Genomic DNA, 49,033 nt, shown 5'->3' with positions numbered 1-49,033 from the left:
GGAGGAAGCCTCCGCTCGGCCGGCAGCGACCTTTGGAAGGCCCCCAGGATTTCCACCCGCTTGATCGAATCGATTCCCAGGTCCGCCTCGATATTGGAATCCAGATCGAGCATCTCCCGCGGATACCCCGTCCGGTCGCTCACGATCTGAACCAGCCGGTCCGTCAAATCCTCACGACCCAGCCCGGCGGGATGCACGGAGCCCGCCGTTTTCTCCGACGCCGACGAAGGGGGAACGGAAACCGACCGCGCGTCGACGAAGGCGTTCAGCGCCCAGTCGATGATCCCGCGCATCGTCTTGATCGCGGTAAGTTTTTCCATCGTGCCCGGAGGAAGCCTCCGCTCGGCCGGCAGCGACCTTTGGAAGGCCCCCAGGATTTCCACCCGCTTGATCGAATCGATTCCCAGGTCCGCCTCGATATTGGAATCCAGATCGAGCATCTCCCGCGGATACCCCGTCCGGTCGCTGACGATCTGAACCAGCCGCTCCGTCAAATCCTCACGACCCAACTCCGCGGGCTTGGCCGGAGCCGTAACAATATCGGACGGAGAGGGCGGCGGTGAGGCAAGCGCCGGCGCGGAGCCTGGGGAGGCCTGCGTGTCCTGGACCACGGGCTGAGCGATCGGGGGCGCGACCATCGGCTGGACCCGGCGCGGGGCGGGATTGACCGTTACGGCCTGAGACGGGGCGGCGGCCGCTCCTTTCGTCTGACCCGGAGACGGCGGGGGAGCCGAACGGAGGTAGGCCAGCATCACATTTTTCTGAGTATCCAGAAACCTCGCCATCAGGCGCTGGTAGTGAATCATGACCTGGGAGGCATCCCCGTCGGGTCCTACCCGTGGGTCCATCGCCCATTCCTTATCTTCGGCAGGTTTTATATTCTGATGCGCCGAGGTTTCGATCGGCGCCCGGGATGGACTTTGTATCTCGGGAGGGTTCATGTCAGCGGCCCGGACGGTTTGGGGTTTGTCTTCTTTTTTCCCGTCGTCCTTTGTAATTTCGACCTGTCTTGTGTTCAATTTATCAGCCATGGAATCCCGCGCAACTCCTTTCGCTCGGTGGGTCGCATTCTGCATCGGCCGGGCCCGCCCGCCGTTGACAAGCCAAGTGGTCGGGGAAAGGACCTCCGGGACGGCTTTCATCTCCGGCGCGTCCAGATCGAGGCGGGCCACCGCCCGCCCACGGAAGAGCGGATCCAGATTCACCGCAAGCCCCGCGATGAACAGCTGGGCCAGGACATGTTCCAGCTGAGTCAGGCCTGATCGGCCGGGGCTGTCCGTTGCGAGCGCCCGGTGAGGCCTGTCTCCCAGGATCTGCTGGCAGAGGGCGGTCAGAACATTGCGCGGGCCGATTTCCACAAAGGTGCGGGCGCCGGCGGCGTACATGGCCTCGATCTCCCGGACAAACTCCACGGGGCGCGTGAGGTGCTCAGCCAAATTAGCCACGATTGCGGAGGGGTCCTTCGTATGGGGCGCCGCAAGCGAATTGGAGAAGACCTCGATTCGGGGGGGCTTGAAGTCCAACGTTTCAAGAAAGGCCCGGAAGGGCTCTTTGGCCGGGGCGACCAGCGGGGAGTGAAAAGCGCAGGCTACCGGAATCGGCCGTGCGCCGACACCCTTGGCTTTAAAATCCTCGATTGCCCTTTCGACCGCGGGACGCGTTCCGGAGACGATGGTCTGTTTGGGGGAATTCAGATTGGCCATGAAAATCCCCTCCATCGTCTTCAGGGCTTCCGAGACGGCTTCGCGGTCGGCTTCGACCGCGGCCATCGTCCCGAGGTCCCGGCCGGCCGCGGCCTCCAGAATAATCCGTCCCCGCGCCTCCGAAATCCTGTAGAGCGTTTCCTCATCGAAGGCGCCGGCCGCGCAGAGGGCCGCGTACTCGCCGTAGCTGTGCCCGGCCGTCATATCCGGCGCGATCCCGAATTCTTTCATCAGTGCGAAAAGGGCCATGTCCGCGGCGCCGATCGCGGGCTGGGCTACGTTGGTCTGGGTGAGCGCCTGCTGGCTGGCCTTCTCCTCCTCCGGGAAGAAGCGGGGAGGAGGGAACACGTACGAGCTCAAACGACGGGGATAACGATCGGACAGGACCCGGTCGGCCTGTTCAAACCGTTTCCGGGCCTCCGGAAAATGGATCGCCAGGTCCTTGAGCATGTCTGGATATTGCGACCCCTGTCCCGAGAAGAGGAAGGCGATCTTCCCTTCCCGTCGCGCCTCGGAAAAATAAATCCCGCGCGGGTCCGAAACGGGTTCGGGGGTCGACCGGCTCAATATCGTCCGGGCGGCCTTTAGCTTCTGCTCGAGGTCCTCCCTCGAGGTCGCAACCACCGCCAGGCGGTAGCGATCGGATCCCGCTTTCATTTTTCGCGCTCCCCGATAGACGGCGTCGGCCAGGTCGGGGAGGGCCGGTTTTTCACGACGCGCCAGGGCACGCTCGACGGGCTCCAGGGCGGCCAGCAAGGCCCGCGTAGACTCTCCGCCCCATACAAAGAGCTCCGCCGGCCAGTTCCGCAACGCGGCGGGCGCGGCGGAATTCGCCGAGGCCCCGTCGTATTCTTCCAAGACGGCGTGGAAGTTCGTCCCGCCGAATCCGAAGGAGCTGACTCCCGCCCGACGGGGATGTTCCGGATGGCCGATCCAAGGTCTGGACTCGGCGTTGATGTAGATCGGACTCTGCCGGAATCCCACCTTGGAATTTGGTTTTTCCACGCCGATCGTTGGAGGCAAAACGCCGAAGTGAAGCGAAAGGGCCGCCTTGAGGATGCCCACGATCCCCGCGGTGGATTTGGTGTGGCCGATCATGGATTTGACCGAGCCGATCGCGCAGTTTTGTTGGGGGGTCCCTGCGGAGGAGAGCAAGCGGATCAGCGACTCCGCCTCGGCCTGATCCCCCGCCACGGTTCCGGTTCCATGGGCCTCGATCAACTCCACCGTCGCCGGGGAAAACCCCGCCTTGGCGTAGGCCCGTTCCAGCGCCCGGATCTGTCCCTCCGGCCGGGGAGCCGTCAAGCCCTTGTCCCGACCGTCGCTTGAACCGGCCACCGACTTGATCACGGCGTAGATCCGGTCCCCGTCCCGCTCGGCATCCTCCAGCCGTTTGACGACCAGCACGGCCAGTCCTTCGCTGATGGCGATTCCGTCCGCCGTTTCATCAAAGGTGCGGCATCTTCCCCTCGGCGAGAGCGCATGGGTCTTGGAGAAACAGAGAAAGGCGAAGGGATTCTGGATGGTGTCCGCCCCGCCCACGATCACCATGTCGCTGCTCCCGCTCTCCAGCTCGCGGACCGCCATGTAGAGCGCCGCCAGCGATGAGGCGCAGGCCGCGTCCACGGTGTAGTTCACCCCTCCCAGATCAAAACGGTTGGCGACCCTCCCCGCGGCCACGTTGGGCAGGATCCCGGCAAACGAATCCTCCGTCCATTCCGGCAGACGATTCCAGATATCCGGCGACGGATTTTCGAAGAGCATCGGGAGCGCGGATCGGATGGCATACTGCTGGCCCAGATCCGCGATGCCGCCGCCCACGCCCAGGATCACCGACGCGCGCTCCCGGTGGAAGGGGCGGCCGGCCAGACCCACGGACGGGACCCCGTAACCGGCGTCCGTCAGCGCCTGGCGGACGACCTCGAGCGTGAGTAGCTGCAGCGGTTCGATCGAATCCAGGCTGCTGGGGGGCATCCCGTAGCGCATCGGATCGAAGGGAATATCCCCGAGAAAACCGCCCCACCGGGAAGAAACTTTGTCCCGAGCCTTTTGATCGGAATGATAGTACAGCCTCCAGTCCCATCGGTCTTTTGGAACCTCGGTGATGCCGTTCACTTTATTGACGATGTTTTCCCAAAAAGTCCTCAGCTCTTGAGCGCCGGGCAGAAGACAGCCCATTCCGACAATGGCGATGTCGCTCGGACGGTCGAAGGATCGCCGGACGATCGAAGATTCCCCGGACTCGGCCAAATCCCGCAGTCGCTCGGAGCCCCGGACCGCGACATCATAATGCAGCTCGCCGATCGAGCCGATCCCGTCCCGGAAAGCCGCCACCTGACCGATCATGTACATTCCCTGTGCCCGCTGCTCCTCCTCCCCAAGGAGACTGAGCTTCGGGGCATCCGGGTCTTTCCCGTACCGGTCATTGCGTACGAAGCCTTTGGATGCGATTCGCAAGCGGCCGAGATTCAACTCCTCGAGGGCTTCGCGGACTTGCTCGGGGGAGCGGCCTTCTTTGAACAGCCGTTTTTTTTCGCGATTGAAGAAATCCGCATAGGGATTGTCCACGCATCGGATCGCGTGGCCGGGTCCGCTTTCCAACAGGACGGTATGGTCGCACCGGGCCGCCTCTTTCTGAAAGCCGGGGACGATAGCCTTGGCGGCCACGGCCTCCTCCGTGAAAAGATAGGCCGTTCCAAGGAGCGCACCGATCCGGACTCCTCGTTCCGCAAGAGGGGCGGCCATCGTCGCGACCATCGAGGCCGACAGGGCATCGTGGATCCCGCCGGCGAAGAGGATGTGGCAGTCCGCCAGATCCTTCGGGGACGAAGACTCGAGCAGCACGTCGATCATCAGGTTCCACAGAACGAAACTGGTGCGCGGTCCGACGTGCCCTCCGCACTCCCGCCCCTCAAAGACAAAGCGGCGGGCGCCGTTTTCCAGAAACATCTTCAGGAGGCCCGGCGACGGGACATGCAGATAGGTCGGGATGCCCTGCTCTTCCAGGACAAGGGCCTGATCCGGACGGCCGCCGGCGATCAACGCGAAGGGGGGACGAACCTTCCGGATCGCCTCGAGTTGTTCCTGACGCAGATCAAGCGGAACAAAACCCAGGATGCCGACGCCCCAGGACCGATCCCCCAAGGATCGTCGGGTCTCCTCCAGAAGCGCCTCCACTTCCTTGGCGCGAAGCAATGCCAAAGCCAAAAACGGGAGCGCCCCTCCCTCCGCGACCCGTGCGGCGAATTCCGCCGTGTCGCTGACCCGGGTCATCGGTCCCTGAACAATCGGATACCGGGTTTTGTGAGCCTGCGCCAAGGGTGCCCCTTCATCCAGGGGGCGAAGTTTACGGGCGGTCCGGACATGGGCATTCACCGAATCCCGAATGGCCTGGAGGATGCCGCCGACGGTTCCATAGGTTTTGGCGAGGGTCGCGGCAAAGGCCGCGTCCTGTCCCAGGGGCATGATCTGCCGTTCCGCAGACTCCCAGCCGATCCGGCTTTCGATGGCCGCATGCCAGAGACCCTCGATTTTCTTTTTGGTGTCCGCGAATTCGATCAGCGACTGCGCTGTCTTGCGAAGTTCATCCACCACCGGGAGTCCGGCGCGATTATAAATCCTGAAGGTCAGGCCGATCTCCGCACCCAGACAGATGGATTCACTCCCGTCCATCCGCTCGATCAAGGCTTTCGTCGAATCGGGCAGTCCGGATTCGCGCGTCAAGGCCATCTGCGCGTCCAGGACCACGCCGGCCGCCCCGGCCGCGTAACAGGCCGCGGCCGTATGCAGACCGATACCCCCCTGTACCCAGACGGGTAGTGCAGTATGCTTCAAAATCCGCTGAAGCAGAATGAAAGCGGTTTCCTCACCGACCCGCCCTCCGGCCTCGTGACCCTTGGCGATCAGACCGTCCACACCGATCCGTACTCCAAGATCCGCCTGCTCCGCTGTTGTGACCTCCAGGACCACTGTTTTTCGGGCCCGGTGAAAGGTCTCCAGTACATCCGGCAGCCGTTCGAGGGATGCCTTAGAACAGGTCAGGACCACGATGCGGATGAGCTCTGGAAGGTTGTTGGTTACCTCCTGGACAAAAGACTCGTCCGCCGTCGAGCTGATCTTGATTCCGCATTCGTTCCGGGCCTGGCGCCCGAGCTGAGAGACGGCGGCAAGGGCCGAAGGGAGATTCCGGCCGTATTCCAGATTGAGAACACCCCATTCTCCGGCGCGGCTGGCGGCAATGGCCATCGTCGGATCGTTAAGACCGGGAGGAGTCAGAACGATGATTTTGAATCCGGGCTTCATTGTGAACTTCTGCGTGAGATTCTGCATACCCACTCGTTTTTCGCGCGTATTTTAATCTCGTTGGAGTTGGCCATTCGCCTCTTTAAGTTAAGTTTTCAAAACTCGATGTTAAGACCCCGTATAATAAGATATTCCTTGAGCTTAATTCAATCCCCACAAAGGGGGGATGAAAGATTCTGAATCATTACCCCCGGTTTGTGGGGATTGATTGGATCCCGGACAATCCTGTAGGTTATACAATCTGAAAAAAACGGCATGAAATTCCCGCCGGCGTCGTTGGAACCAGGGCCACCCAGAATTGTGCGGAGATTTTTCTTGACTGTGGGTTGAGGAACGTTAACAATAGACAAATTGTTCCTTTAAATTTAGAGTCGAAATTGAGAGTCCAACGATGGCGGAGACGATGAAACTCCCCATGAAAGAATGGGTGCCAAGACTAAAAGCGATCACCTCCCAGGACATGGGCGAAATGAAGCTTGGGAATGCCCTCTTCCATCAAGGTAATTTCCTGGAAGCGATCGACGCCTTTCAGGCGGCTTTGAAGGTCAATCCGGATTTGGCCGGGGCTCATTTTATGCTTGGCGAAGTTTATCACAAACAGAAACTTTTTTCCGAGGCCATCGACCACTATCAACAAACGCTGCGCCTGAAACCGGAGCAGCCCTGGGTGTCCTTCAAGCTGGGCGCGACCTATCGGGCCCTTGGGGCCAATGCGGAGGCTGCGGAGGCTTTTCGAGCTGCTTCGAATCTGAGAAGCCAGCGGGAAGGGGAATCTCCGGGACGCCGGGATAGCCCTCAAGGACTTGGTGCCGTCCCCGACTGGACGACCGACGGCGGGGACCCCACACTGATCGAATTAGAATGAAGAGCGAACCGTGACATCGATTCCTGCTTTACCGACCCTCCGTTCGAACCTAAAATTTGTTCCCAGGATTTCAGACGGGGAACCGGCGGGCTATATCGTCAAGAATCCGGATTCCGGGAAGATATTCGAATTCGGAGAGGAAGAAAATTTTCTCTTCCGCCAGTTGGACGGACGGACCCCCCTTCATGAGATTCAGAGGCGTTTTGAAGCCTCCTTTGAAAAAGCCCTGTCATTCAAGAAGTTGGAGGCCTTTATCCGCCAGTTGTCCACAGAAGGATTCCTGGTGGGTCCGGATGGTTCCCATGTCCAGAACGATTTCCCTTCGCTTATTCAACACCCGGGGTGGACGAAATGGAAGCTCGGAAACCCCGATAGGTTCCTCGGCTGGCTGGTTTCCCATCTTGATTGGTGTTTCACCAAAACATTTGTCATCGGATGTCTCGGAATCACGGTTTTCGCCATCGTCACTCTTGTCGCAAATCGGAGGACCTTCCTGTCCGAACTGATCCAAATAACGCATCCCATGCTTTTCGTCTCGGTCTTCGCGATGTGGATCTTTTTTCTAAATCTCCCGAGTGAACTAGTGAAGGGCTTAACCTGCAAGCATTATGGCGGACAGGTCAGGACATTCGGGATCCGTCTCGCCTACTATCACATTCCCCAATTCTATTTTGATGTGGGCGATTCCCGCACGTTTCGGGACAAAAGGAAGCGGGTTTGGACCCTGTCCGCGGGAGTTTTTTATATCCTTATCGCTTGGACCTTCGCGGTCATCGGATGGAAGGTGATGGTGAATTGGGCCTCGGTTCACACATTCCTACTTCATCTGACCGTGACGACTTCATTGGGAATCCTGATCAATATAAATCCCCTGGCCCAACGGCCCGGGTATTTCCTGCTTAATTCATGGCTTTCCGTCGCGAATCTGCGCGAACGGGCCATTGCTACCGCCACGGCTTGGGTTTCATTCCGGCCCGCACCCGAGCCCCTCACGCGTCGAGAGAAGCGGGTCTTTCGGTCTTACGGTCTTCTCCTGATCGTTTACCTAATCACGGTGGCTGGTATGATTGTCTATTTTGCCGGTGGATACCTGACAGGACAGTACAATGGAACCGGAGCGCTTGTTTTTATGGGATGGATCTTAGTGATGTATCAGAGGCCGGTCAAGCAACGACTGGGGTCCTCCCGCGCGATGCAGTGGATAAAGGAAAAAACCGGTCGGCTAGGACCCCGCCGGTTTTTGAAATATCTGATCTGGGGTGGGCTGATTGGTCTTCTCTTTGTCCCTTATCCTTACGATACGGGAGGATCGTTCCGGTTTCTTCCGCCGACCCAGACCGAGGTTCGCGCGCTTGTTTCCGGAGAAATTCAACAGGTCTACGTGACAGAAGGCCAATGGGTAAACAAAGACCAGCCGATGGCCCTTCAATCGACGCGCGCGCATCAGAAAGACCTTGATACCGCGCAGGCCAGCCTGGACGAAAAGAAGGCCAAGTTGGCCCTCGTGAAGAGCGGTGCGAAACCCGAACAGGTCGACAAGGCAAAGCAGCAGGTGGAAAGGGCCCGGGTCAAGCTTGAATACGATACAAAGGAAGCCAATCGCCTCAAAGGCCTCTACGAACAGGGGGTCGTTTCAGAGGAGGATTATGATAATGCCGCCAAGATCCAGGACGTGGATCGGGAGCAACTTGATGTGGCCAAGGCGGAGCTTAAATTGGTGATCGCGAGTTTCCGACCGGAAGAGATCGATGCCTTGGAGGCGGACGTGCGACGTCTCCAAACGGAAGTCGAATTCTACAAACAGAACGTGCAGCTGACAAAGATTTTGAGTCCGGTGGGCGGTCAGGTCGTGACTCCTTATCTCTCGAACAAGATCGGGCAGGACCTCAAAGAAGGGAACCTCTTTGCCGTGATTCAGGACGCAAAAACGATTCAGGCCGAGGTACAGGTCCCCGAGGGAGATGTGGGCGAGGTTTCTGTGGGGGCCAAGGTTAAAGTGAAAACTTGGGCTTATCCCAGCAATGTATTCATGGGTTCGGTGTCACTGATTGCCCCGGTGGCTGAGACTCAATCAAGTGGCAATGTGGTACGGGTAATGACCGATATTTCCAATCCGGACCTGCTGCTCAAGCCGGAAATGACGGGTTATGCCAAGATTGAAACCGGATGGAAGCCGGTGGGGGTGGTCCTATCCCGGCTTCTCTACCGCTTCTTCATGGTGGAAGTTTGGTACTGGATCCCCTGAGTAGAAACTCTTACCTGAAATGATATTGGACCTGTGTCTGTTCGTCGTTCACACCCCAAACAGTGACTTGGATCACTGCCGGATCTGGTCCGGAAGATGTTCCATTTGAAACGACAGGGTAGCCCCCGCAAGTCGCAGGGAGGGTGATCGTCCCACTGGTGGCGGATGCTCCGAGGACCTGGCTGTATACTTTACAGGAAGACCCATCCGCCGTTACCAATCCGGTTAGCTCCACATGTCCAATCGGAAAGGAGATCGGAAGGGTCCATTCGACCGTCAATAGGTTGTCAAGGTGCGCGTCGTCCAGGGTATGCCCTCCCAGGTTCGTAATCTGGATCGGCTCCGTCGTTGTCGCATCGAGGGTATCGTTGTAGAACAGTAGTGGGCCTGCAGCGGTAGTAGTGAGAGTAAATGCCGTAGAAGTCCCGAGGGGAGGAATTTGGGTAAGAACAGGAACGTTCGTAAATACATCTTTTGGGACAGAAGTTATCGAATCCACGAGTACGGTCGACCATTGTGTCAGCTGATAATCGGTGGCGCCCACAGTTGCCTTGACATCGGCTAGAGTTCCCGTCGGCGCAGTGACCTGCACCTGAAAATTCTGGGTGACTCCATCGGTCAAATCCCCCGACATGGTATTAACCGTTATCCCTTGTGCGCCGACGCTTGCGCTCTGTTGATTTCCGTAAATGAGCCAGGAGCCGTTGTGCAACTTGAAGTAAAGGCCGCCACCGCCTTTATTTACCATCCGCAGCAGGGTGTCCCCGTTTTGGGTCCATGAGAAAATGGGTACAACCTGAATGACATTGCTATTACCATCGAATGAAACGATCCGGTAGACCGAAAAGGATTTGAGATTGGCCGCCACACCTTGCAGAAGTGTCGCAAGCGAAGCCGCTCCGACGTCATTTCCGAACCCATCCTGCATATAGCCGTCATCAAAATATTCAGCAAGATTAGCCGCGAGATCGATGAGATTATTTGAAGAATTAGCGGTGGCCACAACATTCGAAAGAGCGACGTTCACTCCGTTTAATGCCGTTTGAAGCGAGGCCGTAGTGGGAATCACAAAAGAGGTTCTTGTGCTATTATGCACCTGACCGGCCGTGGTGGCCGTGACGGAATCGGTGGTGACGGAAACAGCGCTGGTTGACGGATCCCAAGATAGAGTGGATATTTGGTTTGTATTCGAATCCTGATAAATCGTCACCGTATCGGTGTTCGGATCGATCTGAGTGAGCTTGAGGACGCCATCAAAGCCGGGATCGTTCGTGTCAAAGGGAGTGGTGATGAAATCAAACGATTTGGGAGCCAGACCTTGTTTCGTAATCCAAATCTGAAGAATGTGATTTGTAATCCTGGAAAGGGTCGAAACCTCGATCGCGGATGGAACCGGGGTGGTGCTTCCCATCGTCGCAAAGGCGTCCTCAACATCAAGTCCTTTGAGCTTGTACCATATGCCGATCATCAAATTCGTATAGGGATGAATATTCACATTCCCCGTTTGTTGCAATCCAAAACTGAAGAGGGATGCTCCGGAGGCCGGATCGACCTTCAACAGAAACGGGGGAGTCATTCCGGTGACATCGATGCTGTATTTGCCGTTGTCGTCGGTTGTTCCTGTCTTCGATTGCCCGCTTGGATCCTTGATCGTCACCACTGCATCGGGTATGGGTGCCCCCGTTGCGGCCGTTCCGGAGATTGTGGGCCCGGGAGGCGGAGGGGTGACGGGTGGGGTGCCGACGGTGCCGCTGACGAGTGAGGATGGAGAAGAACCGCCATTTTTCCCGCAACCCTGAGTCATGAAAGCGAGCGAAACCACGCCTATCACGATAAAAGTAACTTTGAGAGCATTGATATTCATCGCCGTTCTTCCCAAGCCGACTATATTTTTCCCTCGATAAAGGGGACCTCGAAAACCTTCGGGTGCATGATCGGCCCGTGTCCGAAATAGCCGTCCTCGCCGAACAGCTCCCCGTGGTCGGAGGTAATGATGATATGAGTTCCCGGAGGACATTTCTTGAAGAGTCGCTCCATCAGACGGTCCACTTCTTCGATGGCCGCGATCTGCCGGGCGCGGAAGAGGTCCAGATGTTTCTTCTCGAAATAGTAACCCGTCAGGTCGGGCGTGTCCGGCCGGTGTCCAAAAACATCTTCACCGGATCGTTTGAAGATACCCGCCTCCCCGTGAAGGGGCGGCATCTCCCCGGGGGGAATGCCGTAGGGATAATGCGCTTCGCCCAGGTTCAACAGGTAAAATCCGGGACCCGCATCAAACGACACGTCGTCGATCATCGACTCGAATTCGTTGTACCGGTCCATCAGCCGGTAGGAGTCGAACGAGGCATTCAGGACGGTCATCGGGTTGATGATCGGCATCGAAACCCGGGCATGGGTTTTATACCCTTTGGATTTTAAAAACTGGGGAAGCCAGAAGCCCGGAACGAAATCCCGCATGGCAAGGTTTGAAATTCCCAGCCGGTCTCCCCACTTCAGATAATCCTTTTTGTAGACCTCCGAGGCAAACACCCCCACCGGACTGACGTGCGGCGTCATCCCCATCAGATAGACGAAATGGGACGGGGAGGTCCACCCCGCATAGCTGTATCGCCGCTCCAGCCGGCCCAGATTCCGCATGGTCGGGGTTGCGGCCGACTCAAAGGAATCGTAACGGGCGCTGTCGATGATCAGGTAGACCAGATTATTCATAAACAACCTTGTTTACATGTACCCCAACTCGCGGAGGCGTTCCATGATTCCTTCCTTGTCCTGCCGTCGGCCTCCCCGCTCGGTGGTATTCTCCAAGTCCTGCTCCCAGGCCGGAAGATCGCTCGATCGGGTGGTCGTGTCCTTCGTCCCGAGCGAGCGGAAGCCCAACGCATAGAGGGGATTCACCGGAATTTTGTGGCCGTGGATCAGGTCCCAGATATCCCGCTCCCGGAAGTGGAGGATCGGGTGGATCCGACTGTGATCCGGGCCGATCCTTGGGCTGAAATAGGTTTCGTTGGCCCGTGCAGACTGCTCGTCCCATCGAACGCCCGTGTAGACGGCCGCGATCCGGTTGGACTCGATGAAAAGATTCATGGCCACCGTTTTCATGAGATGGTTGCCGACGTAGGACTCCGGCTCCCAGACAAAGCTCTCTTCGACAAAGTTCAGTTTCTTGATCTCCTCCCGGTTTCGCGGACTTAAGTCCGCGACGCGGACCACGTCGCCCGGCTTCCGGACCAGCCGCATCACGTCGTCGTTCTTTACTTCATGAATCTTCAGCGACCACTCCCGCTCCATCCGGTCCTTGAAGGACATGACCTCGTCAAAAACGCAGCCTTCGTTGATGAACATGAGGTCCGGAACACGGCAGTTGCGCTCGCGGCAGACCTCCCGGATCAGCCAGAGCATCACGGTGCTATCCTTGCCGCCGGTCCAGGCGACGACGACCCGATCCAGGCCGAACCGGTCGATCGCCTCCCGGACAACCTTTTTTCCCAATTCGACCTTCTCGTTCAAATTAAGACTTAGATAAGTTGACTTTTCGGGTGTGTTTTGCATTGGACTCTCTCCTGATTGCTGGCGTGATGACCGAAATCTCCCAACTTCAGATACGATGAGTGATCAATTTACCGAATGAACCGTCGGAATTCAATCCCCCTAAATGAGGGGAAAAAACAGGAAGTATGCCTCCTAAGAGTTGGATAGACAGCCCTTATTCAGATTCCGGGGACGGGCCGGGACCGGTTGTTTTAGATTGGTAGTTCCGGGCGGATTTCAAGCGCGGGGGAAGAGTTCAGGCGGGTTCACTAAAAAATGGCCCGGGCCAGTTTCTCGCGGAATTCCTCGGCCAGGGGACTGCGGGGATCGATCAGTTCGAAAATCTGGAGCATCCTTTTGCGCGCGCCGTCGTCCTTGAAGCGCCGATCCCGTTTCACGATCGCCAGCCATTCCTCGAGGGCTTCACGATACTGTTCCTTCGCGGCATAAAGGGAAGCCAGTCGATCCCGGGCTTCGAGATCGTCCGGGTCGGCCTGAAGTTTTCTCTGAAGCTCCGGAATCGTCAGACCTCCGGCCTGCGCGCGGCCGAGGTCCAGACGGGTTTTCAGCATCCGGATCTCATCGTTCATCTGGAGGTGTCCCGGCATTTTTTGATAGGCCTCCTCCGCCTCCGGCCATCGCTCAAGACGGACGAGTACACCCATTTGGCCGATGAGGGAGACCGGGTGATTCGGGTCCAACCGAAGGGCCTCCCGAAAACGCTCCAGGGCTTCGTCCCATCGCTGTTTGAGTTCAAGTTCCCCCGCCTCCCGGGCCAGTTTATCCGTCTCTTTGGGGAGCATTTCCTCGACAAACTCCCGGATCGCCTGCTGGGGCAAGGCCCCCATGAATCCGTTGGCGAGCTTGCCGTCGATGAAGGCCAGCACGGTTGGGATGCTTTGAATGCCGTATCGAAGGGCGAGATTTGGATTTTCATCGCTGTTGACCTTGGCCAGGAGAATCTCCCCATGGCGCTCTTCGACCGCTTTTTCCAACAACGGTCCGAGCACCCGACAAGGTCCGCACCAGGAGGCCCAGAAATCGACCAGAACCGGCGTGGTCCTTGATCGTTCAAGCACCTGCTTCTCAAAATCCTGTTCGCTTGCTTCGAAAACCCAACGATCCGTCATGAGGATCATCTCCCTTGCAGAACGCCGCTTTACGATTCGTCTTTGCATCTCAAACACAATCAATGATAACATAAACCCGGTGCAATGAGTAGATTGGCATAGGCGGGCCCATATTGATATAAAAGGAAGTCAGGGATGGCCAAGGACATGTCAGAGCATCCTGTGCGGATTCGAGTGGACTCCGTGACCCTGCAGGGCGTGCTTGCAATCCCTTCCGGGGCGCCGGGGCTTGTGTTGTTCGCCCACGGGAGCGGCAGCAGCCGGCACAGCCCGCGGAACAATTATGTCGCGGCGGTGCTTCGTCAAGCCGGAATCGGAACGCTGTTGTTTGATCTTCTCACGGAGGAGGAGGATTCCGTTTACAAAACCCGTTTCGATATTCATCTGCTTACGGATCGTTTGACGGCCGCCACAAAATGGCTGACCGCCCGGCCGGAAACGATGAAGCTCAAGATCGGCTATTTCGGGGCCAGCACGGGGGCTGCGGCCGCGCTCGAGGCGGCGGCCGTCCTGGGCCCGACGATCCGGGCGGTCGTGTCGAGGGGAGGGCGTCCCGATCTGGCCGGACCGGTCCTTTATCGCGTGAAGGCGCCGACCCTGCTGATCGTCGGGGGCCATGACGATGCGGTCGTCAAACTGAATCAACACGCCTATGATCGCCTCAAGACGGAGAAAGATTTGGTCATCGTTCCGGGCGCGACCCATCTCTTTGAAGAGCCGGGCGCCCTGGAGGAAGTGGCCCGCCTGGCGGCGGATTGGTTCATGCGGCATCTCGGTACAAAGTCGGCCTAAGCCTCCAATGGCTCGCCATCGGTGGCCCGCTCCTTCCAAAATATCCCGGCCGGTAACTCCTCCTTCAGCGACAATGGACAGACCCCCGTTTGGAATGAAAAAAACATACCCAAAAGCCACTTTCGTGTAGTTGACATTTTGTATACCATAATACTATAATCTTGCAGACCGTTTACCTCCCTCATTCGTCATAGAGGATTTTTTCGAGGCTGGACACCGATCCCGGGGGTGATGTCATTTCATGAAATCTCCGAAGATAGAACTGTTCCATGCGCCTCCGTGAGAGGACAGACGTGCCATCCGCGGCCATTGGGGGAATGGACCCATTCTGATAGCCCTCTTCCGAGCGAATCCCCGGATGAGGGCTGTTGTGTTCCTAATCAATGCATTGGATCGCTTTCATGAACAAATACATGGAAAAACAGGCAGTCCGGGGGATTCTTTTTTTCTCCCTGATGGCTTTCTCCGCCTGTGGCGGAAACAGCGGGGGTGGGGGAGGATCGACGGCCGTGAACCCACCCTCATCATCCCCGAGTGCGGACTTGGTCCTTTCGGCCCTATCGAGCACCGTCACGGCCATCGCACCCGGTGAAAATTTCACCGTGTCAAACACTGTTAAAAACCAAGGAAGCGCCTCGGCGGGCTCCTTCGCCATCGGGTTCCACCTTTCCACGAACGCTGTGTTCGGCGATGGAGATGACATCGCCTTTTCCGCCACCCGATCGGTGACCTCGTTAAATACGGGAGAAAGCAGCGCCGACTCGACCAAACTCACCGTTCCTTCCAAAACTCCCGCCGGGAGCTACCTTTTGTGTGCGATGGCCGATTATAAATTCAAAGTGGCCGAGTCAGATAAGGCCAACAACACAGGATGCCTCTTCACCCGAACCATTCAGGTTAAATCTTCCTTCGTGTCTTCACAGGGGCCAAATCAGGAAAACGGTTTTGGATATTTCGTCAAAAAAATCAGCGACCATCTGGGGAATATCAATAACCCGAGACAGGACGGGATATCGGACTTTATTGTTAGTCAGGTAGATGGAAACGGAGATGGAGCCGCTTATGTTTATTCGGGCAAGGATGGGTCTCCGATTTTCCATATTAATGGAACCGGATGGGGCTACGCGGTGGACGCGGGAGACCTCGATGGGGATGGGATCCCCGACCTGCTCATCGGAGATAATACGGTGGGCGCGGCCCAGGCCTATTCCGGATCGAACGGCTCGGCCATGTCCGGGTTGACGTTCCCCGCTGATGAAAAAAACGACGGCTTTGGAGTGTCCGTCGAGTCCGTCGGGGATATCAACGAAGACGGAATTCCCGACCTGATGGTCGGCGCGAACATCGGAAACTACGTTGTCCTTTATTCGGGAAAGGACGGAACACGAATCAAGCGCATTGACAGTCCGGACGGTAGCGGGGATTTCGGGATGTCGGTTTCAGGGGCCGGGGATCTTAACGGGGATGGTGTGCCCGATTTTATCGTGGGGGCTCCAAGCGCCAGTCCCGATAGCAAGGATGGGGCGGGCAGCGCCTTTGTCTTCTCGGGACAAAAGGATATAAATGGCAATTTCCCGCTCCTCTATCGTCTGGACGGCGGGAACGCGGGAGATCATTTCGGGGGGTGCTGTGGCGCGATCGAGGCGGTGGGAGACATCAACGGGGACGGGAAGCCCGACCTTGCGATTGCGGCCTATACCGCATCTCCAAACGGAATTCCCTCTGCGGGATCCATCTATCTCTATGACGGGGCCACCGGATCACCCCTTCAACGTCCTGATGGTTTCGGCCCGTTGCGATTTGACGGGGATGTCCCCGGGGGTCGCCTCGGCGGTTCTTTGACGGGATCCGGCTGGATGGCCAAGATGGGGGACCTAAACGGTGACGGCCATCCGGATTTTATGGCCGGGGAATCGGGAGCCATCGTCAACCATCAGGCCTGCGCCGGACGAGTCCTGATCTTCTCCGGGTACGACGCCACCGTCCTTTCCGGAATCGACAATCCGTTCGTCGACAACGTTCATTACTTTGGAACCGCCGGGGCCAACCTTGGGGATCTCAACGGCGATGGATTGATCGATGTTCTCATCTCGGCGGGAGAGCTTGGAAACGGAGAGCCGGGGATTATTTATCGGATGAGTTTAAGTAGTTTTGCGAATATTCAGGTGACGGGTCCGCCGGATCTGATCATCACGAACGTGGCCTTTACTTCGCAAAAGGTCAATCCGGGGGACACGGTGTCGGTGACCGATACGGAGTGGAACCAGGGTGAATCCTTGGCGGAAAGCTTCAGGATTTCCTATCGCCTTTCAACCAACGGGACCTATGGGGATTCCGACGACATTTCATTTGGAGCGACGCGATCTGTGAGCTCCCTGGGAGCCGGAGCGGGCGGCACATCCTCCATCGAGCTGAGCGTGCCTTCCAATACGCCTCTTGGGGATTATTATATCTGTGCGAAGGTCGACAGCGGAAATACGGTGAACGAATCGGATGACACCAACAACACGCGCTGTTCCGCCTCCACGATCCGGGTGACCCGTCCGGATCTGCTCATGACCGACGTGGCGCCGGATGTCACGACGGTCAATGCGGGGGGGACGCTTTCGGTCACGAACACGGTGGAAAACCAGGGAACGGTTTCAACCGGAATTTTTACCATTGCGTTCCATCTGTCGGCCAACACGAATTTTGGAGACGGAGATGATGTTGCATTTACCCTGACCCGATCCGTGGGTCCTTTGGGGGCCGGCAGTGGCAACACGGCTTCAAACACTTTGACTGTTCCCTCCACGACCCCGCCGGGAGATTACTATGTCTGTGGGATGGCCGATAACGGCAAAGCCGTGGTCGAGTTGGATGAAACGAACAATACATTGTGCGGCGACACGACGATCGCGATTGCGCCTTGACAGGCTCAGCTGATGTAAGCAAGGGCGGGTCTTCTCGTTTCCGGGATTCCAGTGTGTTAGCTCGTTGAGATATTCTCGGTGAGGTCGGTCTTCTGGATGGAAAGCATCGGCCCCGCGGCCATCCGGTTGGCGATCATGCACTGGAGCATCTCGAGCTCGTCCGGATCGAACCACGTCACGCCGCACGAGCTGCACCGGTCGATCTGGACCGGGTAGGCGAGTGTGAAAAACGTCCTCATCATCGGATGGCTGCATTTCGGACAATTGCGCAGCGGGATCGCTTTTCCGGTGCTCTTTTCCAAATGCGGTCCGATTCCTCGAAACTCGCTTTCCTGAATCAACGCTTTGGACAGCGACTTGATCCTGTCGGTCGACGGGCCGTCGGTCCGCGCGAGGATCCTCGGGATCCGGTCGTTTTCGACCAGCGCGCCGCCGCAGAAGTGGCATTGGTCGATTTGCGTTCTTTCATAGGGGATTTCGATCAACGGCTGACGGCAGGAGGGGCAGGAGAACCGGCTGACCGGGCACGCCTGCTCGGCCAGGCGTTTCGCGAAGATCGCCGGGTCGATCTGCGGCATTTTCCAGGCCCGATCGATCGCCGGCCCTCCGTCGTTGATCCAGGTGAGCGGGGAAATCCAGGGAAGCGCGCAAAGCTCCGCCAGGGTATAGGGCCCCTGCCACTGGTGCTGAGGATCCAAGGCATGGAAGAGCGCTTCGGAGGGTTTCGTTGCGTCCGTCGGGCCGGCGGGCGCGGCTTTCGCCATCCGATCGGATAGAGTCGCATGGGCCATCTTCAGGAGGACAGCGATTCGTTTTTGAATCGGAGGATGGGTGGACATCAGGTCGGCCCATCGGCCCTCCGCTTCGTCCAGGTCCTTTGGGACGGGATTCACGATGCAAAGCATCTCAAGGCCGTTGCCGATGAATCCGGTTCCTCTCCAGTTCCGCGACAATAATTGAAGGACCTCGGCCAGGGCCAGGGGGTTGCGGGTCATGTGAACCGCTCCGGCGTCGGCCCGATACTCGCGTTCCCGGGAGATGAGCATGTTGAAGATCTGGCTGAGTTTCAGCAGCCCCCAGGCCAGGAACAACAAGGGCGACAGGCGGGTCGACGTGGTCATGGTTCTCGAGGCCTTTTCAAACGCGGAGGACGGCAGTCCGAACAGGCTCGCGGCCACCGTCGTCTCCAGGCAATCGCCCGAAAGGATGTGATAGGCCTCATGGGCCATGACCGCCTCCAGCTGCGGCCGCGTGAGTCTCGAGAGCAGGCCTTCGGTGATCGCGATCGTGGCATTTCCCCGCAGGTCCACCGCGGCGAGGGCGTTCATCGCGAGCGTGGGAAGCACACGGCACTGGATCGTTCTCCGGTTTCCGGTGACGACCTGGATCTCCTGCAGGATATTCAACAGTTGTTTATGTATTCCGTCCTTTGGATCGGGTTCGAGCGCGCCGAGATTGTTCCGGATAAATTCCGACACCCCGATGGTTGAAAAACAAAAGTGAATCGAGGCCGCCGCTAGCGAGGCCGCAAAAATGAGAAGGAGCATGCGCGGGTTGAGCAGGGCGTGATACGGTATAAAGACCTTCGGGGCCGCCGCGAGGGCGAGCGTCGCCAGTACGGCGAAGTAAAGAAGAAGGAGGACGACAAAAAAGATCCAGATCCTCCGGGTCTTCTGCTCCTCGATCTCGATGAATGTGAACGGCAAGGTCTAGCGCGTCCGAAGGCTCAGATCGGCCGTGGGCACGACGCGGTCGGCCTGCTCCGCCCCGAAATATTCCTCCGGGTTGAACCCTCCGAACATGTTGACGAAGAAGTTGTTCGGAAAGACCTGTTGTTTGGTCCGGTAGGATGCGACCAGGTCGTTGTAAAACTGCCGTGCGAAGCCGATTCGGTTCTCGGTGGAGGTCAACTCCTCCTGCAACTGCATGATGTTTTCGTTCGATTTGAGCTGGGGATAGTTTTCCATTACGGCAAATAGTTTTCCGAGGGCCTGGGTCAGCATGTTTTCGGACGCGGCCTTATCTTGTAAGCCGGTGGCCGAGACGGCCTTCGCCCGGGCGGAGATCACCTTTTCAAGGGTGTCCTGTTCAAATTCCATCGCCCCCTTTACGGTGGAGACCAGATTCGGGATGAGGTCATGCCTTCTCTTGAGCTGGACATCGATCTGCTTCCAGGCGTTCTGGACCTGGTTTCGAAGCGACACCAATCCGTTGAATAGGATAACCATCCATAAAAACATGAAAACGACGATACCCAGTAGGATCCAGCCGGCCATAATCGCCCTCCTTTATTTATTATCATAGGGGCTTGCGTCGCCCCCTCCGTCCAATCTTTCAGGTTCCCTGGTTTTTACATTTACAATTTACTATTCTCGATTTACCAAAATTCCCCGCAAAGGATGTAAATTGAAAATGGAAAATAGGGAAAATCCCCCCGGCGGGGAATTTTCAGCCTCCCCCTCTCGCTCACGTTGTTGGCTGGGGGACTCATCCATTGGGGCCCACGTCGAGCCTTTGTCGGATTCTTTTTTATTGTAGCAGACGGGTTGGAAATTTAAGGGGAGGGAGGCAAAGTAAGGTATTTAAAGGCCCGTTCGGCCGCTTCGTTTCCCTGGCGGATGCAGTCCGGGACGCCCACCCCCCGGTAGGCCGCGCCGGCGAGAAACAGGCCCGGGTATCGGGTCAGGCGGTCGTCGATCTCGGCCAGGCGATCAAGGTGGCCGACCGGATATTGGGGGTTGGCCTTATCCCATCGGTAGATACGGCTTAGTATCGGTTCCTCCGTGACGCCCATGATTTCGCGAAGATCCTCCCGCACACGGTCCGCCAACTCCATCTCGGGAAGGCTCACGATGTTTTCCCTCCCGGCCCCTCCCACGAAGCTTCGGAGCAAAACCCGATCGGCCGGCGCGCGGTGCGGAAATTTGGAGGAGGTCCAGGTGCAGGCCATGATGCTTCGCCCCTCGCGCCGGGGCGCGACGAAGCCGAAGCCGTTCAGGGGGTGCCGAAATGAGTCTTTGCGATAGGCGAATGAGACGGTGGCCGTCGAGACGTATGGGATTTCGCGGAGCGTCCGGACCAATGTGGCATCCGTTTCGGAAAGGAGGTCGGCCGTTACGTAGGCCGGGGAGGTCGAAATCACGGCATCCGCCGTCAGCGCCGTACCGTCTTTCAATCGCACCTGATAGGTCGAAAGGCCGGACTTCCAATGGATCCGCTCCGCTTCCTTCCCGATCGTCAAGGTCTCCCGATCCAATTTTGAAACGATGGCCTCGACCAGTTCCGCGAGACCCCCTTTGAGCGTCATGAACATCGTGGGCGGCGGTTCCTTGCCGGACGGTGCGGGCTTGGCCCGCTCGCGGCGTCGGGCAAGCATGCCGCGGATCAGGCTTCCGTATTTTTCCTCCAGCTCAAGGAATTGCGGGAACGTGGCGGCCAGACTCATTTGCTCGGCGTCTCCGGCGTAAATTCCGGCCAGAAGCGGCTCGGCCAGCCGTTCCACCGCTTCCCGTCCCAGCCGTCGCCGGACGAAGCCGGCCAGACTTTCGTCTTCACGGTTTTTTTTCCGGGGAATGATCCAGTCCAGCCCCATCCGTAATTTTCCGAGCGGGGAGAAGAGCGGGGTCGATAAAAATGGCCCGATGCGGGTCGGGACCAGGAGCATGACCCCTTCCGGCATGTTCACGAGCCGGCCGTTATGAAGGATATACGTGGCGGTCTGGTCGCGATTGGTCCCCTCCAGACGGTCGGCCAGTCCGAGTTGACGGCAGAGTTCCAGCGCCCAGGGTTTCTGGGAAATAAAGGAATCCGGTCCGCCCTCGATCACAAAACCGTCTTCGGTGTCGGTCAGGATCTTTCCGCCCAGTCGGGGCTGGCCTTCGATGAGGGTGAAGGAAATCGGCGCCCGATTTTTGCGCGACAGTTCCTGGAGGGAATAGGCCGCGGCCAGGCCGGTGATCCCGCCGCCGATGATGATGACTTTTTTTTGCGTGGATGACATTGTTACATTACCATAAGCGGGTCTGTTCGGCGGCAGCTCGGGTCGGCGGTTGGTGTTTGGCACCAAGCCCGGACGGCGACTCGGCTTTTGTTTGGGCTCCCGGCTTGGTGAAGGACGCGGCCCGTTCGGGTCAATTTTCCGCAAAGCCTCTTCGGAAAATTGAGCGGCCGAACCGTAGCCGGGTCAAACAAAAGCCGCCGGAGCCGAAGGGCTGGGTGACAAACATCAACCGCAACCTTGTCGCTAAAGATTCTCCAGGACGACGGCCGCGAGGGTTTCGATGAAGGCCGGCGAGGCGTTGAGCGATTCGGCCCGCTCCAATTGGATTCCCTTCGATCGACATTGTTCGCGGTACATCACATCCACGTCGTAGAGCGTTTCCATGTGATCCGAGATGAACCCGATCGGGGCCATCAAGAGATGACGATGGCCCTGCGCGTGAAGCTCGTTGATGACATCCGCCGCGTCCGGGCCGAGCCAAGGCTCCGGCGTTCGGCCCTTGCTCTGATAAGCGAATCGCCACGCGTACGGGCCGATCTTTTTCATCACCAGCCCGATCGTTTCATGGAGCTCCTGCGGATAGGGATCCTTCTCGGCCAATATTCGCTCCGGCAGGCTGTGGGCCGAAAAAAGGACCGGGACTTTTTCCCGAATATCCGCCGGAAATCGCTCCAGGGCTCGCCCGATCTTTTCGGCGATCGCCTCGATCAGCCTGGGATGATCGTTCCAACTTTCGATCCGTCGGATGTTAAACCGCCCGCCGGTCGCTCCGCTCAAGGCGGACACGGCCTCATCTAATTTCTGATAGTACGCCCCCACGCTCAAATTCGAATAGTAGGGCGTCAGGCAGAGCGCGACCATCTCCCGAATTCCGTCGGCTGCCATCACCGCCACGGAATCCTTAATATAAGGATGCCAGTGGCGCATCCCGATATAGGTTTTGAATCGGGTCTGACCCTGGTTGAGCCTCTTCTCCAACGCGGCCGCCTGCTGCATCGTGATCTCCAGGAGAGGGGATCTTCCCCCCATGAGTTGATAGCGGTGTTTCACCACCTCCACCAATTGCGGGCTGGTGGGCCGTCCGCCGCGAATGTCATACAAGTAGGGCTCGATCTCATCCAGTGATCCGGCCGCCCCATAGGCCATTAATAAAACGCCGATTTTCTCGTCCATTTCCGGTTTTTCTCCGGGAAAAAGTTAGTATCCGGTAGGATACACGGATGGTCCATTTTAATCAACGGTTCTTCGATGGTCCGCCGAAGGAGGCCGGGGTTAAAATTGATGTCCCATTAACGAATTCTTGAGGGAGAATTAACAATCGTTCGTTAAAGTGGTCGAATCAACGTCTCAACCGAGGAGGTCAAGGCCATGAAACGACATTCACTCATGAAATGGGCCAAGCTGGGCTTGGCGCTTTTGGCGGCGGTCGGTCTCTGCGAAGCCGTCCAGGCTGACACCGGCCGCCACGAATCCGGAACCACCACCCCCATCAAACACGTGGTGGTCATCTTCCAGGAAAATGTTTCCTTCGATCATTACTTCGCCACCTACCCCAACGCGGCGAACACGGATGGGTCGACTTTTACGCCCAAGGCCGGAACGCCGACCGTGAACGGGCTGAATGAATCGCTGCTCGCGCCGAACAACCCGAACTCGGTGCAGCCCTTTCGCCTTTCGCACGACCAGGCCGAGACCTGCGATCAGGATCACGGCTACACGGACGAGCAGAAGGCGTTCGACAACGGCCTGATGGACAAATTCGTCGAGACGGTCGGGCGCGGCGCCGGCACCTGCGTCGACTATGGCTACGGGAAAGGGCTGGTCATGGGCTATTATGACGGCAATTCCGTGACCGCGCTTTGGAACTACGCCCAAAATTTCGCGATGAGCGACAACTCCTACGACACCGGGTTCGGGCCCTCCACGCCGGGGGCGCTCAACCTGGTCTCGGGTCAGACGCACGGCTACGCCACCACGAGCAGCGCGGTCACCGCGAACAACACCGTGATCGGCGATCCGCAACCGACCGGCGACATCTGCGACAACCGCGACAACACGACCTCGACCGATCCGAACAACAGGAACGTCGGCGATCTGTTGAATGCGAAGGGGATCACGTGGGGCTGGTTCGAGGGAGGTTTCGCCGACTGCAACGCGTCGCACACCAATGTCGGCAACCAGACCAGCAAGGACTACATCCCGCACCACGAGCCTTTCCAATACTACGCATCGACGGCGAATCTGCAGCATCTGCCGCCGACCTCGGTTTACAAGATCGGAAGGACCGATCAGGCGAACCATCAGTACGACCTGACGGACTTCTGGGACGCGGTCGACGCGCATAACATGCCCGCGGTCAGTTTTCTGAAAGCGGCCGCCTACCAGGACGGTCATGCCGGCTACTCGGATCCACTCGACGAGCAGCAGTTCATCGTGGGCACGATCAACCGGCTTGAGAAGACCGAGTACTGGGACGACACCGCGGTCATCATCCTCTATGACGACTCGGACGGCTGGTACGACCATCAGATGAGCCCGATCGTAAATCAATCCGACGACAGCGCGCACGACGCGTTGCGAGGGACGGACTGCGGAACGAACGAGAATGTCGTGTCGGGCGGCTATCCGGATCGTTGCGGCTACGGCCCGCGCCAGCCGCTGCTTGTGGTCTCGCCGTTCGCAAAGCCGAACTTCGTCGACCACACGATCACCGATCAAACCTCGGTCCTCCGCTTTATCGAGGACAACTGGCAGACCGGCCGGATCGGAAACGGCTCGCTCGACGAGAAAGCCGGCTCCTTGTTCAACATGTTCGATTTCGAAAGCGGTCAAACGGCGAAACCGCTGTTTCTGGATCCGACCACCGGTCAGCCCGTCCACGGCCATCGGAATTTCTAAACGCGCGCCTCATCCATACCTTCCTCCCGCGGGCTCTGACGGATCGTCAGGGCCCGCGTGCGTTTCTATTATAGGGGCTTGCGTCGCCCCCTCCATCCGCCTAAGGCGGATGGAGCCTCCCCCTCTCGCTCGTCTTGCTCGCTGAAAATTACTTTTAATTGGGGCCTGCGTCGCGACGATTATCTGTGGGGGCCCGTGCGGCCAAACATGAAACCGGTCTTCCGATGCCCCCCATTGATCCTTTTCCGATCTTAGTAGGCCCAGTAGGGGCCGGTGCCGAGGCCGGAAATCCGGTTTTCAACTCCGATATAAACCTTACGCCCGAAGAAGAACGGAAGCCCCCAGTCGAATAAATCCGGGGTCGGTCCGACCGGTCCTCCAATATCAGCGGACACATTATTGGAGGAATTTAGCAGGCTGTCGAAGTTGGCAATATTAAATGAAACCGACCCGCTCGGCGAGCCGGAGGCCCCGATGTTGGTGGCGGTAAAGGTTTTGGTGGACGAAGGACAGTACCAGTCCGAATGACAGATTGGAAGAAGGCTGGGGGGGGAGGGGGTGAAAAACAGGCCATTTGAACCGCTGTCGATGAAACCACCGTAATGGAAGCCGTTGAACAGCGTCGTAAAATCCCCGAATTGGTCGACGTCGTACGTATTCACTCCAGAGGGTGTATTGTTGGGCTGGGTTCCGATCCCGAGCACGAGGGCGCCATTGGCGGAAAAGGCCCCGCTCGATGGAAGACTCGGAAGCTCTACGACGACGCCGTTGTTATCGTGCGGCAGAAGGGCCACGGGGTTCTGGACCTGGTTGTTAACGGCCACCGTGGTTTCAACGCAACCCGATCCGCAGGAGTAATATTGCCCAAGACCTGTACTGCTCGCGCATGCCGAACCGCAGTCTTGTAGATAGAAGCCGACCCCCAGGCTGCCGTTGAATCCGCTGGAGCCCGGATCTCGGTTTGGGTTCTGACAGACAGTCTGTCCGGCCGCGAAATTCGAGTCGATCACCTGAATCGGGATCGGCTGAACCGTGGCCTCGTTTCCAAGAATGACGTTGGCCGTTTCAACAGGTCCCCAGTTCAACGAGCCGTCGGCATACTGGACGCATTCCGCGATCGTATCGGTGCCGTTTGTGACCGGGGTCAGGGGAACCTTCAGGACCTGTTTGAACAATCGAAGCCCGATGTCTCCGGTATCCAAAAGGATGCCCTTAATCGTCTGGCAGGCCGAATTGTCGGGGCTGCAAACCGTGACGCTGACGCAGGGCTCGTTAATGTACGGGTTGCTCGAGCAGTTCGAGCCGTTCACGGTGAGGGACAGCGCGTTGTCACCCGTAACGGTAAGGCTCGGGCTGCTTCCCGAAGAGGACCTGGATCCGCCCCCGCAGTCTGCCACAAGGAAAAGAATCAGAAATGGGAAGAGAACTTTATTTGATCTCATCGATGCTCACGCCGGGAGGAATTAAGGCCGGTGCATAGGCGCGTCCCTGAAAGTTTCGCATGTGGCCCCATTTTTCCACAACGACCCGGTCCGTTTTAATCGCGTAATAAGGTCGGCGGCCCGGCTCGCGCGGGGAGCGTCTCAGGGCTTCATGATATTCTCCGGCATAGGAGCCCAGAAGCGGCGTAAGATCGGGATGAACCCGTCCGTTCCAGGCGATACCGAATACGATGCCGGTTGGCGAAACATATTCACGAACCGCGGTCGAATCGGAGCGAATCTCATGAACCGTATAGCCATTGCGGACCGCCGGAGCGCCCCGCACGGCCGAGAGGGCCTTTTCATCCGATGTAATTGAATCGTCCGATTCGCCCAGTGCGGCCTGGACGGGGGATCCGCTCACCCGCATGGTCATCCAAAGGCTTAGGCCGACAAACAGTGCTAAATATCTCAATTTCATCGAAGCGGGACTCCAATGAACTGCTCTATCGGCCTTATATATTAGCATATTAGGTCCCTTGCTTCAAAAAAACGATGGCCATTTTGGAAGTTATTTGGGTCGTTCAAGATCGAAAGGTTCAAAACTCAGAGTTGCTGCAGGAAAGATTGACAAACCGCTGGTAAATGATAGAGTTAAATGGAACATGATTGAGGATAAACGCACCCCTATGCCCTTGGAATCCAAACGCCTTCTACTGGTGGAGGACAGCCCCTACCAGTCCGAGGTGATCCTTCGGGTTTTTCAAAGGAAAGATCCCGGATTGAAAATCACGACCGTGGGAAACGGTGAGGCCTGCCTGGGGGTCTTGGACCGGGAATCGTTTGATGCCGTCGTATTGGATTTCAGCCTTCCCAAAATGACGGGGCTCGAAGTTCTTCGTCAATTACGGGAGAAAGGCATCTCCCTCCCCGTAATCATGATCGCAGGACAGGGCGACGAGTCCTTTGCGGTGGAGGCCATGAAAGTCGGCGCCGCCGATTATATTATCAAAACCAAAAATTACTTTGAGGCCTTGCCGGCGGCGGTCGAGGACGCGGTTCGAAAGCATCGGCTGGAGGCGAATATGCAGGCGGCCTCCCTGAAGACCCGCCGTCTCTATGAGATTTCGCTCTCCATCATGAAGGAACGAAGAATCGAGGTGTTGGCCCAGCGGCTGACTTCGGGGGCCAAGCGCCTGTTTCAGACCCAAGGGGCGGTCCTTTTGCTGATCCATCCGGGGACGAGCGAAATCCACCACGCCTTTTCGGACGGGATCGACCTTCAAATCGTTCTCTCCCCGGGGGCGGTTTCCACGGCGGGCGTTTTCGGTCTGGCCTATATCGAGAAAAAGCCGATGGTGATCGAGGCGGTGGACAAACATCCCATTTGGGCCTCCACGCCGACTCACCAACCGCCGCTGCGGCAGATCCTATCGGTTCCGCTCATCCAATCCGGGGATCGCATCGGAGGCGTTTTGACCGTGGGGAACAAACGGAGCGGCGAACCGTTTTCTTCGGAGGACGTGGATATCCTGTTGACCCTTTCGGTGCACGCGGCCGTGGCGATCGATAACGCGCGTTTCGTGATCGAAATGGAAAGGCAGGCCTCCACCGACGGGTTGACGGGGTGCCTCAACCACCGCGAGCTTCAGGGGCATCTGGATCAGGAGGTGGAACGGGCCACCCGCTACAATAAGGAATTTTCATTCCTGATGATCGACGTGGATCACTTCAAATACGTCAACGACGTCCACGGCCACCCCGTCGGGGACATCATGCTGAGAAACCTGGTCGGCGTCATCCAGGGCCTCATCCGGCCGGCCGATCTCCTCGCGCGTTATGGCGGGGAGGAATTCTCGGTCATCCTCCCGGAGACGAATCGGGACGGCGCCAAAATGGTGGCCGAGCGGATCCGCCGGACCATTACCGAGACCCCGTTCTCGACCCCGGAGGGTCAGACGGTTCATCTATCGGTCAGCATCGGGATCGCATCCTTTCCGCTGGACGCGAACACGCGGTCGAGTTTGATCAACGCGGCGGATCAGGCTCTTTTTACGGCGAAAGGGAGCGGACGGAATCAATGTTGCTATTTTAACGAGCCCCCCGTATCGGTGATTCATGCCGAGCGGACCCGCTTGTCCACGTTCCTTCAGGACCCGATGTTGAAGCCTTTGGCGGACCTGGCCGCGGGAATCGAGGCGCGGAACCCCTATTACCGCGACCACAGTCAGAGGGTCCTGCACCTGGGAACTCGAATGGCGGAGGCCTTGAATCTGGGTGAGCAGGAACTCCGAAGCCTGCAATGGGCCAGTCTCTTCCACGATATCGGCATGGCGAGCGTTCCGGAGTCCGTCCTGAACAAATGGGGTCCATTGACGTCGGAGGAACGCAACGCGATCCGCGCCCATCCCCACCTGGCCGAGTTGTTATTCAAGGGATCGGTCCGATTTGAATCCGCGCTGCCCGTGGTGTTGCATCATCACGAACGGTATGATGGACAGGGATATCCCAACGGGTTGCGCGGGGAAGAAATCCCCTTTTTATCGCGCGTCCTCAGCGTCGTCGACACCTACCTGGCCCTGGTCTCGGTCCGTCCCTATCAGCCCCGATTTACCCAAGAGGAAGCCGTCGCGGAGTTGAGGAAGAACGCCGGGACCCAGCTGGATCCGAACATCGTGGAAGTCCTGATCGGTCTCTTGAAAGGGTCGGGCGATCCGGAACCCGGCCCTTAATAGAAGAGGTTGACCGTGGACGCGGGTTCAAACCAAATCCGCCGGCGGTCCGTGGGAAATGGACCGACCGGCGGATCTTTCGGAGAGCCGGGGATCAGCCGGGCTGGGGGGAGAGGGTCAGCGTTCCTCCCGGGAAGGTCCCGCCGGTGTTCGGGATTGTAACGGTCACCCCGCTCGGGCTCAGGGTTAGGCCGGCCGGCACCGCGGGTACGCCGAGGGTATAGGTCCCGGGCGCCAAGTCATCCAGGGTAAAGGGAGCGGTACCGCTTGCGGTGAACATCACCCCCACCGAATTCACGTTTTCGCCGTCGATGGTCGCGCTGACTACTACGGTGGCCGGAAGCGTGAGACCGTCCGGTACGCTCGTGAGCGTTAGATTCCCCGTGGCCGTACCGGCAGTTCCGGTCATCGGAGTCAGGCTCCCGGGTCCCTGGCTTGTGAAGTTGATGGTCCGGGAATCCCCCGCCCCCAACGTGAAATCTTCGCTTGAAACCAGATACATCCTATCGTCATTGGGGGTGTCAATCGTGTATTTTCCCGCGGCCCCGCTATCGGCGCTGTAAGCGATCGGTTGCGGACCGAACGCCCCGAAAAATGGCGCCTCGGTGTTAAGATTGATACGGAAGCTTCCGTCCGCCAGCGCCACGCGTTTGCGTTTGATTTCATACGGCAGACCGTTGATCGTCTGGCGGACGCGGGCGTCGGCGTCCGTGGGGTCGATGGCGCCCGTCACGGTTCCGGTGCTTGCGGATGATGGAAATGGCGTGGGTAGAGCCGCCGTACTCAGGACGGTCGCTTGCTCCGCCGTCACCGGAACCCCCGTCGTGACGACGGTCGAGTGGTTTGGGTCCTCGATCACCACGTCGTACGCGCCGGCGGGATCCTTTGGAACGACCCCCGGAACGAGGAGGCTACTGAGCAGTGGATAGAGTGTGAAGGTTCCGTCCGGCCTGACCCGGGCCTGCTTTCGCACGGATCCGTTGATCTCGGCCTTCACCACCGCCCCTGCGGCGCCGGAATCGACCGCTCCGGTGATCGAGCCGGCATCGATTTTGCGGACCAGCAGCACTTTGGGACGGAGGACATAGGTGTTGTCATTGTTTCGGCTCCTGGCAATCGATTGGCAGGCATCGAAATCGAGGATGAGATCTTCGGTGACTCCCGGATCGATCTCGATCGCCGTGTCGGGACGAAGGGCGATCCCGTTCCGGAAGCCCTCGGGGATATTCAGCGGGGATGATATATTACCGACCACGACATAATTGTTCTCCGAGTTTGAGAGGGTATTGGGCACCAGGTGCAGCCGCACCTGGTTGTAGCGGCCGGCCGGAAGCGGTGCCACGCCCAGCGACTCGGTAAGCCCGTCCTGAAGGGAAAGCAGATTGATATGCAACGGAGCTCCCGGCGGCGTGATGTCGATCCAGCCGGGGTCGTCGGACTTGGCTGTTGCGCTCTGATGGACCCGGACCTTGTCGATGGTCACCCAAACCCCGTCGAAATCGCAGTCGGCCGAGTCCGTGAGAGATACGTTAAGCGCGGTCATTTTGCTTGTTCCGTCCAGGCCAAGCGATCCGCCCCCTCCGCCACAAGCCGAGAGCCCCAACATCATCGACATGAGGGTCCAGCGCCCCAGTGATCTATAAATTGGATAAGACCGGGTTTCCATGTGCTCCTCCTTGAATGATTATGGACAATGCATGGGCCGTGATTTATCGAAAGATAACAATCTGCAAACGCCATGCCATGCTTGGAGACAATCTGGTGAACCTTCGTCGCCAGATATGGGACACCATGCCCTAATATTGGGCGGGGATTCCCTATGATGATTTTTAGGATCACCGAATAGAAAGATCTTTGTTCCAACACCGGTCATCAAGACCACCCGGAGCCGATCACCCCTTTAAAAGACCGAAGTCTCAAAATGGATGTGTTCCATCCGACTCCGGATAAAATAAATGGTCCGCGAGAAAGCCGACGAAGGACCGGTTATGGAATGATGGTATTATTGATCGGAAAGATCGGGAGACAGGGCCAATTGACGGAACCACGGTGTCTTGGAATCATAAAAATGCATCAGGCCATGGCCGACTCAGATCATGGCGAGCCGGGTGACCACATAGAGGGTTCCCATCCCCACGACGGTCATAAAGGTGGTCCACATCACCGGATGGGCATGATGGCTTTCGGGCAAAAGATCGCTTGCGCCGATATAGAGAAAGAACCCGGAAAAAAGCGCGAGAAGCAGTCCGAGCGTTGATTCCTGGATGACAAAGAACAGCGTGGAGAGAATGCCGACAACGGGGGCCGCCGCGTCGACAAACAACCAGCGTAGCGCCCGATCCCGTTCCCCTTTATTTTTTATAATGAAACTGACCGTGTTGATTCCGTCCGAGAAATCATGCGTCAGGACGGCCGCCGCGACGATGACACCCAATCCGGGCGAGACTTTGAACGCAAGACCGATGCCCGCGCCATCCAGAAAGCTGTGGATGGAGAGACTGCCCGCGCCGAGGCTTCCCCGGCGAAGATGGTCCTTCTCTTCATGATGGCCGTGCAACAGCACGGACCGGTCCAGAACCAGGTAGGTCAGAAACCCGACGGCGATTAACGAAGTGATGAAAAACGGGGAATGATTTTTGGTCCCGATCTCAAGCGCCTCGGGCATCAGATCGAAAAAAGCCACGCCGATGATCGCCCCGGCGCTGAAGCCCAGAATGAGATGGAGCCGGTCTTTTAGGCGCAGCGCGAAGAGACCGCCCAAAAGGGTCGAGAAGAAGGTCGCGATTCCGATTAAAATAACCATGGACGTTAAATTTCCGCACCGCTTTTGTCTCGTCCGAAAAAATTAGGGGCTTAGAAGTCCGGAAGTCCTCTCTCTCGATTGAACCGGGTAACAAAATCCAGGAGCTCGGCCCGATCATCCACCGAAATCTCGACGAATTTGATTCCCATTCCGGGATACAGGAATTTCTCGACAAATTTCTTGCGGGTCCACACCACCTTCCCCTGGACGGTGATTGTTTTTTTGGAGGCGGGCAAGGAAAACTCGATTCGGGTGTCCGTCCCGTTTGGGAGGGGGTTGAATTTTTCAATGAAAAGGCCTCCGCCGCCGATGGCGCTGGCCACTCCTTCACAAACCTGGCCGTCGGGGTCCACGTATTTGACGTGCACCCCCATCTCCAGGCGGGGGAATTGCCGCTTGAACCCGTGCGCGGTCGTCCCCACGCGATCCAGGAAGTCCTCCAGCACGACCCGGATGAGAGGTTTTCCCTCCGGATCCTCGACCGTCAGGGACTCCTCTTTTTCATCGATGCTAACGCTGAACCCCCGATAACGCTCGGAGTTCTTGATGGAAATCTTCATCGATTAATACCCTCCTGATGGACGCTCACTTCTTCATCCGCGCGGATGAATCGGAATCCGATCCGTTGGCCCCGATTCAAGGCGCGGCCCCGTGACGGCGCAAGGATGAAGGGATCATCCAATACGACGATAGAATTCGGCGGGATGATGGGAGAAAGTATACTCGAAATCCCTCCAAAGCACAAGGTCCTTGCAGAAACCGGGATACGGAACACCGACGCCTGAAACGACCCGGAAGAATTTTATCCCGATTAAAATATGTTAAAAAGATGGCCATCTATGGTAGAGTATCCCTTTCGATCACGGCCGATGGGGGGAGCGACCGCGCATGGGTCGATTACGAATCCGTGGCATTATTTTCCTGGGGCTGATTCTTCATATTACGGCGGGAACATCCCCGGCGTGGTATGATGAAACCCATCTGGCCATCGCCCGGGCCGCGGGTTATCGGCATTGGTATAACGCCGCCGCCGCCGATCTGACAAAAATAAAGGCCGGCCGCGTTGAGGATAAAAACCATTTTTTCAATAACGACCGCAACGCGGACGTGACGGCGAAAATGGTGCTGGCCCAGGCCGATCGGTATGATCATCCCGAGGATGAAGAAGGTCATTTATACGGCGCGATAATTTCATCATTGAGGGAATTCAGAAGCGCCCGAGCGGCCGGCCAATATGCCGAATACCACATGGCCTTTGCAGTCCACTATATCGGGGATTTGTCCCAGCCCTTCCACAACATTCCGCATGACGAGTTCAACAAAGCCCATCACGCCGCCAATGACGGCGTCGTGGACGGAGAAGTCCTGGACCAAATCGGCCAGATCCAAAAAAGGATGTACGAAATCAGCCTGAGGCCGGGCCATTTTGAGGAAGATCTGGCCCAAGAAATCGCGCGAATCGCCAACCTCTCCCGCCGTCTGGGCCTGAGGCTCAAGGCGGAAAATCGGGACATGAAAAAAGAGGAGGCGTATGTCCAATTGGGCCATAGCGCCTCGCTGCTGAAAGCGGTCGTAAAAGGACTGGTGGAAAGTGAGAAATAAGGAAGAAGGGTGTGACGCCTGATAAGTCAGGGGATGACCGGGTGTATCCCAGCGCAACCGGGGGAAAATGAAATGCCAAATCCATTGCGGGCCGAAGACAACCGCGCATCGGAACTCCCGTTCTCTAAAAAATTTATTTTTTCGCTCATTGTCATCCTCCTCTACGGTTTAATCTTTTTTGCCCTCTATTTCTCTTCCGTTTATTACCGGTCGAATTCGATTTATGCACATCTTAAATCCAACAGCCGCGACTGGAAGGGGAGCCCCCATAGGGCGGACTCCGAATTGGGATATGCGCCCATTCCGAATGCTACGGGGGCTCACGTCTTTCCAATCGGGCCGGATATCCCGATGCGATATGATGAATTCGGGTTCCGGGTTCCGGTTGACTCCGGCAGCGACCGCGAAAATTCGCGCCCCCTCCTGCTGGCCTTGGGCTGCTCGTTCACGTACGGCGACGCCACCTATGCGGAGGATACCTATCCGTATTTGGTGGGGAAATTGCTCCATGGAACCATGCAAAACGCCGGCGTCTGCAGTTACGGCCTCACGCAAATGCTCATCCTGGCCCGCAAACTCATTCCCCTCCACCGGCCCGATTATATTCTTGTACAATATTCGCCCTGGCTGGTCGAAAGGGCAACGCAAAAATTCGCGTCGTCCTATTACGGCAAACTTCCGGTCCCCTATTTTTACGACAGCGGGAATGAGCTTAAAATTCGCCCCCCGGTTTTTCTGACGATTCTGGGATCCTTGCCATTTGATCGGTATCGGAATACGCCGAGAACCATCGCCGATCATGTTTCATTTTTCTGGAATGTGGCCTTGCCTCTTTTTATCCATGACGATGTCCATATGATCTCCTATTTTTTGGAGAGGCTGGGCGGGATTGCGCCGAGAGGGAGCTCCCGAGGCGACGAATTGACCCGATATGTTTATTCTGAAATTTCAAAGGTGGCTGTCGAAAACCATTGCCGAATGCTGATAGTCATTCTTGGTCGCGATGTGAATCCCGTGCGGTTCACGCCGGATTTATTTCCCTCCAACGCGATCGTCGTCAATGCCCACCAAAAAATGCTTGATGAACTGCCCCATTTGGATGAGGAGGCTTATGAAAGAACCTATATGCATTGGCGCGGGGATCCCCCCGTTATTGTTGATCGGCATCCCAATGAGGTCGCCTATAAGATCATTGCCAATGAGATTGTCCGGAGAATCCGGGAGGATCTGGCGGCTAAAGAGGGGCCGGAACCGTGATCGGGACAACCCCGAGAGGTCCTTCCGGGGCGATTTTAGCCAGGATCAACTCTAGTCGAGTTCAAACTGTTTCTGCCAGTCCGAGTCCCCTTCCAATGGCTTCTGAGATTCCTTGCTGAGGATATAATTTCCCATGATCAGATAATCCATATGGGTTCTCATGAAACATGTATACGCCTCTTCAGGCTTACAGACAATGGGTTCGCCTCTCACATTGAATGAGGTATTGATAATGACCGGGCACCCCGTGAGCCGCTTAAACGCTTTAATGAGTTTGTAAAATCGGGGGCTCGTGTCTTTGTCAACCGTCTGAACCCTGGCGGAATAATCAATATGGGTTACGGCCGGGATCGTGGACCGGACAATATTGAGCTTATCAATTCCGAAAAAGCCCTCCTCTTCACGGGACATCGATCTCCGAATCTCCTCTTTGACCGGGGCGACCAAAAGCATGTAAGGGCTCTCTCGATTCAGATCGAAATACGTCGAAGCATCTTCTTTCAAAACCGTTGGTGCGAAGGGACGAAATGATTCTCGAAATTTTATTTTTAGGTTCATCACCGATTGCATTTTGGGGGAGCGGGCATCCCCCAAGATGCTCCTGGCTCCGAGGGCCCTTGGGCCGAACTCCATTTTTCCCTGAAACCATCCCACGACGTTTTCATCCGCCAGGAGCTTCGCGACGGTATCGAATAAGTGGTTATCATCGACATAATCGTATGGAATATTGTGGGCCTTCAGGTATCGCTCGATTTCCGTGTCGCTATATTCGGGCCCCAAGTAAGACCCCTTCAGAATATCGTTTTTATTGTCCGATATTCTTTTCTTTCCAAGATACCGGTGCCAAGTAAACAGGGCACATCCGAGCGCGCTGCCGGCGTCTCCCGCGGCTGGTTGTATCCAGATATTTTCAAAAGGACCTTCTCGCAGAATCTTTCCATTGGCCACGCAATTTAAGGCGACGCCCCCGGCAAGACACAGGTTCTTCATGCCGGTTTCCTTGTGAAGGTGGCGCGCCATTCGCGTCATGATTTCCTCCGTGACCTCCTGCACCGAACGGGCCAAATCCATCTCCCGTTGTGTAAGCTTGCTTTCCGCCTTCCTTGGCGGTCCTCCGAAAAGTTGATCAAAGGCCTTGTTGGTCATGGTGAGCCCGACACAATAATTAAAATATTTCATGTTCAGTTTAAAGGATCCATCCGCTTTAAGGTCGATCAGTTCGTTGAAGATCAAATCCCTGTATTTGGGTTCTCCATAAGGAGCCAGCCCCATGACCTTATATTCGCCGGAATTCACCTTAAAACCGGTGTAGTATGTGAACGCGGAGTAGAGGAGGCCCAGGGAGTGAGGGAACTTCACCTCGGCCAGCAATTCGATTTCATTCCCCTTTCCAATACCGTAACTGGCCGTAGTCCACTCCCCAACGCCGTCGAGGGTGAGGATGGCTGCCTCTTCGTAAGGAGAGGGATAAAAAGCCGCGGAACAATGAGATTCGTGATGTTCCGGGAAAATAATTTGACCCTCGAATCCGATATTTTTTTGTATCAGCGACTTCATCCAGAGCTTTTCTTTGATCCAGATCGGCATGGCCTTCAGGAAAGAATTCAAACCGGCAGGGGCGTAGGCAAAATAGCTTTCCAGGATCCTTTCAAACTTTAAAAATGGTTTGTCATAAAAAGCGACATAGTGGAGATCTTTGGCTGTTATTTGGCCTGCGTTTAGACAAAAGTCGATGGCATTCTGGGGGAAATTATGATCATGCTTTTTTCTCGTGAACCGCTCTTCTTGAGCTGCGGCGATGATCTTGCCATCCTGTATAAGGCATGCCGCGCTGTCATGGTAAAAGGCTGATATGCCCAAGATATTCATAGTTCATCCCGCATTCGAAACCCGAGCGTCCTTCATTCTTGTTTCTTTTTCCAACGGCAACGGATTAAAACAACGTATAGATGAATGGGGCGACTGCGGACCCTTCCGTCAAAAGGATCAATGCACCTAAGGCGATTAGAAGGAATACGATGGGAGCCAACCAAAACTTCTTGCGTATTTTTAGAAAGTCCCAGAATTCTCCGAGTATTTCCAATTGACCCCCCTTCTTTCCCATGTTTATCCTCCTTTTTAGAACTGTCTTTCATACGATTTTTTATCGAAAGGGACCTTTTCCCTCCTTATCCAATAACTCTCTTTATGGGGTTCAATTTTTTCATCGAGGGAATTCCTGCCAAATATTCTTAATACGACGCACAGGGGTGACAACAAAAGAAAATAAATCAGAATAAGGAGAACTCGCGTATTGATCCAGCCGAGGATGATGGAAATCTTCATCGCGCCAATGTAGATGGGTCTTATCACCGGCTGGAAGAATAAAGCCGATACGGCGGCGAGAAAGGAGAAAAATAGCGCCAGGAATGAAACGGCCATCTGCCCCTTGTAGATTTTAACGCAACCCAATAAGGCCAATAGAAGGGCCAGTATCAGACCGAAATTTCGAACCACCTTTCTATCAAGCTTGATTTTCATTGTCCCTTGGTTTTCCTTGGAAGAGATTCTCACACTTCTGAATCCAAATCCCTAGTCGAGATTAAGATAAAAAAAACAGGCATGGGAAGATGTAATTTATTAGAATCCTCGAAATGAATTCACGATTCATTGGGGCAACAGTGAAACGAAAAAATACACCGTCACCTTCCTTCACCATTAAGTCAAGGGTAAACCACTGACCATACATGAAAATAGAATAATTTATTGCCCTTAATCAAAGAAAGCTTTTTGGGATTCATTAAAAATCCAACAAATTCAACTTCCCGAAAATAATAATACATCGTTAATGTCATTATTGCCACTAAAAAACCCAAGTCCCTTTTGCATCATAACCGTACCCTGATTTATTGGAGCCATAGGAGGGACCGCCACCAACTCGTCTGTATTGTAGGTGAATTTCCGTCAACAATTGCCTGCTTTCACCGCGTCCCGGGGGCCTCCGGGGGTTCGATTGGGGAGAAGGCCAAGTCCTTTATCAGAACAAATGCTGTGTGGGCGGGCCTGGGAAAAAAACACACTTTTCAAAAGACATAGGGCATTATAAGCCGATAAGCTTGACTCATTCGGCCTAACCCCCTATAATCTGCGGATCTTTCCGCTGTTGGGCCCGCCTTTCGATCAGGCTTGGGTCGTTCCTATCGTCTCCAATTCTTTCACGTGGAACCGTCTACAAGAGGGAGGGGAGGTCTTCTATGGTCGGCTCTGAATCACGTTTTCATCAAGCCCCGTTAACAATGTATGGATCACGGTTCTTCGGATGGGTCTCCACTTTGCTCGCGGTCGTTCTTTTTCTCCCAGCGGTCGCCCCGGCAAACGCGGGGGAGGTGGCCGGAGTTTTTGCCCAGGGACGCACCCGTTTATCCGTGACGGGCGGAACGGGTTACGCCTTCGGCGAGAACTACCTTGTCTTCGGAGTCGGCGCGAGCTACTTCGTGGCGAATGGGCTCAGTGCGGGCCTGGACCTCGAGTGGTGGTCCAGCGCCGATCCGGCCATCTTCAAGGTTTCGCCCTCGGTGCAGTACGTTTTTTATCAGGTTCCGTCCGTATCCCCGTATGTCGGGGCGTTTTATCGCCGGAGTTATATTGACGGCTTAAACGACCTCAATTCGCTCGGCGCGCGCGCCGGGTTCTATATTCCCGCCGGAAAAAACACCCATATCGGGGTGGGCGCGGCCTACGAATCGTACTCCGGCTGCGATAAGTCGACGTATGACTCCTGCACGAGCACGTATCCGGAAATCAGCGTGACGGTTGCGTTTTAGTTCTTCCTCTACCCATGGGGGGAATTTCACCGGCGGGGATCCATGGCGTCATCATCGAGCGCCTGGGATCATGGAAATCGCCCTCGCGCCTGTCCGCTAAGCGCGGGGGAGGACGGCATCGGGTCGAAGAGGCGTAGGAAAAGCGGCGGAGTGTAAACTCTGCGGGCGGTCTTCAGCCATGACCGGGCGGGGGCGGTTCGATCGGCGGTATGGGCTGAAGCGGTTGAAAGGGTTGCATGGGTTGAACGGGCCCGGGCGCTTGAATCGGCGGAACCGGTTTGAGCGGTTCAAACGGCTGCGGCTGCATGGGCTCGGGCGCTTGTATGGAAGGGAGCGGTTGAAGCGGTTGAAACGGCTGGTCGGGCTGGGTCGGCTCGGGCGCTTGAATCGGCGGAATCGGTTTGAGCGGTTGGAACGGCTGTGCGGTCTGGTTCATGTCGGGCGATTGAAGCGGTTGTGCCGGGTCGAGGGATTGGACTTGGGCGCCGGCCTCCGGCTGGATCAACACAAGCCAGGTCACAAAAGCCAAACCTCCCGTGAGGGCTGAGCGATGCGATAAATACGATTTCGATGAAATCATGTCCGCCGCCTTTCCATCCCTATTCTATCCAACCGTAACCGGCTCTGTCAAAGCATTCTACAAGGAGGCTCCCGAACCCGAAATCCCCGTTGGACACGGGACGTCCGCTTTCCGAATTGTGATAGCGTGCAAATGAAAAGACCCTGGTCATTGATATTTCTTTTTTAAAACGGTACAATCCCGCCAAGTCGTTCTCGCGGCGGGGACCGTTGTGAGCGCATGCGTCGGGTCGAGCAAGTACAACCGAGGGCCGCACGGCGATGATCCATCCATGAAGGAGACGAGGCGATGAGGAAGGACCATGTACGGGCGTTGACACTGGCCGCTATGGCGATGCTGCTGACTGCGGGATGTGCGACGACCCGGCCGCAGTGGCCTGCTGTCAGCGACGTTCCCACGGAAGTCCACATCCAGGGACGGTGGGTCTGGGCGGAACTGTTTGCCGATAACGTCGAAGCCGAGAAAACATTCTACCGGGATGTTTTCGGATGGCGGTTCGAGAGCCGAGGGACGGGGACGGATCTCTATACCCTCGTCCGCGCGGACGGCAGCCCGATCGCAGGGATCATCCACTACCCGAAGCCGGCCGGCGCCGAACGTTCGGCGAGATGGCTCCCGCTCATGTCCGTTCCCGATGCGGCCCGCGCCGCCGATCAGGCCGCGGCTTCCGGCGGCAAGGTCGTCGTGCCGCCGAAAAACCTTCCGGGACGGGGCGAGACTTCGGTCCTTGAGGATCCCGAGGGCGCGCTCTTTGGCGTGATTCACAGCGGAACCGGCGATCCGCCCGATGCCTTCCCGTCTTTCAATGAATGGCTTTGGATGGAACTCTGGGCGAAGGATGCCTCCCGGATGGCCGACTTCTACCGTCCCATCGGCGCCTATACCGTGACCCCTCAGGAAGGACCCGGGGACCGCACCGAACTGCATCTCGTGGCCAACGGCTACCCTCGGGCCGGGATAATCGAGCTTTTGCGAAAAGACCTTCCCACGACCTGGCTGCCTTATATACGCGTGAAGGATCTCAAAATGACCGTCGCCGGAGTCGAACGGGCGGGCGGCCGGATCGTGATCGAACCGAGTCCGGAGATTCGGGACGGCAAGGTGGCGGTGTTTCTCGATCCCCTCGGCGCCGCGGTGGGGGCCGCGGAATGGGCGGACGAAAACGCAGGGGAGGGCAACCCATGAAAGCCAAGGCCATCAAGAACAGGGCGGCCGCCCTGCTCCTCCTGACGACCATGACCATTTTAGCCGCGGGCTGCGCCTCGGGCGGTACTTCCACACAGGTGTACGGGTCCGTCGGATACTATGGGGGCTACTACCCGGGATATGATCCTTACTACCATGGCGACGTGATCATCAACACGCCCCCCCCGCCGGGCGGGGTACGGCCGCCGCCGGACGCGAGGCCGCCCGCGCCTCCCCATGTCTCTCAACTGCCCTCCCGGCCCCTCCCGGCCCCGGCGCCCCGACCGGCCCCTCGGGCGGCGCCTCGAGGAGGAGGCAGGGGAAGATAGGCGAGCGGTTTCAGCTTTCGTATCGATCATGGTAGCGGACCCAATCCTGGGGGTCTTCCGGATTTTCATCCCGCCCCTTGGGAACCAGGTCGAGGAATTGATAGGTCGTGTTGACCATGTCGATCCCCCTCGCGAAGGCGGAGTAGGTGTGAAACACCTCTCCCTTTTTGTCCTTGTAGAACACGCTGATTCCCTCGCGGTCCGTTACGTCGCCGGCGATGGTCTTGTAGTTGTAGAAAATCTTTCCCTTCTCGATGTCCTCCGGACGGAACGCCACATGAAAGTCGTAATTGAAATCGTTCGGGGACGAGGATACCCACTTGAAGTCCCACCCCATACGCTTTTTAAACGGCAGGATCTCGGCCAGCGGCGCCCGGGAAATGACGACGAAATTCACGTCGCGCTGCTGCAAGTGAATCCCCATGCCGCCATAATGGTCGGCCCAGAACGAGCAATGCGAGCAGCCTTCCCCCCATTCCGGTCCGAACATGAAGTGATAGACGACGAGCTGGTTTTTCCCATCGAACAGGTCCGACAGGGATTCCTGGCCCTTCGGCCCGTCGAAGACGTAATCCTTTTCCACTTTCACCCATGGAAGCTTCCGTCGCTGCTGCGCCAACTGCTCGCGCAGGCGAGTGAACTTCTTCTCCTTTACCAGCAGGGCCTTTCGGGCGGCCAGCCATTGTTTTTTCGATACCACTTTGTGTTTTGACGTCGCCATGGTTCGGTCCCTCCCTTCCGGGCAGCCATTCGATTTTGCTCGGGGTTATGTTTCGTCCAAAATTTCATGCGATGTAATTTGCGGCGGTTCGGCAAGGATGTCGGCCATGGCCTCCTTTCCATGGTCAATCCGCTGCTTTTTTAGCCACGTGAGCGATCACGGGCTCAAGCTGGGCTGTGAGTTTGTGTCCCCAGCCTCCCTTGAAGAGGGGAAGCATAGTCCGTCCGCTGTCTCCTTCAAAGCCCGTGTGCTCCAGCCGCAGGCGGGTGCCCCCGTCGCGGGTGGGCGTGAGAACGAAGGTGACGGTCGTGGGTTTTTGCATGTTGCCGGTCTTCCAGCTGTAGGAAAGCCGCCGCGGCTCGTCCACCTCGAGGACCTCCACCTCGACCGTTCCGTCGAATTCCGGTTGAGGATCGCAACGAAACGTCACCTTGTGTCCGACCACGGGTTTGAAGTCCCCCGGCATCAGCCATTCGGCCAGCTCTTCGGGGTCGGTCAGGGCCGTCCAGACATGTTCGACGGCATAAGGGTACGTGTACTCAAGGACGATGTTTTCCATGGCGTCTCCTCAGATGGGCGTCCAAAGCGGCCAGTTTGGTTTTCCAAAACCGCTCATAGGGATGGATCCACCGGGCCACCCCGTACAGCGGCGCGGGGTTGAGGCGGTAGAAGATCTGCCGGCCCTCGCGCCGACCCTCGATCAACCCGGCCTCCCGGAGCACCTTCAAATGCTGGGAGGCGGCCGCCAGGGACATGTCAAAATCCTTGGTGAGATCCGTGACGGACTCCTCCTCTTTGGCCAGCAGGGTATCGAGGATCTCCCGGCGGGTCGGGTCGGCGATGGCGCGAAGGACGGTCTTCATGCGGGGTATTATAATTAAGCGTTTACTTAAATGTCAAGGGCTATTAATTGGTTCGGGATAAAACGGTGGAAGAAGGCCAATCTAAATTGATTTGTCAATCGGGCCATGGAACATCGAAGCATAAAAATCCGGACCATCCGGGCGGTCCGGATGAACGCAAGTTCATGTTTTAAACGATTATATTCTTAGATTTGGTTTAAATTCGTCCGGTGTAGTCTGGCACGGGGATTGCTCTACCCGGAGGCAATGGGCTTTCAATATGAAAAGACAGATGTCTATCGGAGGGCCGTGAACTTTGCGGGGCGGATTTATAGGTTCGCCGATGAACTCCCCAAGAGCCGATGGGAACTGGCGGATCAATTCAAGCACGCGGCGATGTCCATTTCGTTGATCCTTGCCGAAAACAATGAGGGATGGTATCCGAATGAACGAAAGGACTTTTTTTTAATGACGAGAGGCTCGGCCGTCGAGTGCATCCCTTTATTGGATTTGTGCCGGCGGCAAAAGTTGATCGATGAATCCGAGTGCGTGAGGCTTAAAGGGGAGTTGGTCATCCTGGCCCGGATGCTGACTCGGTTGCTGCGGGAGACGGAGGAGGAGCGGGAACAATAGAATCTCCCCCTCCGGCCTCGTACGGAAGGGTATCAGGCAGGGGCTGATCCGGCAAGGCTCATCTATTCTGCCTTTTTTCCACCCTCCGCCCCCTACTATATATTATAATGATGCAAATCGAATGTATTCGATCTTTTACACTTGAAATTTCAGAGGGTCCTTGCTGATCTTCGGGATGCTTTCCTCACGCCTCTCGCATGAGTATATTCGACAGGTTGATATAGCCAGGCCAAGATATAATATGGCGGGCATCCCACAGACCCGAAATTAGATTAATACTGCGTCCTCAGGTTTATGATCTGTGCGTATGTTTGCATGGAGCCGTCGTTCGGAATCGCGTTGTGCTCAAGGACTAAATTGGAGCCGCTGAAATAGACATCCATGTAGCCGATATTGATATCCGGAGTGCCCGGCGTGTCCAAAATCGCATTGATCGTTGAACCTCCCGAAGTCAGCCCCGCAATGGCATGATCCGCGTCGATTCCCGTTTCATCAAGGGCCACCGAAGAATCTCCCGACATCAAATTCACCAACTGCGTCGTCACCGAATCGCCCTGAAGAAATTCGATCATTTGCGTCACGAAAACGGGACGGACATACATCGACGAGCTCTTCGTTCCGCGCTGATAGGTGAGCGTCGTGGGATTTGGATCGGTTCCGGTCAAGACCGCGGTGTATCCCAATGGACCGAGGTTCATCGCCGGGTCCAATGTCCTGATTGTGGTAAAAATCGCCGTTCGGTCGCGTTGGACGGATGGCTGGGTATCGAACGGGCCGCTCACCCCCGTCGTCTTATTCCAGAGCATAATGGCGGCCGACTGGCGGACGGTGCGGAATTGATCGCCGCGCGCTTCGATGGTCGTGTATTGCCCGTCGATCGCCACCTTGCCTCTTCCCGTTGAAAACCGGTGGAACTCGACGTGGCCCACATCGGACTGAAGCGTTGTCACGTAGTATGTGGACGGATCGGCCACATCGCCGGTTGCCGTGTAGGAGGCAAACGCAATGGAATGGGCTTTATCCGGTTTCGCATACACCTGCCTGTTGGCATTCCGAAGGTCCTGAGAAACAGCTGTCGCGGACGTACTTAAGGCCCAATGCTGCTTGTACACATTCACCTGATTGGGATCGAATTCAATGGCGGAAACCGTCGCGTAAAACGGGGCGTCCCCCTTCGTGCGGTGCACAACGACGCGGTTCGGAACGGCATCGTCAAAGTTGATCTTAAACGCGGAGGCCGCCGCCGTGTAATCGGTCCCTTCGCGTTTCACATTCATAAGAAGCAGCGTGTTCGCCGGGACCTGACCCTTTGTCAAATCATAGGTGCCGCTCGTGTAAGGGGCGTCGGTGACGGCGATCGTAAACTTCTCAATGGTGACCACAAACGGCGTCGGAGTATCGGCATGGGCGACAGCCGTGAATGGGAGGCTGCTCTTATTCTCCACCGGCCACATCCCCACCCCCGTCACCACCGCAAGCATAAAACCATAATAGAACACTTTTCGTGGATTCATAATGCTTGTCCTCCATCGATAAAATTGAAAGCCCGTTGGGCTGCTGTCACGCAGAGAGATGGCGTATCGAGATCCTCCAAAACGACAAAAGCCTTCCCCTGAGCCGAGGCTCAGAAGAAGGCTTTTAATCAGTAATCCGGTTCCCTGCCCGCCATGCAGGGCGCATGGACTTATCCTCACAGAGAAGCCAAAAGCCCTTTCTGAGTGCGTTTCACAGGAGGCCCTAAGTTCCCTGTGAGGGGTGCCCGGTCTCTACAAAGTGTCTCTACGGTATACGGAGATAATGAAAAATGACGCGGCTCACTAATAACATATTTTTAGAGCGTAAGTCAATTACACGAAAGTGTATTATATTTCATTATATACCTATGCCGATAGGGTTGAACCGAATCGGGATGACCCGTTCGAGTGTCTACTTGAATATTGCCGTGTTTCCGGTATAATGTTTAGTATCAGGACTCGGTGAGTTGATGTGGCGCCAACATTCGATCTTCAGGAGGACCTTATGGCCATGCAGGATATTTCAGCCTACGTTCGGAATTTGAAAGAACAACTCGCCGCCCAGAAGAACGGGGATCTGGCCGAACAGCTAAAGATAGACGAGGCCAAACTTTCGAGGTGGTGCAACGGGGAGGAGATCCCCGATGACGAAAGCTGCATTAAGCTTGCTTCCGTTGCGGGAGACGATCCGGCGAAGGTCCTGATTCTGAAAAACCTCTCTACGGCCTCAATGATGACCCGGTCCTTTTGGGAAAAGGCCTTCATTAAATATCGCTATGGACGGACATTCCCGATTTCTCTAATCCAAAGATCTCGGAACGACCGGCGGCGCAGTGTCATCCAGTTCAAAGGGGCCGATCGGCGCTTACTACTAAATGACCGGCGACGAGGGCTTGATCGCCGTTTAGGTTTGGCCGTTTAATAGAGGGGTCCTCGACCGAAGGTCTGTATTCCCATTTCCGTTTTTGGATCTTTCCCGTCTATTCGTATCATCCATAGGGTTCACCTTGAACAATAGACCGCCGGGTTCCGGCACACGGGACCGGGAGGATCGCTGTTGACTTATCCACCGGGGGGGATTATCCTAGATTGGTCATCGGTCTTTCTTCCCGGCCCCTGCCGGAAAGCTTCTCGCGTATTTGGAGGAGCAAGAGATCCTGACCATGAATGTTCTTCCCGTGAGTCCCGAAACTTCCTACATCATACCGGCATTTCTGATCAGCGCAGGCATTGTGTTTTACCTGGGCCTTCAGGCCGTTGTGGTCGGAGCCTTGGGTCGTCTTCGACCGATTTATTTTGCCTTTGCGGCAGCCTGCCTGTGTGCGGTGGGTTATCAGTTGTCGACGGCCGCGTACTATACCGCAGGGTCCGTGACGCGAGCGGTGTCCGCACTGCATTGGCAAACCACTTCCGTGTTGATTTTCCATGCCGCCTTCTTCGGGTTTGTCGCCCTTTATACCGGACAGCGGCGCATCAAACCCTGGCTGATCGGCGTAAGCGCCGGATGCCTTGTGTTCCTCATTCTCGACTGGAGCCTCCCGTACGGTCTCCGCTTTACCGGTCTGGTCGCGGACGGCTTCTTTCGCCTCCCTTGGGGAGAGCCGTTGGCCCGTTTCAAGGGAACGCCGAGCGGATTGAACGGCTGGGTTCGCGCGGCGCACTCCGCCGAATTCATCTGGGCCGCCGCACGCTGTGTCCTCCAATACCGGGGGGGCGGGCGCCGGCCGGCGTTGTTCCTGGGCACCTATCTCGGAATTCAGTTTGCCGCGGGCATTCAGGGCGGTCTTGTCGACGTCGGCCTTCTCGATTCGATCTACACATCCGGGTTCGGTTTTCTCGTCCTGGCCGTGTTGATGAGCATCGGGATGGGCATCGAAATCCGCGAACGGACCCTCACCGTCGAAGCGACGACGGGGGAGCTTCGATCCGCCGTCGATCGGTTGAAACAGAGCGAGGAACGGCTGCAACGGGCGATTGATGCCGGAAAGGTCGGAACATGGGAATGGGATATCCTGACCAATCGATTCGCTTGGTCCAAGGGGGCGGAAAAAATATTCGGAATCGAGCCCGGATCCTTTAGCGGCACGTATGAGGCCTACCGGGCGCTGGTCCACCCGGATGATCTCGAGTCCCTGAACCAGACCGTCAGGCGGGCCATGGAACAGGAGGGTCCCTTCACGGTGGAATACCGCATCGCCCGACCCGACGGGGAGTCGCGCTGGCTGTTGGGAAGGGGGCAATCGGAGCGGGGGCCCGACGGACGGATCGTTCGCATTCACGGAACCGTATTGGATATCACGCAGAGAAAACGGGCGGAGGAGGCCATTCACGAAAGCGAAGAACGATTCCGGCGCTTGTCCGAGGGACCGCTGGAAGGCGTGGTCATCTCGGAGGAGGGCCGGGTTCTCGACGCGAACGAGCAGTTCGCCCGGATGCTCGGGTATGCCCAACCCGAGTTGATCGGGATGCAGGTCTCCGACTTCGTCGCGCCGGAGTCCCGAGAGCTGGTGCGCGGAAAAATAAACTCGGGCGATGAAACCCCTTACGAACACATGGCCGTTCGAAGGAACGGTTCCGTTTTTCCCGTTGAGGTGAACGGGAAATCGATCCCGTACAAGGGACGGAGCGCGCGGGTAACCGTGATTCGCGATATCACCGAACGCAAACGGGCCGAACAGGGGCTCCGGAATGCGCTGGCGGAAGTGGAGAAGTTAAAAAATCGTCTTCAGGAGGAGAATATCTACCTTCAGGACGAGATTAAAGTCGCGCACAATTTTGAAGAATTCATTACACGGAGTCAGAACGTGAAACAGGTGTTGCACAAGGTGGAGCAGGTCGCGCCCACGGACGCCACGGTCCTGATCCTGGGCGAGAGCGGCACCGGGAAGGAGTTGCTGGCGCGCGCCATTCACCATCTGAGCCATCGGAGCGATCGGGCCCTGGTCAAAGTGAATTGCTCGGCTTTGCCCGAGCCCCTGATCGAAAGCGAACTGTTCGGCCATGAAAAGGGCGCTTTCACGGGCGCAACGGCGCGAAAGTCCGGACGGTTTGAACTGGCCGATGGAGGGACGATCTTTCTGGATGAAATCGGCGATCTTCCGGTGGAGCTTCAGGCCAAATTGCTCCGGGTCCTTCAGGAGGGGGAGTTCGAGCGCCTGGGGAGTTCCAACACCCTGAAGGTCGACGTCCGTGTTATCGCCGCGACCAACCGGAACCTGGATGACGCCATCCGGCGGGGGACCTTCCGCGAGGATCTCTTTTATCGGCTCAATGTCTTTCCGGTCAATCTTCCGCCGCTCCGGGACCGAAAAGAGGACATACCCGACCTGGCCCGGCATTTTATCAAGAAGTACAGCGCGATCATCGGAAAAAAGATCGAGAAAATCCCCCCGGCGGTCTTCAACGCGCTGATGGCCTACGACTGGCCGGGCAACGTGCGGGAACTCGAAAATGTGGTCGAAAGGGCCGTAATCCTCACGAAAGGGCCGGTCCTTGAAATCGATGAATCATTCGATGTGAACCCCCTCCCGTCGCAGTCCGTAACCGCTCCGGTCACCCTGAGGGATAACGAGCGTGCGGTGATTCGACGGGCTCTTGAAGAAACCCACTGGATCATCGAGGGAAGAGACGGCGCGGCCGTCCGCCTGGGAATCGCCCCCAGCACGCTCCGGGACCGGATCGAAAAATACGGTCTTCAAAGACCGCGGCCGGATTCCTGATTCCAAACAGCCTCCAAGTCCCCTCCCTCCTTTGGTTTATCAACATAGCCGGCAGGATTCTATTCCGCGAGCTGCCCACGGTATTCCGTGGGCATGATCGTTTCCGTGGACGGTATTCCCCTTCCTTAAGCCGCAATTTTCAATCCTAAGCACTCGATAATTAAAATACTATTCCCACCGCACCCATGCTTTTTGAAATGAGGCATGAAGGTTGCTTATGGAGAAGGGAAGGGATTGAGAGAACGTGGAACGATGACAAACGAAGAAACTCATATCATCTCGATTACGGACGCTTCCTTTGAGGGAGAGGTTTTGAAAAGCCCGATACCGGTCCTCGTGCTGTTCGGTTCGGAATCCAGTGGAAATGCTTATATGACCCTCCGGCAGATCAAGGAAGTGGCTCGCGAGTACGAAGGGAGGGTCAAGGTCGGAATTGTCGAAGCCGCGGACAATATCCTGACCACAAGACAATTTCGTATTCGTCAGATTCCCACGCTGCTTTTTATTAAAAATGGGCTTGTCGTGGATTCGGTCGCCGGAACCGTTCGCAAACGGGAGCTCCGGAACGGTATCCTGGGTTTATTGAACGAATAGGGGAGGCCCTGTGAGAACGGAAAGAAGATGTTTCGCGCAAAGCGTAGGGCGGAAAAAGCCGCCGCCGGCGGTGCCTCAAGCGGCGGGTGCGGTGAACATCGGAAACCAGGGAGATGAATCCATGCCCCATCGGATTGGTCAGTGCGCGATTCCGGTGAAAGATCTGGATCGGGCCATACGGTTTTATTCCGCGGTGTTCGGATTTTCGATCAAGAAGATGCAATTTCAAAATGGCAAGGCCATCGGCCTGCTGTCGTTCGGGGAAGGCGAATTCATCGGGTGCCTCTATCGGACCGATCTGCACCCTCCCGCGACCGAAGGACCGCGGATTGATCTTGATGTTCATGGACGGATGGACAAGGCCATCGAGGCCGTCGGTCCAAACGGGGGCCGGGTGGTCAAGCTGCGACATTCGTACGGCCCCGGCGGGGTCCGGGTGATTATCGACGACAGTGAAGGCAACCGGATCGCACTCCATTCCACGTGAAAGATAATCTATTTTGAAATCCCCGTCGGGGTGACGGTGGGGGAAAGGCCGGGGCATCGTTATACGCCCGGCCACTCCCCTTTACCGAAATAAAAAGCCCGCCATAGAGAGTCTGTAAATTGTAAATGGTAAATAGGGGAAATAATTAAGCCCGCCTTGCGGCGGGCTTTTATATCAGAAGCCACGTTCTGGCAGTTACTATTTACGATTTACCATTCACCATTTACTGAAATTTCCCGCAATGGCTGTAAATCGTAAATGGTAAATAGGGGAAATTTCCCTGGCGGGAAATTTCTGGTCCCAGCGGGATTCGAACCCGCGTTTTCGCCTTGAGAGGGCGACGTCCTAGGCCGGGCTAGACGATGGGACCCGGTTTACAAACCATTTACCATTTACTATTTGCTGCCCTTACGGAAAACTCAGTAAATAGTGAATC

Annotated in this window: 38 protein-coding genes and 1 tRNA gene; 16 read left to right on the top strand and 23 right to left on the bottom strand. The window is 56.7% G+C overall.

Annotated elements, in window-relative coordinates; translation table 11 throughout:
- On the bottom strand, positions 1-6,032 hold a 6,032-nt coding region (locus tag VMN77_12845), incomplete at its 3' end, for a beta-ketoacyl synthase N-terminal-like domain-containing protein (GenBank protein HTN44671.1).
- Between the two features lie 388 nt (positions 6,033-6,420).
- Here VMN77_12845 and VMN77_12840 point away from each other — a divergent pair.
- Together VMN77_12840 and VMN77_12835 are read left to right on the top strand one after the other, a co-directional pair.
- Complete coding sequence (locus VMN77_12840; GenBank protein HTN44670.1) at positions 6,421-6,870, top strand: tetratricopeptide repeat protein; 450 nt, start codon at positions 6,421-6,423, stop codon at positions 6,868-6,870.
- Positions 6,871-6,880: 10 nt separating this feature from the next.
- Positions 6,881-9,115: an efflux RND transporter periplasmic adaptor subunit gene (locus VMN77_12835; GenBank protein HTN44669.1), complete on the top strand. Its 2,235-nt coding sequence runs from the start codon at positions 6,881-6,883 to the stop codon at positions 9,113-9,115.
- Between the two features lie 10 nt (positions 9,116-9,125).
- Here VMN77_12835 and VMN77_12830 read toward each other — a convergent pair whose 3' ends face one another.
- The 4 genes from VMN77_12830 to trxA form a co-directional block, all read right to left on the bottom strand.
- Complete coding sequence (locus VMN77_12830; protein HTN44668.1) at positions 9,126-10,979, bottom strand: carboxypeptidase-like regulatory domain-containing protein; 1,854 nt, start codon at positions 10,977-10,979, stop codon at positions 9,126-9,128.
- 20 nt (positions 10,980-10,999) lie between these two features.
- Entirely contained in the window at positions 11,000-11,824 is an 825-nt protein-coding gene (locus VMN77_12825) for a metalloenzyme (GenBank protein HTN44667.1), read from the bottom strand.
- Between the two features lie 12 nt (positions 11,825-11,836).
- Complete coding sequence (locus VMN77_12820; GenBank protein HTN44666.1) at positions 11,837-12,664, bottom strand: phosphoadenosine phosphosulfate reductase family protein; 828 nt, start codon at positions 12,662-12,664, stop codon at positions 11,837-11,839.
- A gap of 248 nt (positions 12,665-12,912) precedes the next feature.
- Entirely contained in the window at positions 12,913-13,773 is an 861-nt protein-coding gene (gene trxA, locus VMN77_12815; GenBank protein HTN44665.1) for a thioredoxin, read from the bottom strand.
- A gap of 135 nt (positions 13,774-13,908) precedes the next feature.
- On the opposite strand from trxA, the gene VMN77_12810 reads away from it, so the two are divergent.
- Positions 13,909-14,565, top strand: coding sequence for a dienelactone hydrolase family protein (locus VMN77_12810; protein ID HTN44664.1), 657 nt, complete (start codon positions 13,909-13,911; stop codon positions 14,563-14,565).
- Positions 14,566-14,966: 401 nt separating this feature from the next.
- Entirely contained in the window at positions 14,967-17,477 is a 2,511-nt protein-coding gene (locus tag VMN77_12805; GenBank protein ID HTN44663.1) for a CARDB domain-containing protein, read from the top strand.
- A 56-nt stretch (positions 17,478-17,533) separates the two neighbouring features.
- On the opposite strand, the gene VMN77_12800 is transcribed toward VMN77_12805, so the two are convergent.
- The 4 genes from VMN77_12800 to hemH form a co-directional block, all read right to left on the bottom strand.
- Positions 17,534-19,183, bottom strand: coding sequence for a zinc metalloprotease HtpX (locus VMN77_12800; protein ID HTN44662.1), 1,650 nt, complete (start codon positions 19,181-19,183; stop codon positions 17,534-17,536).
- A gap of 3 nt (positions 19,184-19,186) precedes the next feature.
- Complete coding sequence (locus tag VMN77_12795) at positions 19,187-19,753, bottom strand: LemA family protein (GenBank protein HTN44661.1); 567 nt, start codon at positions 19,751-19,753, stop codon at positions 19,187-19,189.
- Between the two features lie 278 nt (positions 19,754-20,031).
- Entirely contained in the window at positions 20,032-21,477 is a 1,446-nt protein-coding gene (gene hemG / locus VMN77_12790) for a protoporphyrinogen oxidase (protein HTN44660.1), read from the bottom strand.
- A 243-nt stretch (positions 21,478-21,720) separates the two neighbouring features.
- Entirely contained in the window at positions 21,721-22,650 is a 930-nt protein-coding gene (gene hemH / locus VMN77_12785) for a ferrochelatase (protein ID HTN44659.1), read from the bottom strand.
- A 195-nt stretch (positions 22,651-22,845) separates the two neighbouring features.
- Between hemH and VMN77_12780 the strand changes: the two genes are divergently transcribed.
- Complete coding sequence (locus VMN77_12780) at positions 22,846-24,375, top strand: alkaline phosphatase family protein (protein HTN44658.1); 1,530 nt, start codon at positions 22,846-22,848, stop codon at positions 24,373-24,375.
- 251 nt (positions 24,376-24,626) lie between these two features.
- Here the strand turns inward: VMN77_12780 and VMN77_12775 are convergent, their stop codons facing one another.
- Both VMN77_12775 and VMN77_12770 read right to left on the bottom strand, forming a co-directional pair.
- Positions 24,627-25,817: a DUF3443 family protein gene (locus tag VMN77_12775; GenBank protein HTN44657.1), complete on the bottom strand. Its 1,191-nt coding sequence runs from the start codon at positions 25,815-25,817 to the stop codon at positions 24,627-24,629.
- The gene (locus tag VMN77_12770) at positions 25,804-26,277 is read right to left on the bottom strand and encodes a DUF2844 domain-containing protein (GenBank protein HTN44656.1); all 474 of its coding nucleotides are present in this window, start codon (positions 26,275-26,277) and stop codon (positions 25,804-25,806) included. Before VMN77_12770 ends, VMN77_12775 begins: the two co-directional genes overlap by 14 nt.
- A gap of 208 nt (positions 26,278-26,485) precedes the next feature.
- On the opposite strand from VMN77_12770, the gene VMN77_12765 reads away from it, so the two are divergent.
- Positions 26,486-28,528: a diguanylate cyclase gene (locus tag VMN77_12765; protein ID HTN44655.1), complete on the top strand. Its 2,043-nt coding sequence runs from the start codon at positions 26,486-26,488 to the stop codon at positions 28,526-28,528.
- A gap of 94 nt (positions 28,529-28,622) precedes the next feature.
- Here the strand turns inward: VMN77_12765 and VMN77_12760 are convergent, their stop codons facing one another.
- From VMN77_12760 to VMN77_12750, 3 genes are all read right to left on the bottom strand, one after another.
- Positions 28,623-30,071 carry a DUF4382 domain-containing protein gene (locus VMN77_12760; protein HTN44654.1) on the bottom strand — a complete coding sequence of 483 codons (1,449 nt, stop codon included), beginning with the start codon at positions 30,069-30,071 and terminating at the stop codon, positions 28,623-28,625.
- 546 nt (positions 30,072-30,617) lie between these two features.
- Entirely contained in the window at positions 30,618-31,331 is a 714-nt protein-coding gene (locus VMN77_12755; protein HTN44653.1) for a ZIP family metal transporter, read from the bottom strand.
- A gap of 50 nt (positions 31,332-31,381) precedes the next feature.
- Entirely contained in the window at positions 31,382-31,891 is a 510-nt protein-coding gene (locus VMN77_12750) for a PilZ domain-containing protein (protein HTN44652.1), read from the bottom strand.
- Between the two features lie 328 nt (positions 31,892-32,219).
- Between VMN77_12750 and VMN77_12745 the strand changes: the two genes are divergently transcribed.
- Both VMN77_12745 and VMN77_12740 read left to right on the top strand, forming a co-directional pair.
- Positions 32,220-32,933 carry a hypothetical protein gene (locus tag VMN77_12745; protein ID HTN44651.1) on the top strand — a complete coding sequence of 238 codons (714 nt, stop codon included), beginning with the start codon at positions 32,220-32,222 and terminating at the stop codon, positions 32,931-32,933.
- Between the two features lie 72 nt (positions 32,934-33,005).
- On the top strand, positions 33,006-34,190 hold the full coding sequence (locus VMN77_12740; GenBank protein ID HTN44650.1) for a hypothetical protein: 1,185 nt from the start codon (positions 33,006-33,008) through the stop codon (positions 34,188-34,190).
- A 51-nt stretch (positions 34,191-34,241) separates the two neighbouring features.
- On the opposite strand, the gene VMN77_12735 is transcribed toward VMN77_12740, so the two are convergent.
- The 3 genes from VMN77_12735 to VMN77_12725 form a co-directional block, all read right to left on the bottom strand.
- Positions 34,242-36,059: a carbamoyltransferase gene (locus VMN77_12735; protein ID HTN44649.1), complete on the bottom strand. Its 1,818-nt coding sequence runs from the start codon at positions 36,057-36,059 to the stop codon at positions 34,242-34,244.
- 64 nt (positions 36,060-36,123) lie between these two features.
- A complete protein-coding gene (locus VMN77_12730) occupies positions 36,124-36,294 on the bottom strand; it encodes a DUF5989 family protein (protein ID HTN44648.1) in 171 nt (56 codons plus the stop codon).
- A gap of 14 nt (positions 36,295-36,308) precedes the next feature.
- The gene (locus VMN77_12725; GenBank protein ID HTN44647.1) at positions 36,309-36,710 is read right to left on the bottom strand and encodes an SxtJ family membrane protein; all 402 of its coding nucleotides are present in this window, start codon (positions 36,708-36,710) and stop codon (positions 36,309-36,311) included.
- An 845-nt stretch (positions 36,711-37,555) separates the two neighbouring features.
- Between VMN77_12725 and VMN77_12720 the strand changes: the two genes are divergently transcribed.
- Complete coding sequence (locus VMN77_12720) at positions 37,556-37,993, top strand: hypothetical protein (protein HTN44646.1); 438 nt, start codon at positions 37,556-37,558, stop codon at positions 37,991-37,993.
- A gap of 172 nt (positions 37,994-38,165) precedes the next feature.
- On the opposite strand, the gene VMN77_12715 is transcribed toward VMN77_12720, so the two are convergent.
- The gene (locus tag VMN77_12715; GenBank protein ID HTN44645.1) at positions 38,166-38,513 is read right to left on the bottom strand and encodes a hypothetical protein; all 348 of its coding nucleotides are present in this window, start codon (positions 38,511-38,513) and stop codon (positions 38,166-38,168) included.
- Between the two features lie 348 nt (positions 38,514-38,861).
- Between VMN77_12715 and VMN77_12710 the strand changes: the two genes are divergently transcribed.
- Entirely contained in the window at positions 38,862-39,758 is an 897-nt protein-coding gene (locus VMN77_12710; GenBank protein ID HTN44644.1) for a VOC family protein, read from the top strand.
- Positions 39,755-40,087, top strand: a complete 333-nt coding sequence (locus VMN77_12705; GenBank protein HTN44643.1) for a hypothetical protein — start codon at positions 39,755-39,757, stop codon at positions 40,085-40,087. Before VMN77_12710 ends, VMN77_12705 begins: the two co-directional genes overlap by 4 nt.
- A 10-nt stretch (positions 40,088-40,097) precedes the next feature.
- On the opposite strand, the gene VMN77_12700 is transcribed toward VMN77_12705, so the two are convergent.
- From VMN77_12700 to VMN77_12690, 3 genes are all read right to left on the bottom strand, one after another.
- Positions 40,098-40,808: a thioredoxin family protein gene (locus VMN77_12700; protein ID HTN44642.1), complete on the bottom strand. Its 711-nt coding sequence runs from the start codon at positions 40,806-40,808 to the stop codon at positions 40,098-40,100.
- Between the two features lie 124 nt (positions 40,809-40,932).
- Positions 40,933-41,367, bottom strand: a complete 435-nt coding sequence (locus VMN77_12695) for an SRPBCC domain-containing protein (GenBank protein ID HTN44641.1) — start codon at positions 41,365-41,367, stop codon at positions 40,933-40,935.
- Positions 41,348-41,671 (bottom strand): metalloregulator ArsR/SmtB family transcription factor, encoded by a 324-nt coding sequence (locus VMN77_12690; GenBank protein ID HTN44640.1) that lies wholly within the window; start codon positions 41,669-41,671, stop codon positions 41,348-41,350. The genes VMN77_12695 and VMN77_12690 overlap by 20 nt, the downstream gene beginning before the upstream one ends.
- 246 nt (positions 41,672-41,917) lie before the next feature.
- On the opposite strand from VMN77_12690, the gene VMN77_12685 reads away from it, so the two are divergent.
- Positions 41,918-42,283, top strand: coding sequence for a four helix bundle protein (locus VMN77_12685; protein ID HTN44639.1), 366 nt, complete (start codon positions 41,918-41,920; stop codon positions 42,281-42,283).
- 272 nt (positions 42,284-42,555) lie between these two features.
- Here VMN77_12685 and VMN77_12680 read toward each other — a convergent pair whose 3' ends face one another.
- A complete protein-coding gene (locus VMN77_12680) occupies positions 42,556-43,797 on the bottom strand; it encodes a hypothetical protein (protein HTN44638.1) in 1,242 nt (413 codons plus the stop codon).
- A 505-nt stretch (positions 43,798-44,302) separates the two neighbouring features.
- Between VMN77_12680 and VMN77_12675 the strand changes: the two genes are divergently transcribed.
- From VMN77_12675 to VMN77_12660, 4 genes are all read left to right on the top strand, one after another.
- Complete coding sequence (locus VMN77_12675) at positions 44,303-44,719, top strand: hypothetical protein (GenBank protein ID HTN44637.1); 417 nt, start codon at positions 44,303-44,305, stop codon at positions 44,717-44,719.
- 241 nt (positions 44,720-44,960) lie between these two features.
- Positions 44,961-47,516, top strand: coding sequence for a sigma 54-interacting transcriptional regulator (locus VMN77_12670; GenBank protein ID HTN44636.1), 2,556 nt, complete (start codon positions 44,961-44,963; stop codon positions 47,514-47,516).
- A gap of 252 nt (positions 47,517-47,768) precedes the next feature.
- The gene (locus VMN77_12665) at positions 47,769-48,110 is read left to right on the top strand and encodes a thioredoxin domain-containing protein (GenBank protein ID HTN44635.1); all 342 of its coding nucleotides are present in this window, start codon (positions 47,769-47,771) and stop codon (positions 48,108-48,110) included.
- 121 nt (positions 48,111-48,231) lie between these two features.
- Positions 48,232-48,597 carry a VOC family protein gene (locus VMN77_12660; GenBank protein ID HTN44634.1) on the top strand — a complete coding sequence of 122 codons (366 nt, stop codon included), beginning with the start codon at positions 48,232-48,234 and terminating at the stop codon, positions 48,595-48,597.
- A gap of 295 nt (positions 48,598-48,892) precedes the next feature.
- Here VMN77_12660 and VMN77_12655 read toward each other — a convergent pair.
- A tRNA-Glu gene (locus tag VMN77_12655) sits at positions 48,893-48,967 on the bottom strand.
- Positions 48,968-49,033: the final 66 nt, after the last annotated feature.

This window comes from Nitrospiria bacterium (assembly GCA_035498035.1).
Lineage (GTDB): Bacteria > Nitrospirota > Nitrospiria > JACQBZ01 > JACQBZ01 > JACQBZ01.
The sequence above is the reverse complement of the archived record's forward strand: the minus strand, read 5'-3'. Positions and strand labels throughout refer to the sequence as shown.

Excerpts from the sequence above, each read along its gene's own strand:
- trxA (HTN44665.1), bottom strand. The coding sequence starts at position 13,773 with ATGACGGATCGTTGGGTTTTCGAAGCAAGCGAACAGGATTTTGAGAAG.
- VMN77_12745 (HTN44651.1), top strand. The coding sequence starts at position 32,220 with ATGGGTCGATTACGAATCCGTGGCATTATTTTCCTGGGGCTGATTCTT.
- VMN77_12695 (HTN44641.1), bottom strand. The coding sequence starts at position 41,367 with ATGGAAAACATCGTCCTTGAGTACACGTACCCTTATGCCGTCGAACAT.
- VMN77_12750 (HTN44652.1), bottom strand. The coding sequence starts at position 31,891 with ATGAAGATTTCCATCAAGAACTCCGAGCGTTATCGGGGGTTCAGCGTT.
- VMN77_12680 (HTN44638.1), bottom strand. The coding sequence starts at position 43,797 with ATGAATCCACGAAAAGTGTTCTATTATGGTTTTATGCTTGCGGTGGTG.
- VMN77_12805 (HTN44663.1), top strand. The coding sequence starts at position 14,967 with ATGAACAAATACATGGAAAAACAGGCAGTCCGGGGGATTCTTTTTTTC.
- VMN77_12705 (HTN44643.1), top strand. The coding sequence starts at position 39,755 with ATGAAAGCCAAGGCCATCAAGAACAGGGCGGCCGCCCTGCTCCTCCTG.
- VMN77_12660 (HTN44634.1), top strand. The coding sequence starts at position 48,232 with ATGCCCCATCGGATTGGTCAGTGCGCGATTCCGGTGAAAGATCTGGAT.
- VMN77_12685 (HTN44639.1), top strand. The coding sequence starts at position 41,918 with ATGGGCTTTCAATATGAAAAGACAGATGTCTATCGGAGGGCCGTGAAC.
- VMN77_12825 (HTN44667.1), bottom strand. The coding sequence starts at position 11,824 with ATGAATAATCTGGTCTACCTGATCATCGACAGCGCCCGTTACGATTCC.
- VMN77_12765 (HTN44655.1), top strand. The coding sequence starts at position 26,486 with ATGCCCTTGGAATCCAAACGCCTTCTACTGGTGGAGGACAGCCCCTAC.
- VMN77_12770 (HTN44656.1), bottom strand. The coding sequence starts at position 26,277 with ATGAAATTGAGATATTTAGCACTGTTTGTCGGCCTAAGCCTTTGGATG.
- VMN77_12755 (HTN44653.1), bottom strand. The coding sequence starts at position 31,331 with ATGGTTATTTTAATCGGAATCGCGACCTTCTTCTCGACCCTTTTGGGC.
- VMN77_12675 (HTN44637.1), top strand. The coding sequence starts at position 44,303 with ATGGCCATGCAGGATATTTCAGCCTACGTTCGGAATTTGAAAGAACAA.
- VMN77_12760 (HTN44654.1), bottom strand. The coding sequence starts at position 30,071 with ATGACCGCGCTTAACGTATCTCTCACGGACTCGGCCGACTGCGATTTC.
- VMN77_12810 (HTN44664.1), top strand. The coding sequence starts at position 13,909 with ATGGCCAAGGACATGTCAGAGCATCCTGTGCGGATTCGAGTGGACTCC.
- VMN77_12840 (HTN44670.1), top strand. The coding sequence starts at position 6,421 with ATGAAAGAATGGGTGCCAAGACTAAAAGCGATCACCTCCCAGGACATG.
- VMN77_12725 (HTN44647.1), bottom strand. The coding sequence starts at position 36,710 with ATGAAAATCAAGCTTGATAGAAAGGTGGTTCGAAATTTCGGTCTGATA.
- hemH (HTN44659.1), bottom strand. The coding sequence starts at position 22,650 with ATGGACGAGAAAATCGGCGTTTTATTAATGGCCTATGGGGCGGCCGGA.
- VMN77_12730 (HTN44648.1), bottom strand. The coding sequence starts at position 36,294 with ATGGGAAAGAAGGGGGGTCAATTGGAAATACTCGGAGAATTCTGGGAC.
- VMN77_12690 (HTN44640.1), bottom strand. The coding sequence starts at position 41,671 with ATGAAGACCGTCCTTCGCGCCATCGCCGACCCGACCCGCCGGGAGATC.
- VMN77_12670 (HTN44636.1), top strand. The coding sequence starts at position 44,961 with ATGAATGTTCTTCCCGTGAGTCCCGAAACTTCCTACATCATACCGGCA.
- VMN77_12830 (HTN44668.1), bottom strand. The coding sequence starts at position 10,979 with ATGAATATCAATGCTCTCAAAGTTACTTTTATCGTGATAGGCGTGGTT.
- VMN77_12665 (HTN44635.1), top strand. The coding sequence starts at position 47,769 with ATGACAAACGAAGAAACTCATATCATCTCGATTACGGACGCTTCCTTT.
- VMN77_12735 (HTN44649.1), bottom strand. The coding sequence starts at position 36,059 with ATGAATATCTTGGGCATATCAGCCTTTTACCATGACAGCGCGGCATGC.
- VMN77_12740 (HTN44650.1), top strand. The coding sequence starts at position 33,006 with ATGCCAAATCCATTGCGGGCCGAAGACAACCGCGCATCGGAACTCCCG.
- VMN77_12780 (HTN44658.1), top strand. The coding sequence starts at position 22,846 with ATGAAACGACATTCACTCATGAAATGGGCCAAGCTGGGCTTGGCGCTT.
- VMN77_12700 (HTN44642.1), bottom strand. The coding sequence starts at position 40,808 with ATGGCGACGTCAAAACACAAAGTGGTATCGAAAAAACAATGGCTGGCC.
- hemG (HTN44660.1), bottom strand. The coding sequence starts at position 21,477 with ATGTCATCCACGCAAAAAAAAGTCATCATCATCGGCGGCGGGATCACC.
- VMN77_12775 (HTN44657.1), bottom strand. The coding sequence starts at position 25,817 with ATGAGATCAAATAAAGTTCTCTTCCCATTTCTGATTCTTTTCCTTGTG.
- VMN77_12710 (HTN44644.1), top strand. The coding sequence starts at position 38,862 with ATGAGGAAGGACCATGTACGGGCGTTGACACTGGCCGCTATGGCGATG.
- VMN77_12795 (HTN44661.1), bottom strand. The coding sequence starts at position 19,753 with ATGGCCGGCTGGATCCTACTGGGTATCGTCGTTTTCATGTTTTTATGG.
- VMN77_12820 (HTN44666.1), bottom strand. The coding sequence starts at position 12,664 with ATGCAAAACACACCCGAAAAGTCAACTTATCTAAGTCTTAATTTGAAC.